Genomic DNA, 57,671 nt, shown 5'->3' with positions numbered 1-57,671 from the left:
GATTTTCGGATAATGAAAATGCGCGTACCACAACACGCCGGCGTCATCCTTGATGGCATATTCCTGCAGATAGTCGCCACTCTTGAGCAAGCGGCGCGGTCCTTCGCGCTCGATCCGCGCCTCGCCTTCATCCACTAGCCATTGCACCCTCGATGCTTGCGGATCGCTGTTTTTGCACAGCTCGACGCGCAGGCGCCGGCCTTCGGTTTTCAGCAGTCGGGCCTTGTCGCGCAACTGCTTGATAGTGACGTCCGCCGATTGCCCCGTCGACGAAGACAGCCGATCGGTTTCATTGAGGCGGATCAACGCGCGATCAATGTCATCGGCCTTGTCGCGCAGGCCCTCCGCCACCCCATCGAGCAGGTTCTGGGTCTCGGACGGAATATGCGCCTTGCTCGCTTTCACCCTGGCCTTGGCTTGCTGCCATTGCCCTTCGGCTTGATCCAGCAACGCCTGGGCCTCACGCATCGAGGCTTCCAGCGGCGCCACCGGGCGTGGCTGCACCGCCGCAGACGCCACCACACGCTCCCAGTCATCGCCACCCGGCACCTGCTGGAATTGTTCAGTGGTGGTGTCATCCAGGCCGCCGACCACTTCGAAACGCTGCGCACCACCGTCGGTCGCGGCCTTGAGCTTGCCGACCAGCACCCCACGCTTGCGGCTGGTCACGATCACCTGCTGACGCACCGGCCGCTGCTGTTTGCGTTGCTGACGGGCGCGCAAGGTCTGCTGGCGAAACAGCGGTACCAACTGGGCCTCAGCAGCGCTGCGCAAGGCATCGACGTGCAGCAGCAAGCGCGCCACCGCCGGGGACAGCCGAGTGGGCTCGGTGGTGGCCTGGGTGAAATCCAGAGCGTCCTCCAGCGCCTCATAGCGTTGCAGCGCGCTGTCGAGCACCTGGATCTGTTCTTCATCGGTGAACTGCCCCGGCTCCAGGATCGCATTTTGCGACTGCGCGGCCAGCTTGGCTGAGGCGACCACTTCGCTCAGCATCCCCTCCGGGCGCGGCATCGGCTGTAGTTTCTCCTCGCTGAGCACGCCCAGCCAGTACAACTGCACGCCACGCCAGGTCAGTGGCGTGCCGAAAGGCGCCCAGGTCGGTTCGACCAGCGCCAGGAAGGGCGCGCCGAAATGCTCGACGCCACCCAGCTGCTCCAAGCGTCGCTGCGATTGCGCGGTCCAGTGGATCAACAGATCGATCAGGTCGCAACCGGCGCTGAAATCCTCGAAGCTGGACATCGGCGCCGCTTCAGGTGCCTCGCGACCAATGCCATCACCGAGGATCAACTCGCTCAACTGTTCGCGCAGCTTGCTGACGATCTCCCACTGCACTCGCAGCAACGAGCGCAGGTGCCCCGCGCGCTCCTCGAGGAAGCGCGGCAAGGGCTTGATCTTGTTCAATTCGGCGTAGGCATCGATGGCGTCGCCGCTGGCCACGACCATCTCGCTGGCCGTTTCGATAAAGCGCTGACGATAGACGGGGTACTGCCTGGAGCGTTGCGATTGCAGTTCGCTCATGACCTGCTGAGTGACCCTGAGTTTGCGGTCGATGAGCTCCTGCTTGTCGCGGTACTCGGTGACGGTCTTGAGCAAGTCCGTCTCGCGCTGCTGTTGTGCCTCCTTATAAGCCTTGCGCCCGCGCCCCGGCGAGCCACCCTGCAGGCGCAGCCGGGTGTCGACCTGCCAGCGCCCGGCCTCGTCGCGGCGCAGGTACGGGCCCCGTCGCAGCGGGTCGGCGAGATCGACGACCTGCAGCTCGCCGTCATCCAGCGCGAGGGCGAACCAGGCCATGTCGACCTGCCCGTACCACTGCCCTTGCAGCAGATGCAGGCCCTGAGTCGGGCCATGGGGAACGGCGCGACCAAAATCGCGCGGCGCCACTGCAAAGCTCGCCAGCGCGGCGCGCTGCTTGACGGTGAGACGATGAGTGGCCGACTGAAAGCCGAAATCCAGTTCATGCAGCGCCGGGACGCTTTCTGCCTCGGTGATTACTCGGCTGCTCACCGGCAGTGCCGGGTTCGGCCGCGTATCGCCGACCATGTCGAGCGGATCGCGCCACTCCCCAGCGTCCAGAATCGGCCGCACCAGGCGATCGAGACCACGGACGCGAGCCTCGAGGCTCTGCGCGAGGAGCACGAAGGCGGCATTGAAAAAGAATGCCGTCAGCGCCGTATTCGCCGCCTGCCGATCGCCTTTGATCTGATCCTCGAAGCCGTCAACGAACAGCTTGAGACTCTGCAGCATCCAGCCCGCCCCCGCCAGCGGCCCGCCTACCAGCGGCAGCAGAGCGTTGAACAGCAACCAGCCGAGCTCCCGGTAGCCGAGCCAGCGGCTCTCCTCGTTGCTGACCGACTGGCGATCGGCGAGGGTCTGCAACCCTGCCACGTTGTGCCGATAGAAGACCTCCCAGACATCCCCGGTCAGCGCGACGCCCGTCACGGTGGAAGGTGCCGGCCGCGTGATTTCGCTGGCCTCGTCACCCGGCAGAAAGTGACGGATATGCGGTTCCTCGAAGCCGCCATTGGCATAGACCGGCCGCGCCGCGGCGTCCATCCACAACAGCACGTCGTCCTGCAACGGGCCGGACTTGGCCAGCGCCGACCACAGCGCATGGGCATTGGGGAATTGCTGCAGAGGCTCGCGGGACAAGGGGCGATACAGCACGCAGACGCCTTCATCATCATCGCCCGGGCCGATCAGGTAAGCGCACTGAACGATATCGGGGCTCGCCCCCGGCGCCCGACGCAACGCCAACTGGCGCACACTCACCGCCGGCCGCTCGGTATTGACCTGACGGCTCAACGGCGGCACCGCCTGATCGATACCCAGGGCCCGGAGCAAGGTGCGCAGGCCGGCTTCGGTGACGCCGGCCTGCTGGCGGATTTTCAGCTCCAGCATCTTCAGCGGCAGTTGCACGCGCAGCTGCTCGATGAACAGCCGCTGTCGGCGCGGCGCTTCAGTGCCGTCATCGAGCAGCAGGCGGCGCAGCTGCGCGATATAGCGGCGGCCGATATCGACTTTCTGTACCAGGGCCACCACCGCCTCCTTGGTCACCCAGGCCGGCAGCCGTGAACCGGCGCGCGGTTCGATCTCCAGCAACCCACTGGGCCGCCCGTGCAGGTTGCACAGCGCCAGTGCTGGCAAGCTCAGCACCACGTACTCCAGATGAGCATCACCGGCCTGGGCTATCTCCAGCAAAGCGTTGGGCGCCTGATAGATGCGCACCTCGACGTCGTCCAGCGCTACTGGCTCGGTAGGGTGATCCGCGGCGATCTGGCGGGTGAGTTCGGCGCCGGCGTACTCCTCGATCGGGGCGAGGCCGTCCAGATACTGCTGGCCCGCGCTGCGACGCTGTACTTCAGCCAAGCGCGCCAACGCCCCGGCGTAGCGCACGCGCTCCACTCGCGCGGCGCTCTCCAGCCAGGCGGGCAGCACGTGACTCAACTGCCGGGCGCGGGTCAGCTCTTCGGGCTGGCTGAGGTCGTAGAGGCTTGTGGCGCGCTCGAGCATGTCTTCGAATGCGCCGATATCCGGGACCTGGACGCGATAATGCGCCGCCAGCGCGGTGATGTTGCTCAACTGATGTTCGAGGAGGATCTGCGCCTGGGTGTCGAAGATATCGGCATTGACCGGCACCAGACCGAAGTCCAGCGACCGACCCACCAGGCCGGCGCCCAGATCATCGGCTTCGGCGGCGGCCAGGCTGGGCAGATCGGCGAACGCCAGCACCTCGGCCAAGGGCCGGCACAGCATTACCCGCTCGGTCGCTTCGCCTTCCACGATTCGGGTGATGACCACATCGCTGGTGATCAGCGGCGTGCTCAACGCCGGGTTGTCGAGGCGTTCGATCTGCAACAGGGCAGTGCGGGTGCCGGCGGGCGGATTGCCGCTGCACACCCCGAGCAGGGTTTCGCTTTCGTCGCCATCCAGTCGGCCCTGCTCGGCCAGACGGCGCGTCACACTGCGCACATGCTCACGCAGATGGCCGGCCAGCCAGCGCCAGCGGCTGTCACCGCCGGCCTCGACCTGATTCCAGTACTCCACCAGCCGAAGCTTGTAACACTCGAGCAACGGCGGCCCCCATTCCTCGATCAGCTCCTCCACCTCGTCAATGTCCAGCGCCAGGCGCACGGGCGCTTCGGTGCCACGCTGCAGGGTCACGTGGTCGTAGTCGGCGATCAGATTGATCGGCACGTCCTGCAGATAGCGCTGGATCAGCAACTGCTCCAGGGGCACCGAGCAGTCAGGGCCGTTGGTCACGGGCCAGGCCAGCGCCAGGCTGGCGTCGTTGATGTGCAAAGGTGGTTTGCGCCAGGCCAAGGCCTGAACGATCAGCTCTCGGGCGACGCTGCGCAGTGACGGGCGGGCATCGAATTGGCGGCTGACACCGTTGGCCAACGGCGCATACTGGGCCACCAGGCTCAATACTGAAGATGAAGTGTCTGGCATAGGAACTCCTGAGCTCACCCCGGCGAAGGTGCCGGGACGGCCATCTGAAGTCATCGCCTTGGGCTGCGGGGCCTACTCCGCTACTACCTGACGCAGCGATAACCGCCCGTCAGTCGCCTGCCCTCCCGGATTTGCGGATATCTCCTACACTCAAGTCAACCTGTAAGCCGTTCGGAAACTTCACCGTAAAAAAGTCGAAACTTCTGAAACGCCCGCCGGTCAGCTATTAGGTAGGCCGTAGTAATCGACTCGTTGAAAGCGCGACTTGCCCACCCCTCTCTGTGAATACGTGACCGACAATTCATCGTCGGGCCTGCGTAGCGCTCGCGCGATTGACTGGGGCTGAATAAAAAAAGGTATTAGGCAGATGTAACCACCACTCGGGAGAGGGTCCACAATGATCAATGCCGCCGTCGAAACCCATGGGGAACGCTTCAATCAGCAGGTCAGCGAAGTTCCAACGCTGCCTGCTATCGCTTCGACCGGCAAACTGCTGCACGCTGAATCGACGCCAAATCCCAATCGCAAGAAAATCCTCTTCGTCACCTCCGAAATCGCCGACCTGGTCAAGACCGGTGGTCTGGGCGATGTATCCGCTGCCCTGCCCCGCGCCATGAGCCCCCTGCACGATGTGCGGGTGCTGATCCCCGGCTATCCGCAGGTGCTCAACAGCGGTCATCCGATTCATGTGGTCGGCGAACTGGGCGGCCATGCCGCGCTGCCGCCCTGCAAGGTCGGGCGCATGGACATGCCGGACGGCCTGGTGATCTATGTGCTGCTGTGCCCCGAGCTGTATGCCCGGGAAGGCACGCCTTACGGCGCCAACAACGGCCGCGACTGGCCCGACAACCATATCCGCTTCGCCCGCCTGGGCCTCGCCGCTGCCGACATCGCCGCCGGCCAGGGCATGGTGCACTGGCGCCCGGACATGGTTCACGCCCACGACTGGCCTGCTGGCCTGGCCCCGGCCTATATGCACTGGCGCGGCCTGAACGTGCCGACCCTGTTCACCATCCACAACCTCGCCTATCAGGGCGTGGTCAGCCTGGCCTGCTGCCCGGAGCTCGGCATTCCCGAGCACGCGCTGCAACAGGAAGGCATGGAATTCTACGGCAAGCTGTCGTTCCTCAAGGCCGGGATGTCCTATTCCAGCCACATCACCACGGTGAGCGCCACCTACGCCGAAGAAATCACCACCCCTGAATTTGGCTGCGGGCTCGACGGTTTCCTCAGCTACAAGGCGCAACAGGGCTTGCTCAGCGGCATTCCCAACGGCATCGACGAAAGCTGGGAGTCGGCCACCGACCCGCACCTGGTCTGCCCGTTCGGCCTCAACGACTGGGACGGCAAGAGCGTCAACGCCGACCACGTGCGCGAACTGTTCGGCCTGGAGCCCAGCGAAGGCCCGCTGTTCGCCGTGGTCTCGCGCCTGGTGTTCCAGAAAGGCCTGGACCTGACCGAGGCAGTGGCGGAATTCATCGTCGAGAACGGCGGCCAGATCGCGATCATCGGCCGCGGCGAACCCGAGGGCGAGCAAGCCATGCGCGACCTGGCCCTGCGCTTTCCCGGTCAGGTGTCGGCACGCATCGGCTTCAATGAAACCGATGCCCGGCGCATGTTCGCCGGCAGCGACTTCCTGCTGATGCCTTCGCGCTATGAGCCTTGCGGCTTGAGCCAGATGTACGCGCAACGCTTCGGCTCGCTGCCGGTGGCGCGCAAGACCGGCGGCCTGGCGGACACCATCGAGGACGGCATGACCGGCTTTCTGTTCGAGGAATCGAGCGCCGAGAGCTACCGCGAAGCCCTGGCCCGCGCCTTCTATGTGTTCGGCAAGCCGGAGCTGCTTAACGCCATGCGTTGCCGCGCCATGACCCAACCGTTCAACTGGTCGCAAGCTGTAGAACCCTACGCCAAGCTTTACGAAAAAATGGTCGATGAAGCCAAAGGCAAATCGGCAAAATACTAAGCACAAGAGGTTTCATCGATGCCGTCACGGGAAACTGAAACCTGGTCTGCCGAAAGAGAGTTGTCCCACGGGGCGGTGATTTTGAAGTCGGGGCTCACGCGCTTTGCGCTTTGGGCACCCGATGCACAGTCGGTCAGCTTGCTGATCGAAGGCCAGGCGCCCCTGGCCATGACCGCCGATGACGAGGGCTGGTACCAGCATCAGCTGCCCTGCCCGGCGGGCACGGCTTATCGTTATGAGATCGACGGCCACCTGCAGGTCCCGGATCCTGCCTCCCGCGCTCAGCAAAGCGATGTCCACTCGCCAAGCCTGGTGGTGGATGATCAGTATCCCTGGCAACAGATCGGCTGGCACGGTCGGCCGTGGCACGAGGCAGTGATATACGAGCTGCACGTAGGTGCCATGGGCGGCTTCGCGGGGGTCGAAAAACACCTGGCGCGCCTCGCCGCCCTGGGGATCACTGCGATCGAATTGATGCCCATCGCCGAGTTCCCAGGCGATCGCAACTGGGGCTACGACGGCGTGCTGCCCTACGCCCCGGAAGCTTCCTACGGCACCCCGGCCGAGCTCAAGCACCTGATCGATACGGCCCATGGTCACGGCCTGATGGTGATCCTCGACGTGGTCTACAACCACTTCGGCCCTGACGGCAACTACCTGCACGCCTACGCCAAACGCTTCTTCAACGAAGACAAGCACACGCCTTGGGGCGCAGCCATCGACTTCAGCCAGCCAGCGGTGCGTGACTACTTCATCGACAATGCGCTGATGTGGATTCACGAATACCGCTTCGACGGCCTGCGCTTCGACGCCGTGCACGCCATCGAAAGCCCGGACTTCCTGCAGGCCATGGCCAAGCGCATTCGCCAGTCGCTGGAGCCGCGCCGCCACGTGTATCTGAATCTGGAAAACGAACACAACCAGGCGCACTTGCTCAAGCAGGGCTACGACGCCCAGTGGAACGATGACGGCCATAACGCCCTGCACGTGCTGCTGACCGGCGAGACCGAGGCCTATTACGAAGACTACAAGGACCAGACCACCGAAAAACTCGCGCGCTGCCTGGGTGAAGGCTTCGTCTACCAAGGCCAGGTCAACCGCCATGGTGAAGCGCGCGGCGAGCCCAGCGGCCATCTGTGGCCGGGGGCTTTCGTGTTGTTCTTGCAGAATCACGACCAGATCGGCAACCGCGCCTTCGGCGAACGCCTGAGCCAGCTGTGCAGCGAACCGGCTCTGCGCGCTGCTACCACCTTGCTGTTGCTGTCGCCGATGATTCCGCTGATGTTCATGGGCGACGAGTGGGCGGCCAAAGAGCCGTTCCTGTTCTTCACCAGTCACCATGGCGAACTTGCCGATGCCGTGCGCGAAGGCCGACGTAACGAATTCAAGGCGTTCAGCGTATTTGCCGACCCGCACAAGCGCGAAACCATCCCCGACCCGAACGCAGAAAAGACCTTCGAAGACTCCCGCCCCGATTTCGCCAGCTTTCCCGCTCATCAGCATGGCCCCTGGGTCGAGCTGTACCGTGAATTGCTGACCTGGCGTCGCCGCGAGATCTTCCCGCGGCTGTCGGGGGCGCGTTCTCTGGGCGCCGAAGTGCTGGCCGACAAGGCCATTACCGCGCGCTGGAAAATGGGCGACGGCATGGAGCTGCGCATCGACCTCAACCTCGGCGATCAAACCCTCGAGGTTGAACTGCCGGATGCCAGCCTGCGCCTGTTCGACAGCCGCCTGCAGCCGGACAACAACCGCAAGCTAACCCCGTACACCACCCTGGTCAGCCTCATCCCCGCCTCAGACGCGGTAGTTCAAGGAGCAGGAGGCAAACCATGAGCGATTCACTTCACACCCTGGCCGCCAAGGCCGGTCTAGCCGTGCATTGGGTCGATGCCAACGGCAATGACCAAATCGTCCAGCCGGATGCCCTGCGCAAGGTCCTGGCCGGCCTCGGCCATCCTGCCGAGAGCGATGCGGACATCGCCGACAGCCTGGCGGCCCTGGAAAACGCCCACGACGCCCAGCACCTGCCGCCGCTGCTGACGGTGGACCACGGCCAGGCGCTGGACCTGAAAAAATACTTCGCCGCCCACAGCCCATGCCGTATCGAGCTCGAAGACGGCGCCACCCTGGACATTCGCCTGGATGACCAGGGCGCCCTGCCGGGCATGGTCCCGGTCGGCTATCAGTCGGTCACCATCGATGGTCGCCAGTTCACCCTGGCCGTGGCGCCCAGTCGCTGCTACAGCGTCGGCGACGCGCTGGGCACCGAAACGCCACGCGCCTGGGGCCTGGGCGTGCAGCTGTATTCCCTGCGCCGCGCCGGTGACGGCGGCTTCGGCGATACCCAGGCGCTCGAGCACTTGGCCCGCAGTGCCGGCGAGCGTGGCGCCGATGCCTTGGCGATCAGCCCGATGCACGCCATGTTCAGCAGCGACAACCATCGCTACAGTCCTTATTCGCCGTCGAGCCGCTTGTTTCTCAACAGCCTCTACGCCGCCCCCGGCACCATCCTCGGCGAGCGCGCGGTACGCAGCGCGATCGAGGCGGCGGGCCTGGGCAAGACCCTTGAGGAACTGGAATCCCTGGCGCTGATCGATTGGCCTGCTGCCGCTGACGCCAAGCAACGCCTGCTGCGCGCTCTGTATGACGGTTTCAGCGCGGGCGATCACCCGCTGCAAGGCGACCTCAGCAGCTTCCGCCATGCCGGCGGCGAAGCGCTGGAAAACCACTGCCGCTTCGAAGCCTTGCAGGCCGAGTGTGCGCGCCAGGGTGAACCGCAGGACTGGCGCCAATGGCCCGAGCAGTGGCGAGACCCGCGCAGCCCGGCCATTGCCACCTTCGCCGACGAGCACAAGGAAGAAGTCGGCTACTACGCCTTCTGTCAGTGGCTGATCGCCCGCAGTCTGGAGCGCGCGCAAACGGCCGCGCGCAGCAGCGGCATGCGCATCGGCCTGGTCGCTGATCTCGCCGTGGGTGCCGACGGTGCCGGCAGCCAGGCCTGGAGCCGCCAGGACGAACTGCTTTCGGCGCTGACCGTCGGCGCGCCGCCGGACATCCTCAACCGGGCCGGACAGGGCTGGGGCATCTCCGCCTTCTCTCCTGAAGGCCTGCAACGCAGCGGTTTTCGTGCCTTCATTGAAATGCTGCGGGCCAACTTCGCCCATGCCGGCGGTCTGCGCATCGACCATATCCTCGGCCTGCAGCGTCTGTGGGTCATCCCGCAAGGCGAGTCGCCGCCCAATGGCGCCTACCTGCACTACCCGCTCGACGACATGCTGCGCCTGCTGTCGCTGGAATCGCACCGCCACCAGGCCATCGTCCTCGGTGAAGACCTGGGCACAGTGCCCGACGGCCTGCGGGAAAAACTCGCGGCGCGGCAGATTCTCGGGATGCGCGTGCTGCTGTTCGAACAACACCACACTGGTCACTTCAAATCGCTGATGGAATGGCCCGACAACGCTCTGGCTACTACCAGTACCCATGACCTGTCGCCACTGAACGGCTGGTGGCGGGCCAATGACATCGACTGGAACAACCGCCTGAACCTGATTGATGCCCATGCTGAAAAACAGTGGCGCGAATCACGCGAACATGAACGCCGTGGCCTGCGCCAGATGCTGGAACAGGACCCGGTCAACTTTCAGGGCGAGGGTGAAGAAGCCGATCAACTGATCGACGCCAGCGTGCGCTTTCTGGGCCATACTCGCGCGCCTCTGGTGCTGCTGCCCCTGGAAGATGCCTTGGGTACGGTCGAGGCGCCCAACCTGCCCGGCACTACGGACAGCCACCCCAACTGGCGGCGGCGCTTCAGTGCTCCGGCCCAGGATCTGCTGGACGATACCGACGCCGCCCGGCGCCTTGAACTGCTTGCAACTGCCCGTCAACAATCCAATGAGCGTGACCGATGATCCCCCTGACAGCCAGCCTGCGGTTGCAGTTTCACAAAGACTTTACCCTCGACGATGCGGTGCCATTGGTGCCGTACTTTGCTGAGCTGGGCATTACCCACGTGTATGCCTCGCCGCTGCTCAAGGCCCGGCCGGGGTCGATGCACGGCTACGACGTGGTCGACCCGACCACGGTCAATCCGGAACTCGGCGGCGAAGACGCACTGCGCCGCCTGGTAGCGGCCCTGCGCGAACAGCGCATGGGCCTGATCCTCGATATCGTCTCCAACCACATGGCCGTCGGCGGCCCGCACAATCCGTGGTGGCTCGATTTGCTGGAATGGGGACGGCGCAGCCCTTACGCGGAGTTCTTCGACATTCAGTGGCACTCCCCGGATCCACTGCTCGAGGGGCAATTGCTGCTGCCCTTCCTGGGCAGCGATTACGGTGTGGCGCTGCGTGACGGCACCCTGGTGCTGCACTTCGACGCCGAACGCGGCAGCTTCTTCGTCGAGCACTACGAGCACATCTTCCCCATCTGCCCACCGGACTACGCCGGGTTGTTGATCGCCACCGGCAACGAAGCGCTGGCCGAACTGGGCGCGCGCTTCGCGGCCTTGGCGCAGCATCCGCAGGGCTACGCACAGGCCAAGGTGCTGCGTCAGGAACTGGCGCGTCAGGCCGCAGTTGCCGAGGTCGGCGCGGCTATCGCCGACACCTTGAAGCTGTACGACTCGACCACCGAAGAAGGCTTCCAGCGCCTGCACCGGCTGCTGGAAAAACAGCACTATCGCCTGGCCAGCTGGCGCACCGCGGCGGACGACATCAACTGGCGGCGGTTCTTCGACATCAATGAACTGGGCGGCTTGCGAGTCGAGCGCGCGGCGGTGTTCGAAGCCACCCACAGCAAGATTTTCGAACTGATCGAGCAAGGCCTGGTGGATGGTTTGCGTATCGACCATATCGATGGCCTGGCCGACCCGCGCGGCTACAGCCGCAAACTGCGTCGCCGCGTCGCCGGCCTGCTGTCACAGCGCCCCGCAGATGCTGCGGTGGAGCACTTCCCGATCTATGTAGAGAAGATCCTCGGTGCCGGCGAGCAACTGCACAGCGATTGGACGGTCGACGGCACCACTGGTTACGAGTTCATGAATCAGGTGTCGCTGCTGCAGCACGATCCACGGGGCAAGGACGCACTGATCGAGCTTTGGGAGAAAGTCAGCGGCCGCACCGGCGACTTTGCCGAAGAGGCGCGCGCCGGTCGCCATCTGGTGCTCAACGGGACCTTGGCCGGCGATTTCGAAGCGGTGTCCCAGGCGCTGTTGCGGGTCGCGCGCAACGACGTGATGAGCCGCGACCTCACCCTCGGCGCGATCCGCCGGGCGTTGCAGGAGCTGATCGTGCACTTCCAGGTGTACCGTACGTATATCAGTGCCTGCGGGCGCCCCGCCGAAGACGAAGGATTCTTCCAGCATGCCATCGAGCAAGCCCGCGCCCAGCTCAACGAAGGCGACTGGCCGGTGCTCGACTACCTGCAACGCTGGTTCGGCGGCGAGCCCATGCGTCACATGCCGCCAGGCCGCGCGCGCAAGGCGCTCAAACATGCCAATGTGCGCTTCCAGCAATTGACCTCGCCGGCCGCCGCCAAGGCCGTCGAAGACACGGCGTTCTACCGCAGCGCAGTGTTGCTGTCGCGCAATGACGTGGGCTTCGATCCCGAACAATTCAGCGCCCCGGCCGAGGACTTTCACCAGGCCAGTCTGCAGCGTCTGGAACGCTTCCCGAGCAACCTGCTCGCCACCGCCACCCACGACCACAAACGCGGCGAGGACACTCGCACGCGCCTGGCCGTGCTGAGCGAACGCAGTGCCTGGTACGCCGCCCATGTCACCCATTGGATGGCACTGGCGCAGCCATGGCGCGGTGAATTCGCCGATGCTGCGGCGCCCACCGGCGGCGATGAAGCCATGCTTTATCAAGCCTTGATCGGCGCCTGGCCGCTAGGCCTCGAAGCAGAGGATCGGGAAGGCTTGCAGGCACTGTTCGAGCGCGTCGCGCAGTGGCAGCAGAAGGCCCTGCGCGAGGCCAAATTGTTGAGCAGCTGGAGCGCCCCCAACGAGCCTTACGAAAAACTATGCCGTGAGTTTCTGGAGAAACTACTGCTCAGTGAGGACGCACTGCCACTGCGTCAATCGCTCGCTTCGCTGGTGCGCCAGATCGCTCCGGCCGGCGCCCTCAACAGTTTGGCGCAAAGCTTGCTGCGCATGACCGTACCCGGCGTTCCGGATCTGTATCAGGGTGCCGAGTATTGGGACTTCAGCCTGGTCGACCCGGACAACCGGCGCCCGGTGGACTACGCTGCACGGGAGCGGTCGTTGCACGATGCCAGCGCTCTGGACTCACTGTTGGCGCATTGGCAGGACGGTCGCATCAAGCAGGGGCTGGTCGCCCGCACCTTGCAAACGAGGGCTGCACATGCCGAGTTGTTTCTGCACGGAGATTACCAACCACTCGAGGTGGTCGGTGAACACGCCAACAAAGTGCTGGCCTTCGCCCGCACCACGGCGACGCAAATGGCGGTGGTGATTGTGCCACGCCTGTGCAGCGACCTGCTGGGCGATGCCGACAGCCCGTTGATCGATAGCCAGAAATGGGGAGACACCCATGTCAAGCTACCTAACCACTCTTGCCTGCCTAATTTGAAGGGACTTTTTTCCGACTCCGCAGTCACACCACAGGAAGCATTGCGGTTGAGCACTGCGCTGAAAGATTTTCCCGTCAATCTCTACGTACAAAGTGACCAGTGATCAGGAGCGTTTAAATGAGTGTCGACGACAAACGTATTAAAGAATTTGCTTATCAGATCTGGGAGTCCGAAGGTAAACCGCACGGTCATGAAGACCGTCACTGGGAGATGGCGCGCAAGCTCGCCGAAGCCGAAGCACTGGCGCCAAGCAAGCCGTCAAGCCGCAAGTCTGCCGCGGCCAAGTCAGGCAAGGCCGAGAAGCCGGTAGCGGCCGCGAAACCAGCCGCGGAAAAATCAGCGTCCCCAGCCAAGCCGGTCGCCAGCAAACCGCCGAAGCCAGCGGCCAAGTCGGCACCCAAGCCCGCGGTCAAATCGGCCCCTGAGCCCGCCGCCGACAAGGCGCCACCCGAGCCCGCTGGCAAATCCGCACCCAAGCCGGTTGCCAGCAAGCCCACCCCGGTCAAGGCGTCCAAGCCACCGGTGGCAAAACCTGCGACAGCTCCCAAACCTGCCGCAACGAAAAAACCCAGCGCAGCGAAAAAGCCGCCAGCCAACTGATTGCCCGGCGCCCGCTCCGCTCACTCCAAGGCTGGCCGCCCAGACGGCCAGCCCGATACCCGGACTCCCCGCGTGCGAGCCCGCAGGCTCCCTTCACGCCCCCGCTTTGCCCGTTGCTGCCAACGCCCCATGTCCCCTGTAGCGCCGTTCTGCACCCCGCGCATTCGGTACGAACCCAGCCCACCAAGGATCAATCATGAGCCGGCAAAAGAAGCCTCAGCCTACCCCTCAAGCCGAACCCTCGCGAATCCGCGAAGGCCTGCCCTTCCCACTTGGCGCCACCTGGGATGGCCTGGGCGTCAATTTCGCGCTGTTCTCGGCCAACGCGACCAAGGTCGAGCTCTGCTTGTTCGACCCCGCCACCGAGGAGGAGATCGAGCGCATCGAATTGCCGGAATACACCGACGAGATCTACCATGGCTACCTGCCCGACGCCCACCCAGGGCTGATCTACGGCTATCGCGTGTACGGACCGTACGACCCGGAAAACGGCCACCGCTTCAACCACAACAAGCTGCTGATCGATCCTTATGCCAAGCAGCTGGTGGGCCAGCTGAAGTGGTCCGAGGCGTTGTTCGGCTACACCATCGGCCACCCCGATGGCGACCTCAGCTTCGATGACCGCGACAGCGCGCCCTTCGTGCCCAAGAGCAAGGTCATCGACCCCGCCTACACCTGGGGCCGCGATCAACGGGTCAGCGTGCCATGGGACAAGACCATCATCTACGAAGCCCACGCCAAGGGCCTGAGCATGCGCCACCCGGCGGTCCCGGACGCGGTGCGTGGCACCTTCGCCGGCATGATGGTGCCCGAAGTGGTCGATCACATCCGCCAGCTCGGCGTGTCCTCGGTGGAGCTGCTGCCCATTCACGCCTTCGTCAACGATCAGCACTTGCTGCAAAAAGGCCTCAACAACTACTGGGGCTACAACAGCATCGCCTTCTTTGCCCCGCACCCGCGCTATCTGGCCAGCGGCAAGATCGCCGAGTTCAAGGAGATGGTCGCCCATTACCATGACGCCGGGCTGGAGATCATCCTCGACGTGGTCTACAACCACACCGCCGAGGGCAACGAGCAGGGGCCGACGCTGTCGATGCGCGGTATCGACAACGCCTCGTACTACCGCCTGCAGCCCGACAACAAGCGCTTCTACATCAACGATTCCGGCACCGGCAACACCTTGGACCTGAGCCACCCATGCGTGCTGCAGATGGTCACCGACTCGCTGCGCTACTGGGCCACGGAGATGCATGTGGACGGTTTTCGCTTCGACCTGGCGACCATCCTCGGCCGCTACCACGAGGGCTTCGACGAGCGCCACAGCTTCCTGGTGGCCTGCCGCCAGGACCCGGTCCTGCGCTCGGTCAAGCTCATCGCCGAGCCCTGGGATTGCGGCCCCGGCGGCTATCAGGTCGGCGGTTTCGCCCCAGGCTGGGCCGAGTGGAACGATCGTTTTCGCGACACCGTGCGGGCGTTCTGGAAAGGCGATGACGGCCAGCTAGCCGATTTTGCCGGGCGCATGACCGGCTCCGGCGAACTGTTCAACCAACGCGGTCGGCGGCCCTATACCTCAGTCAACTTCGTCACCGCCCACGACGGCTTCACCATGAAGGACCTGGTGTCCTACAACGACAAGCACAACGAAGAGAACGACGAGAACAATCAGGACGGCACCAACAACAACGTGTCGTGGAACCACGGCGTCGAGGGCCCGACTGGTGATCGCGCGATCATCGACCTGCGCCTGCGTCAGATGCGCAACTTTTTCGCCACGCTGCTATTTGCCCAGGGCACGCCGATGATCGTCGCCGGCGACGAGTTCGCCCGTACCCAGAACGGCAACAACAATGCCTACTGCCAGGACAGCGAAACCGGCTGGATCAACTGGGCGCTGGATCAGGACGGCGCCGACCTGCTGCGCTTCGTGCGGCGCCTGATCAAGTTGCGGCTCAAGTACCCGATCCTGCGCCGCAACCGGTTTCTGGTGGGGACCTATAACGAGGCCATCGGCGTCAAGGACGTCACCTGGCTCGACCCCCACGGCAACGAGATGACTACCGAACAGTGGGAAGAAGGCCATGGCCGCTCGGTAGGCATGCTGCTGGACGGCCGCGCGCAACCCAGCGGCATTCGCAAGCCCGGCGCGGACATCACCTTGCTGGTGATCGTCAACGCTCACCACGACGTGGTCAACTACACCCTGCCGCAGGTGCCGGAGGGTGAGTACTGGAACTGCGTGGTCGACACCAACCGCCCGGAACTGCGCGAGCACGAGCGGCTGGATTTCGGCAGCGAGTTCATGGTTACCGGGCGCTCCACGCTGTTGTTCGAATTGCATCGGGATGAGCAGGATTGAACATGGCCTGCTTATCCCTGTAGCGAGGGGGCTTGCCCCCGACTGGGCAGGTCAACCACCTTGTTGGCGCTGACACGATTGATCGGGGGCAAGCCCCCTCGCTACAGGGCGGAAGATATATTCGGGATGAGCAGACACAGGGAACTGCGCCATGGATAATCAGGTCGCAATTAAGACAGGCAGTACCTTACCAAGGAGCAACCGTGTCGACCGATCCCGCAGGCAGTGCCCTCAGTGACCTTGACGCTCTACCGGAGCGCGAGGTGCACCGATTACGGGTGTTGACCGTCAACACCCACAAGGGATTCACCGCCTTCAACCGCCGTTTCATCCTTCCGGAGCTGCGCGAAGCCGTGCGCAGCACATCTGCCGATATCGTTTTCTTGCAGGAAGTTCTCGGCGGTCACGATCGCCATGCCTCCAAGTTCGCCAACTGGCCGGAGATGTCGCAGTACGAGTTCCTGGCCGACAGCATGTGGAGCGACTTCGCCTACGGGCGCAACGCCGTCTATCCGGACGGCCACCACGGCAACGCCTTGTTATCCAAATACCCGATCCTGCATTACCGCAATCTCGACGTGTCCATCACCGGGCCCGAGCGCCGCGGTCTGCTGCACTGCGTATTGCAGGTACCCGGACACGACGAAGTGCACGCGATCTGCGTGCACCTGTCGTTGCTGGAAAGTCATCGGCAAAAGCAGTTGATCCTGCTGCGCCAGTTGCTCGATTCACTGCCGGCCCATGCACCGGTGATCATCGCCGGCGACTTCAACGACTGGCAGCTGCGCGGCAACAGCACGTTGTGCAAGCACGATGGCCTGCACGAGGTGTTCGAGCGTCATCATGGCCTGCTGGCCAAGACCTATCCTGCGCGCTTCCCGTTGCTGCGCCTGGACCGCATCTACCTGCGCAACGCCACCAGTCATCAACCGGTGATCCTCGGCAACAAGCCCTGGAGTCACCTGTCCGATCACTTGCCGCTGTCGGTGGAAGTGCATCTCTGAATCGCACGATCAGGTAGTGAGGGGGCTTGCCCCCGACTGCGATAGATCAGGCACAACGAGGTGCCCTGATCCGGCGCAATCGGGGGCAAGCCCCCTCGCTACAGCGGGTTGCGTTACTGCCTTGGCTTGAGCACCAAGACGCCCAAAGGCGGCAGGTTCAGCGACACCGACCGCGACTGACCATGGGCTTCGATCTCCTCGCTGTCCACGCCTCCGCCATTGCCGAAGTTCGACCCGGCATACAGCTCCGCATCGCTGTTCAGCACCTCGTCCCAATGCTCGCCGAACGGCACGCCGATCCGATAGCCTTCGCGGGGTACCGGGGTGAAGTTGGCGACCACCAGCAACGGCTGGCCCTCTTTGCTCCAGCGAATCCAGGCATACACGCTGTTGGTCGCGTCGTCACCGATCACCCACTGGAAGCCCTGGGGCTTGCAGTCCTGCTCGTACAGCGCAGGCTCGGAGCGATACAGACGGTTGAGGTCGGCTACCAGCGTCTGCACGCCCTTGTGCTCGGAATACTCGGTCAGGTACCAGTCCAGCTGGTGATCGTGGTTCCACTCGCGCCACTGGCCAAACTCGCAGCCCATGAACAGCAGCTTCTTGCCCGGATGCGCCCACATGAACGTCAGGTAGGCGCGCAGGTTGGCGAATTTCTGCCAGCGATCGCCGGGCATCTTGTCGATCAGCGAATGCTTGCCGTGCACCACTTCGTCGTGGGAGATCGGCAGGATGAAATGCTCGGAATACGCATACATCAGGCCGAAACTCAGCTCGTGGTGGTGGTGATTGCGGTGGATCGGATCGTTCTGGATGTAATGCAGCGTGTCGTGCATCCAGCCCATGTTCCACTTGTAAGTGAAGCCCAGCCCACCGGACTGGGTCGACTGGCTGACGCCAGGCCAGGCGGTTGACTCCTCGGCGATCACTAGAGCCCCCGGCGCTTCCAATGCCACCACGTCGTTGAGGTGACGCAGGAAGTCGATGGCTTCAAGGTTCTCGCGGCCGCCGTAGCGGTTGGGCACCCACTCACCGGCCTTGCGCGAGTAGTCGCGGTAGAGCATCGAAGCCACCGCGTCGACGCGCAAGCCGTCGATATGGAAATGCTTGAGCCAGTGCAGCGCCGACGCCAGCATGAAGCTGTGCACCTCGGTGCGCCCGAGGTTGTAGATCAGCGTGTCCCAGTCCTGATGGAAGCCTTCGAGCGGGTTGTCGTATTCGTACAGCGCCGTGCCGTCGAAACGGGCCAGGCCGTGGGTATCGGTCGGGAAGTGCGCGGGCACCCAGTCGAGGATCACGCCGATGCCGGCCTGATGGCAGCGGTCGACGAATTCGGCGAACTGCTGCGGCGTGCCGTAACGGGCGGTCGGGGCGAACTGCGCGAGCAACTGATAGCCCCAGGAACCGCCGAAGGGGTGTTCCATGATCGGCATCAGCTCGATATGGGTGAAACCCATCTTCTCGATGTAAGGGATCAGCCGGTCGGCCAGCTCGTGCCAGGTGTAATTGCGCACCACTTCACCGGCATCGTCGGTCTCGACCATCCACGAGCCCGCGTGCAACTCATAGATCGACAGCGGCGCACTGGTGCTGTGGCGCTGCTCGCGACCTTCGAGCCAGGCTTGGTCACCCCAGGCATGGTCGAGCGGCTTGCCGACCAGCGAGCCGGTGGCGGGCGGCAGCTCGGTGGCCAAGGCGACCGGGTCAGCCTTGAGCGGCAGAATGCCGTGGGCACCGAGGATCTCGTACTTGTAGCCATCGCCAGGTTGCACCCCGGGAATGAAGATTTCCCAGACGCCAGAGGGGTAGCGCACCCGCATCGGGTGCCGGCGGCCATCCCAGCCGTTGAAATCCCCGACCACCGAGACGCGCTTGGCGTTGGGCGCCCACACGGCAAAGCGCACGCCATCGACGCCGTCGATGTTCATCACCTGCGCGCCGAAGACGCTGCTCAGATCACGGTGATTACCCTCGGCGAACAGGTACAGGTCCATCTCGCCCAGCAATGCGCCGAAGCTGTAGGGATCGGCGTTGGTGTATTCACCGCCGGCCCATTGCACCTTGAGCCGATAGGGCTGGCGCGACGGCATATGACCGGTGAAGAAACCCGGCACGTCGTAATGCTGCTCGAGCTTGACCAGCGCTTCGTCATGATCCTTGGCCAACACCTCCACCGACAACGCATTGGGCAGGTAGGCGCGGATGTATTGCCCGTCGCCACCATCGCTGTGGGGGCCAAGAATCGAGAACGGATCACGGTGATCGGCGCGTATCAGCGCTTCAATATCGGCCTTGGACGGTATGGCACCGTGCTGGCTCTGTTGCTGTTGCGCACTCATGACTCTTCTCCCCTTGTACTCAAGAGCCCGAACAGACCATGCAAAGGCACGGCCAGCCAGCCCGGACGATTCTCCGCTTCATAAGCGATTTCATAGGCAGCCTTTTCGAGGCTGAACAATTCCAGTGCCGCGCGCTCGCCTGCCGGGTTTTCCCAGGCATGGGCGAGGTCAGCGGTAGCCGTGCGGTAGGCCTCGATGAACGCGTGCCGCGATTCATGCAGATAACGCTTGGCCACGCGCTGCCTGGCCTGCGCCGCCTCCGGCGAGGCGTCCACGCTTTGGGCGTTGCGCACCGCCATGGCGGCGGCGTAGTCGAACGAACGCAGCACGCCACTGACATCCTTGAACGGGCTGTACTTGCCGCGCCGCTCTTCCAGCGGCCGCGCTGGCTCGCCCTCGAAGTCGATCAGGTAGGCATCGCCCTGCACCACAAGCACCTGGCCCAGGTGCAAGTCACCATGCACGCGCATGATCAAGCCACCGGTGGCCTGCTGGCTGAGCGTATCGACGTGGCTGAGCAGCGATTTGCGCTGGCTCAACAGATCGGCGACCAGCGTGCGGTTTTCGTCATCGAGGTTGCCTTTGTGTTGTTCGAGCAGTTGCAGTGCACGTTCGACCTGCGCCTTGATGCTTTTGCTCCATGCCTGGGCATCCTTCTTTTTGCTCGGCGCAGCGCGGAAGTCGGCATTGTCGGTGGGTGCGGCCAGCACCTTGTGCATTTCGCCCAGGCGCTTGCCCAGCATGCCGGCGAAGTCCGCCAGCTCCACCAGTGCGTTGTAGTGCTGATCCTGATCCGAACGGGCACTGGCCATCTCGTCGCGAACCGCGCGCTCGAGGTTGTTCTGGGTCCATTCCCAGGCGTCGCCCTGATTGGCCAGAAAGCCCTGGGCGATCATCAACAGGTGCGGCAGGCCATTGCCATCGACCCGTTGCACCGAACCCAGCAAGGGCGAAATGTTCTTGTAGCCGGCGCTGGTCAGGAAGGCGCCCATTTCCAGTTCCGGGTGGATGCCACCACTGACCTTGCGGATCATCTTCAGCACCATGGCCCCACCGATGACCACCGAGCTGTTGGATTGCTCGGCGGACAGATAGCGGATCTGCGCGTCGCTGCCCAGATTCAGGCGCGTGAGCTCGGCGGTCGGCTCGAAACGCAGCTCGCCCTCGCTGCACGCCAGCGTCTGGCTGCCCTGCACCGCCGCCAGCACCGAACGAATAAAGGTCTCGAGCGCGAAGGCATCGGTGATCAAGCCCACCTGACGGCCGCGACGCACCCGCGACAGCGCCAATTGCTGAGGCAACGCGCTGGCGATCTGATCGTCGCCGAGCAGACCGAAGGGGAACTGGTAGCGGCTGACCACACCGCCACTGGTGACTTCGATTTCGCTGAGCAGCACCGGCGCCTGGGGCGTACCGAAGCGCACGCCGTAGGCGATGTGCACCTTGTCGATGGCGCTGTCCTTGCCGGCGAACCAGCGGCGCTTGGGCAGGTACTGGGTAAGCGCGGTGTTTTCCAGCGACTCGCGCGACGGCGATTCGAGCAGTTCTTCCATGCGCTTTTTCAGCACCAGGGTGAGGAAATCCGGCAGGCTTTGGGCCGGTTCAACGTGCCAGCTGGGCATTTGATTCTCCGAGGCCAGTAGAAACCAGTAGAACCCGTAAGGGGCCAGGGTGAGCAGGAAGTTGAGCTGCCCGATCGGCGGGAACGCCGCGCCGCCGAGCATTTCCACCGGGACCATGCCGGCATAGGCGGACAGATCCAATTCAGCGGCCTGGGCCGCGCGCGAGACGTTGGCCACGCAGAGGATGATCTCGGTCTTGCCCTCGGCGTTGGTGTACTCGCGCAGATAAGCGAGGATGCGCCGGTTGCTCGGCGAAAGCATTTTCAAGGTGCCGCGGCCAAAGGCCTTTTGCTGCTTGCGCACGGCGAGCATGCGCCGCGTCCAGTTGAGCAGCGAGTGCGGATCGCTGGCCTGGGTTTCGACGTTGACCGACTGATAGCCATACAGCGAATCCATGATCGGTGGCAGTACCAGACTCGCGGGATCGGCGCGCGAAAAACCACCGTTACGGTCGATCGACCACTGCATGGGCGTGCGCACACCGTCGCGGTCACCCAGGTAGATATTGTCGCCCATGCCGATTTCGTCGCCGTAATACAGGGTCGGCGTGCCGGGCATCGACAGCAGCAGGCTGTTGAGCAGCTCGACCCGTCGGCGGTCACGCTCTAGCAATGGCGCCAGGCGCCGACGAATGCCGAGATTGATGCGCGCGCGGCTGTCGGCGGCGTAGTAGTTCCACAGGTAGTCGCGCTCCTTGTCGGTGACCATCTCCAGGGTCAACTCGTCATGGTTGCGCAAGAAGATCGCCCATTGGCAGTTGGCGGGGATCTCCGGGGTCTGGCGCAGGATGTCGGTGATTGGAAAGCGGTCTTCCTGAGCCACGGCCATGTACATGCGCGGCATCAACGGGAAGTGGAAGGCCATGTGGCATTCGTCGCCGTTCGGGCCCTTGGCGTCGCCAAAATACAGCTGGGTATCTTCGGGCCATTGATTGGCTTCGGCCAGCAGCATGCGATCCGGGTAGTTGGCGTCGATCTCGGCGCGGATCTGCTTGAGCACCGCATGGGTCTCGGGCAGGTTCTCGTTGTTGGTGCCGTCACGCTCGATCAGGTACGGGATGGCGTCCAGACGCAAGCCATCGATGCCCAGGTCGAGCCAGTAGCGCATCACCCCGATCACCGCCTTCATCACCTGCGGGTTGTCGAAGTTGAGGTCCGGCTGGTGCGAATAGAAGCGGTGCCAGAAGTACTGGCCGGCGACTGGGTCCCAGGTCCAGTTGGATTTTTCGGTGTCCAGGAAGATGATCCGCGTGCCGTCGTACTTGGCGTCGCTGTCGGACCAGACATAGAAATCCCGTGCCTTGGAACCGGCCTTGGCGTGACGCGCGCGCTGAAACCAGGGGTGCTGGTCCGAGGTGTGGTTGATGACCAGTTCGGTGATCACCCGCAGGCCGCGCCGATGCGCCTCGGCGATAAACCGCTTGGCGTCATGCATGGTGCCGTAATCGGGGTGCACCGCCTTGTATTCGGCGATGTCATAGCCGTCATCGCGCCGTGGCGAGGGATAGAACGGCAGGAGCCAGATGGTATTGACCCCCAGTTCGGCGATGTAATCGAGCTTGGCGATGAGGCCGGGAAAATCGCCGATGCCGTCATTGTTGGAGTCGAAAAAGGACTTCACGTGCACTTGATAGATGACCGCATCCTTGTACCAGAGCGGGTCTTCGATGAACTTGGCTGCCTTAGGTTTTCTGGCCATGCAGCTGATTCCTTGTTGAGGAGCTCTTGTTATGAGGCGGCCGCATCGTCTTGCGCGGCCGCGCCGATAGGCTTACAGCTCGCGGGCGATGCGCCAGATACCGAAGGACTGGTAGGCAGGGTCCAGACGCATGAATTGGGTTTTGCCGTACCAGGTCCAGGTGTGCCCGGTCATCAGATCGGTCCCCGAGGTCGCGGCATCGTCATCCAGGCCCAGCTCCCACAGCGGCAGTTCGAAGTTGGCTTCCTGGGCGTTGTAAGGGTCGAGATTGACCGCCACCAGAATGTAGTTCTGCCGATCCGCAGTGCGTTTGGCGAAGTACAGAATGTTGTCGTTCCAGCAGTTGAAAAACGCCACGCCCAGGTGCGTCTGCAACGCCGGATTGAGGCGGCGGATGCGATTGAGTTGAGCGATCTCGGCGATGATGTTGCCCGGCGCGGTGTAGTCCCGTGGGCGAATCTCGTATTTCTCCGAGTCCAGATATTCTTCCTTGCCGGGGATGGGCGCCGACTCGCACAGCTCGAAGCCCGAGTACATCCCCCACAGACCCGAGCCCATGGTCGCCAGCGCGGCGCGGATGAGAAAGCCCGCGCGCCCCGATTCGTGCAGGAAGAACGGGTTGATGTCCGGGGTGTTGACGAAAAAGTTGGGGCGATAGCAATGGGACCACGGCGCCTCGTTGAGCTCGCTGAAATACGCCTGCAGCTCGGCCTTGGTGTTGCGCCAGGTGAAGTAGGTGTAGCTCTGGCTGTACCCGACCTTGCCCAGCCGCGCCATCATTGCCGGCTTGGTGAAGGCCTCGGCGAGGAACATGACGTCCGGGTCCTTGCTGCGGATATCTTCGATCAGCCATTGCCAGAACGGCAGCGGCTTGGTGTGCGGGTTGTCGACCCTGAAGATCTTCACGCCCTCCTCGACCCAGCTCCATACCACATCGCGCAGCGCCAGCCACAGGCTCGGCACGGCATCGGCGGCGTAGAAGTCGACATTGACGATGTCCTGGTATTTCTTCGGCGGGTTCTCGGCGTAGCGGATGGTGCCGTCCGGGCGCCAGGAGAACCAGCCTGGATGTTCCTTGAGCCAGAGATGGTCCTGGGAACACTGGATGGCGAAATCCAGGGCGATTTCCAGGCCATGCTCGGCGGCTGCCTTGACCAGGTTGCGGAAGTCCTCGCGGCTACCCAGTTGCGGGTGAATCGCTTCGTGACCGCCGTCGGCGCTGCCGATCGCATAGGGGCTGCCGACATCATCGGGGCCGGCGGTCAGGGAGTTGTTGGGGCCCTTGCGGTGGGCACGGCCGATCGGATGGATGGGCGGGAAGTACAGCACGTCGAAGCCCATGTCGCGGATCATCGGCAGGCGCTTGTGCACGTCGTTGAAAGTGCCGTGGCGGGCCTTGTCGTCGGTGATCGAGCGCGGGAACAGCTCGTACCAGCTGGCGAATTCGGCCAGTTGGCGCTCCACTTCCACCGGGTATTCCGGGCTGCGGGTGAGAAACGCGCGGTGGTCGGCGCGGGCCATCAGGGCGCTGGTGTCAGCTTGCAGCAGCAAGGACACGCGCTGGTCCTCGTTGAGCTCATGGAGGCTGTCGTGCAGGGCTTGCAAGGCGTGCTTGAGATCGCCCTCGCTGCGTTCGGCGGCACGTTGCAGATGCACACGGCCCTCTTCCAGCTCCAGACCGATGGCGACGCCGGCGGCGTATTTTTTCTCCAGCTCGTAGCGGTAACTGGCGAACTGATCGATCCAGGCCTCGACGCAATAAACGTAGCGGCCGATGGCGTCGACGCTGAATGCCCCGGCAAAGCTGTCGTTGCCCAGCTCGGTCAGGGCGCTGGTCCGCCATTCTTCGCCATCCACCCGCCGCACGCGCAAGCGCACCGCCAGCTTGTCATGGCCGTCGGCGTAGACCTTGGTCGTCACCGCGACTTGGCGGCCGACCAGGGTCTTGACGGCGAATACGCCGTCGTCGATCACCGGTTGGGTATTTTCGATCACGATTCGCGGCAACAGCAGGGCCTGGGACAGGCTCAATACATGCTCGGCGTTATCTTGGACTTGGCCTTCGCGGCCGGATTCGAAAGGTTCATCAGACGTCATCGAGCCTAGCTCCTTATCACGCCCCGTGGACGTTGCGGATGATGCTGCTGGAAGAGTGGTGCTGTGCGACTGTTTGTCGCCTAGGGTTGGGAGCCGAGGCGTGAGGCAAAAGTTCAGACGCAATCAACCGCCGCAGGGCGGGATCGAAAAAAAGAATCAATCCCGCTGCCCGCGGTCCAGATACTTGAATGCGTTGTTTTCGACGCCAGCTGTTGCACATGAGCGAGGTCAGGACCATGAACATTCCCATTCCCGCTGAAACCCCGGATCCCAATATCGACGAGCCCAATCTGCCGCCTACGGTGCCGGATGAGGATCCCGACAACCCCGACGGCGTGCCGGTCAAGCCCACCGTGCCACCTACCCCAGTGGGTGACCCGCCCAGCGAGGAACCGCCGGCGGCCTTGTGAGCATAGATAGGGAAGCGGGCCCCGTTGGCTTTTAATCAGGCTGCGGGGCCTTTTTGTGGCTCCCGGGTTTCGGTCAGTAGCCAGCTACCTATTGCCGCGACAATATCGCCTGTTGCAGCGGTCACGAAGAAGTGTTCGATGATCGCGCAAAAACCCTCCAGCGCCCGTTGACTGGGCCCTTCGCCGCTGTTAAAAATGTACCACCCAGTTAGTTTTTGCGCGAAACGGGAGCCAGTAGGAAAAGCCTTTTTCTGCTAGCTTTACAAGACGCAACAGCAACGGCCAAGGCTTGATAATAAAAACAACGGAGACCAACATGGCTAGCCATGACACTCATTCGCATGACAGTAAGCAGACGAAAAAGGCAACCGCCAGCGGTTGGGTAGGCTCGGCCCTCGAGTACTACGACTTCTTCATCTATGCGCAGGCCGCTGCGCTGATCTTCCCGCAAATCTTCTTCCCCAACTCAGATCCCAAGATTGCCATCGTCGCATCGCTGGCAACCTACGGCGTGGGCTACGTTGCGCGTCCTATCGGCGCCTTCTTCCTCGGCCACTGGGGTGACACCAAAGGCCGCAAGAACGTCCTGCTGCTGTGCATGTTCCTGATGGGCTTCGCCACCATGGCGGTCGGCCTGCTGCCGACCTACAGCCAGGTCGGGGTGTGGGCACCGATTATGCTGGTGGTCCTGCGCCTGATCCAGGGCTTCGCGGTGGCCGGTGAGATATCCGGAGCGAGTTCGATGATCTTGGAACATGCGCCCTTCGGCAGACGCGGTTACTACGCTAGCTACACCCTGCAGGGCGTACAGGCCGGGCAGATTTTTGCCGCTGCGATCTTCCTGCCGCTGGCCTACTTCATGCCGGACGACATGTTCAACACCTGGGGCTGGCGCATCCCGTTCCTGCTCAGCGCTATCGTGCTGGTAGCGGGCTACATCATCCGCCGCACGGTGGAAGAAACCCCGGCCTTCGCCAACGTCGAAGCCAAACAGGAACTGACCAAGTCGCCGATTGCCGAAGCCTTCCAGAAAAACTGGCAGAACATGGGCCTGGTAACCTGCATGGCGCTGATGAACGTGATCCCGGTGGTCGCGACTATCTTCGGGGCGGCATACGCGGTGCAGCCGGCCTACGGCATCGGCTTCGCGAAGAGCGTGTATCTGTGGATTCCGGTGGTGGGCAACATCGTCGCGGTGCTGGTGATCCCGTTCGTGGGCAACTGGTCGGACAAGATCGGCCGTCGTCCGATGATCATCGGCGGGGCGCTGGGTTCGGGCCTGCTCTCGTTCGGTTATCTGTATGCCATCAGCGTGCATAACGTGCCGCTGGCCTTCGCCATGTCGCTGCTGATGTGGGGCGTGGTCTATCAGGGCTACAACGCGGTGTTCCCTAGCTTCTACCCGGAGCTGTTCCAGACTCGCTACCGCGTATCGGCCATGGCCATCTCGCAGAACGTCGGCACCATGATCACCGCTCTGCTGCCAGCGCTGTTCGCCGCCGTCGCCCCGCCCGGCTCGGACAACATTCCGATGACGGTTGGCCTGATCGCCTTCGGTATCACCTGCGTCGCCGCACTGGCTGCCTTTACCGCCAAGGAAACCTATCGGATTCCCATGAGCGAACTGGGCAAGCGAGACGCCGTACCGGTGCAGAAAAAGGACTATGACGTGCAACGCATGTCGGCTGCGGCCAAGCCTTGAGCTGATGGCTGATACAAAAAAACCGGCGCCCGCGCCGGTTTTTTTATGCCTGTCCCTGTAGCGAGGGGGCTTGCCCCCGAAAGATCGTACCAACGACATCCATTCAGCTGACACACCTTTTCGGGGGCAAGCCCCCTCGCTACAGGTCAGCGACCGCCTGCCAGGTCGATGAAGGTCCCGGTCACATAACTGGACAACTCGCTGCTGAGCCAGACGATCGCCTCGGCGACTTCGTCCGGACGCCCGCCGCGGCCCATGGGCAGTGCCGACTCCTGCTTGGTCACGCGATTGGCATCGCCGCTCAGGGAGTGGAAATCGGTGTGGATATAGCCAGGGCGCACGGCATTGACGCGGATGCCCTCGCTGGCCAGCTCCTTGGACAGGCCGATGGTGAAGGTGTCCAGCGCGCCCTTGGACGCGGCGTAATCGACGTATTCGTTAGCCGCGCCCAGCCTGGCCGCTGCCGACGACACATTGACGATGGTGCCGCCGGAGCCGCCATGCAGCGTCGACATGCGATGGATCGCGTGCTTGGCGCAGAGCATCGGCCCGACGATGTTGTTCTTCATCATCTTCAGCAGGCGAAACTCGGACATCTCCTCGACCCGCGATTGCTCGGCGATGGTCGCGGCGTTGTTGACCAGCGCCGTCACCGCGCCCAGCTCGGTATCGACGCGGTGGAACAGGCGAATGACCTCGTCCTCGTTACTGGCGTCGGCGCGCACCGCGATACCATGCACACCACAGGCCCGGACCTCGGCCAGCACACGCATCGCCGACTCCTCGTCGGACAGGTAGTTGATGCACACGCGATAGCCCTGTCGGGCCGCCAGCAGCGCCGTCGCAGCGCCGATGCCGCGACTGCCGCCAGTAATGACAATGACCTTGGCCATGGACCTTTCGTCTCTCCAGAAGTGTTTGGTTGCCCATCAGTGCATTCGGGCAGCGGCGGGCTGGCCGAATGATATCAAGCTATGACGGCTTTGGCCTTCTGAATATCAGCCATGAATGCCTGGGCCGGTAATGGATGGCCGAGCAGGAAGCCTTGCAAGGCATCACAGCCCAGGCGCGTGAGGAAGTCCTGCTGCTGGTCGGTTTCCACTCCTTCGGCGACGATCCGCAGGCCGAGTGCCTGGCCCAGGGCGACGATCGCCGAAACGATCGCGGCGTCGTCACTGTCCTGCTGCAGGTCGCGAACGAAACCGCGATCGATCTTCAGCTCGTTGGCGGGCAGACGCTTGAGGTACATGAGGCTCGAATAGCCAGTACCAAAGTCGTCGATGGACAGGTCGACGCCCATGTCCGATAGCTGCTGCAGGACGCCCATGCTCGCATCGGCATCGCTCATGGCCGTGGTTTCGGTGATCTCCAGCGTCAGATTGCTGGCCGGCAACCGATGCAGCGCAAGCGCCTTGGCCACGCTGTCGACCAGGCCGGCATGGCAGAACTGCAGCGCCGAGAGGTTGACCGCGATGCGCCATTGGCTGAAGCCCTCCGCGAGCCACAGCGCCATCTGCCGGCAGGCTTCGTTCAGCACCCATTCGCCAATGGGGATGATCAGCCCGGTCTTTTCCGCCAGCTCGATGAAGCTTGCCGGCAACAGCAGGCCCCGCTGCGGATGCTCCCAGCGCAGCAAGGCCTCGGCGCCCACCGCAGCACCGCTGGCGGCGTCGAACTTGGGCTGGTAGAACAGGCGCAACTGGCTCAGCTCGATGGCTACCCGCAACTCCTGCAACAACTGCAGCTGCTTGCGCGCATCGGTGTTCATGGAGGCGTCGAAAAAACAGTAGCCATTTTTGCCGACGCTCTTGGCGTGGTACATCGCAGCGTCGGCGTTCATCAGCAACTGGTGCTGATCCTCCCCGCCCCCGGGGTAGAGGGTGATGCCGATACTGGCGGAGATCTGCACGTCGTGACCGCTGACGCTGAACATCTGCGCCAACCGGGTGACCTGATCGGCCGCCACCGCCAGCGCATCGCTGGGCTCGTGCAGGGCCACCAGCAGCACGAACTCGTCACCGCCGATCCGCGCCAGGGTGTCATGCCCATGCAGGCCGACCCGCAGACGCTGCGCCACCGCCCGCAGCAGCTCGTCGCCGACGTGGTGGCCGAACGCATCGTTGACCGGCTTGAAGCCATCGAGATCGATGAACATCAACGCAAAGCAGCCATGACCGTCCAGTACGTTCTGGATCGCCTGACCGATGCGGTCGGACAGCAGCATGCGGTTAGGCAGGCCGGTGAGGTTGTCGTGCAAGGCCAACTGGGTAAGCTCCTGATTGGCCTGTTGCAAAGACAGCGCTAGCTGCGCGGTACGCGACTCCATGCGCGCATCCAGCACCGAAGTGATCAGCGCGATGCTCAACACCGCCAAGGTGGTGATCAACACTAGATACGCCAGGCCGTCACCGGTCAGCCCGCCTGGCAAGGCGCCGCAGTGGCTGCCCTCGGGGAACCGCGCTGCGGCCATGCCGGTGTAATGCATGCCGACAATGGCCACCCCCATGATCACCGCCGCGCCGCCGCGGATCAGCCGTACATAAGGCGTGTGGCGGCGCAGGCGGAAGGCGATCATCAACGCCGCCGCAGCCGCACCGACGGCAATCAGCAAGGAGGCGCCGAACAGATAAGGGTCGTAGTCGATGCCCGGCGCCATGCGCAGGGCGGCCATGCCGGTGTAGTGCATGGCGGCGATGCCTCCGCCCATGGCCAGCGCGCCGACGGCCAGGCGCCCCATGGGCAGGGACGGCCGGCTGACCAGCAACAGGGCAAAACCCGAAGAGGCCAAGGCGATCACAAAAGACAACAGGGTGAGCGTCAGGTCGTAACCCAGCGCCAAGGGCAACTGGAAGGCGAGCATGCCGATGAAGTGCATCGACCACACGCCGATACCCATGGCCAGGCTGCCTCCCGCCATCCAGCCCAGCACTGCCCGACCGCGCGCGGTGGCGATGCGGCCGACCATGTCCAGCGCGGTATAGGACGCCAGAATGGCCACACAAAGCGAAATGGCCACCAACGAAGGCGAATAACTTCCTGTCAGAAAACTACCAATGGGCATGAGCACTCTCGAAACCGCTACAGAAGCTCCAGAGATCGCATGCCGTGGCGGATGGCCTGACGGCCGAGGCGCGTGCGCTGATTCAGAACCGATTCAGCAGCTGACTCGCAAGCAGTGGCGCCGACGACTGGAAGCAACGCTTGCAAAAGACGCTGTACAGGTCTGCGTATCGCTGGAAAGCAGCAGTCTAGCCTGTTGCAGCCTGAACCGTTAATGGCCTTTTCAGATCATCGTCATTATTGCGTACTACTTTTGTATAGCTGCGTATCAAAAGCCGAACAGGGTCACCGCACCGTCGCGCAGAATGGCCTGGCGCTGGCGCGGCCAGGGCACCAACTGCTGCAACAGGTCGAACTGCGAGGCATAGCTGACCTGATCCTCGAACTGGGTGTGCGGCCAGTCGCTGCCCCACATCAGGCGATCGGTGCCGAAGCTCTCGATCAACAGCGGGATCGCCGCGCGGGCGAATTCCAGGTTCTCGCGGTCAGTGCCGCCCAGACGATAGACCCCGGAGATCTTCACCCATACATCCCCGCCCCCCAGCTCCAGCAAGCGCTTGAAGGTCGGATGCGTCACGCCGAACGCCGCATGGGGGCGCCCGAAGTGATCGACCACGACCTTGACCCCATAGGGCTTGAGCGCGGTCACCAGGGCCGGAATGTCTTCGATCTGCCGATGCAGTTCGACGTGCCAGCCCAGCGCGGCGACCTGCTCCAGCAACGGCCGCCATTCGGCGCTGCTCAAGTCCGGCAGGCTTTTGCCCATCAGGTTCAAGCGAATCCCTACCACCCCCAGACGCGCCATGCGTTGCAACTGTGCGTGGCTGACATCCGGATCCACCACCGCCACCCCACGCAGGCGCTCAGGCGCCAGCATCAACGCCTCGAGCAGATAGGAGTTGTCGCTGCCCAGAAAGCTCGGCTGCACCAGCACGCCATGGCTCACGCCCTGGGCGTCCAGCAAGGCGCGCCAGTCCTGCAAGGTGGCGTCGTATTGCGGGGTGTAGCGACGCTCGCCGGCAAACGCCAGGGCCTGGGTGAAGACGTGGGCGTGCGCATCGACGCCGCTGATAGGCAAAATAGTGTCCATGGATCTCATCTGGGTAAAGGGGCGGCACGTTCAGGGCATGCCGCAGGTTCAATAGTGATCAAGCCCGGCTGGTGGCCGCCGTAGTTGATGCTTGGGCGGTGGCCGGCATCTCGGTGTCCAGGTTGCGTCCGCGGGTCTCCGGCAATGCCAGGGCAGCGATCACCGCCACGCCATAGGCGATCCCGGCATCGATGCCGATGGCCGAGCCCAGCGACATGTGCTCGCTCATGTGGCCGACCATGAACGGGAACACCGCCGACAGCACTCGGCCGAAGTTGTAGCAGAAGCCGACGCCGGCGCCGCGCACGTCGGCCGGGTACAGTTCGTTGAACAGCGAGCCCAGGCTGGCCGGGATGCCGGCGGCGAAAAAGCCCAGCGGGAAGCCCAGGAACAGCATCGCCGTATTGCTCAGGTCCATGAACACGTAGGCCTGCACCGTGGCCACGCAGCAGAACGCGAAGAGGATGATGTTCTTGCGCCGGCCGATCTTGTCGACCATGAAGCCACTGGCCACGCAACCGCAGAAGAACGCGACGATGATCACCGCCAGGTAGCCGCCGGAGTTGAGTACCGACAGGTGTTTCTCGGTCTTCAGGAAGGTCGGCAGCCAGGTCATCACTGCGTGGTAACCACCGTGGGCGCCCAGGCCGAGCAGGCCGCCGAGCAGCGTCACGCGCAGCAGTTGCGGGCGAAAGATGCCAGCCAGCGAAGCGAAGAAGGTCTGCGGGCCGGTCTGGGCCTTTTGCTTGCGCGCGAAGCTCTCTGGCTCAGGCACCTGACGGCGCACGTAGATGATCACCAGCGCCGGCAGCAGCCCGACCACGAACATCACCCGCCAGGCCATGGCCTCGGGCACGAAGGTATAGATGAGGGTGAACAGCCCGACAGCGGCGCCCCAGCCCACTGCCCAGGCGCTTTGCACCGTGCCCATGACCTTGCCGCGGTATTTGGGCTGGATGGCTTCGGCCATCAGCACCGCACCGGCCGCCCATTCACCGCCGATGCCGAAGCCCTGCAGGGCCTTGACCACCAGCAATTGCTCATAGCCGCTGACGAACGCCGAGAGGAAGGTGAACAGCGAGAACCACAGAATCATCCACTGCAGGGTGCGGACTCGGCCATAACGGTCCGACAAGGTCCCGCCGACCCAGCCGCCCAGCGCCGAGGTGATCAAGGTGACGCTGCTGATGGCGCCCGCCTCACCCTTGCTCAAGGCAAAGGCGGCGATCAAGGCCGGAATGGCCAGGCCGAACATCTGAACTTCCAGGGCATCGAGCGCCCAACCGCCGAAGCAGGCCCAGAAGGTTTTGCGCTCACGCGAGGTGACGTCTCGATACCACTTGAACATGATGTTTGTTGTCCTTATCGATGTTGTGTTGGCTGCTGCTGTTGTTCGGTGTTCGCTCAGCGAATCTGCACGCTGTAGCGGAAATGGCTGGCGCGACCATGGGAACGGCGCCACTCCAGGGCGAGTCCGGCGTGATTGCGCGCCAGGCGCTCGATCACCACCACCGGGCTACCGGGGCTGATGCCGAGCAGGTTGGCGCGGTGGTCGTCGGCGGCTTCGGCGCCCAGGGTCTCGTCGGCCGAGGCGACGATCTGCCCGCAAAGCTCTTCATAAATGGGGTACAGCAGCGGGCCATGGGCATCGAGGTCGATGCTCAGCAACGCCTTGAAGCGCTCGCGCGGCAGCCAGATGTCTTCGGCCAGCACCGGTTGCTCGTCGAGCAGCCGCAGGCGTTGCAGGCGGATCACCGCAGTGGCCGGGGCCAGGCCAAGGGCGCGGGCGACGTCCGCCGGGGCCTCGAGGGACTGCACCGAGAAGATCTGGCTCTGGGGAATCTGCCGTTCGCCGTCCGGGCTTTGAAAGCGGAAGAAGCGGAACAGCGAGGCGTGAAACTGCGGACGCCGGATAAAAGTGCCGCGGCCTTGCTGACGCTCCAGGATCCGCTCGCCGACCAGCATGTCGATGGCCTTGCGCACCGTGCCTACCGACAGCCCGTACTCGCTGGCCAGCAGTGCCTCGGTAGGAATGGCTTCGCCGGCCCGCCAGCGGTTGTCGGCGATCTGCTGCGCGAGTTGGTCGCGCAGGCGCTGGTAGAGGGGCAGGCGTTCGTCGCTGGAGAGCTGGGTCATGGCGATTCTCGGCTTGGAGCGATTATTGTTATGAGGGCGGTTATCTAGTCATATATATGAATTTCGCGTCAGTATTCTGTTACCGAGCGTTTCCGTCAAGCACCAGATGTCCGGCCCGGATTGGCGGTGATCGTAGGTGTGGTGAGGGGGCTTGCTCCCGATACGGTCTGTCTGCGGCAGTGTTGTGACTGACACTGCGTATCGGGAGCAAGCCCCCTCGCCACAGGGGTGGAGTGCACTACGTAAATATTGCGCAATGAATAATCAATTTTTTATCAGTTCTGGCAATAACCAATCGATAAATTGCATGCCGACAGCAACCTAAGCAATCATATGTGTCCAAATAATTCTAAAATGGCGGCTCGACCCGTATGGATATCTGCGCATGACCACCCTCTCCCCCACTGCCGCGCTCGACACCCGCGACCCCGTCCGCGCCTCGTTGATTTCCGCTCGCATCGACCGCCTGCCGGCCGTGGCGACGATCTGGCGACTGGTGGCGCTGCTATCGATTGGTGGTTTCTTCGAGTTGTATGACTTGTTCCAGACCGCCTACATCAGCCCCGGCCTGATCAAGGAAGGCATTTTCGCTAGCGGAGCCCAGGGTGCTTTCGGCGTGTCCGATCAAGCCGCATTCGCCTCCGCCACCTTCCTGGGTCTGTTTCTGGGCGCCAGCCTGCTGAGCCAATTCGCCGACCGCTTCGGCCGGCGCGCGATCTTCACCTTCGCCCTGTTGTGGTACACCGCAGCGACCGTGCTGATGGGCCTGCAGGACCATGCCATGGGCATCATCGTCTGCCGCTTCCTGGTGGGCATCGGCCTGGGCATCGAGTTGGTCACCATCGACGCTTACCTCTCGGAACTGGTGCCCAAGCGCATGCGCACCTCGGCCTTCGCCTTTGCCTTCTTCATTCAGTTCGCCTCGGTGCCGGCGGTGGCGCTGATGTCCTGGTGGCTGGTGCCGCAGGCGCCGTTCGGGGTGTCCGGCTGGCGCTGGGTGGTGTTCGCCAGCGCGGTGTTCGCGCTGTTCATCTGGTGGCTGCGCAAGCGCCTGCCCGAGTCGCCGCGCTGGCTGGCCCAGCAAGGGCGCCTCGATGAGGCCGATCGGGTGCTGAGCGACATCGAACGGCGTTGCGCCGCCGACTACCGGAAAAAAGCCGATGCACCGCTGCCCGAGCCGGAAGTCGAGCAGGTTCAGGTGGTGAACAGCGGCCGCTTCAGCGATATCTGGCAGCCGCCGTACCGCCGTCGGGCCTTGATGCTGATCGTGTTCAACATCTTTCAGGCCATCGGCTTCTTCGGCTTCGGCAACTGGCTGCCGGCGCTGCTGGCGGGTCAGGGCATGAGCGTGACCCACAGCCTGGGCTACGCCTTCATCATCACCCTCGCCTATCCGCTGGGGCCGTTGCTGTTCGTGCGCGTGGCCAACCGCTTCGAGAACAAATGGCAGATCGTCGGCTCGGCCATCGGCACCATGGTCTTCGGCACCTTGTTCGCGGTGCAGAGTTCACCGCTGGGGCTGGTCGCCTGCGGCGTCGGCGTGACCTTCTGCAACGCCTGGTTGACGTTCAGCTATCACTCCTACCAGTGCGAGATGTTCCCGACTCATATCCGCGCCAGGGCCGTGGGCTTCTGCTACTCGTTCAGTCGCCTGTCGACGGTGTTCAGCAGCCTGATGATCGGCTTCTTCCTGGAGCACTTCGGCACCCCGGGCGTGCTCGCCTTTATCGTCACCAGCATGCTGATCGTGACCTTGACCATCGGCGGCTTCGGGCCTCGTACGCGGAACCTTGCACTGGAAAATATTGCGCACTGATTACCGTTGGTCGGCTGAGTGGACCCTTTACCACCGCTCAGCCGCCCAATGAAAGGTAACGACTTTATCCAGAACAAGGAGACGCACCATGATCAGGAATACTTTGACTCATCTCACCCTGGCCGGCCTGCTCGCACTGACCTCTGGCATGGCGCTCGCTGGCGTCAGCGGCCCAAGCGGAAGCTCGGGGGGCTCCAACGCCACCGGCAGCACCTCGACCATGACGCCGAGCAAAACCAACGATAGCAAGATGACCAAGCACAGTGGCGGCGATGTCACCAGCAAGCACAATGGTGTCGGCACTGCCAAAGGTAAGAGCAATGACGGTGCTGGCTCGCAGCCCGGTGGCGCGGGCAGCAACGGTGCATCCGGATCGGGCGGCGCAGGCGCCGGTGCCGGTGGTGTCGGCAGCGGTGAAGGTGGCGCGGGCACCGTGAAGTAAAACTCACCGTCCCTGTAGCGAGGGGGCTTGCCCCCGAAAATCTGCGCCCCACCCTGGATTTGGGTATGGCTGAAATTTTCGGGGGCAAGCCCCCTCGCTACATTTGCGGATGCGTAAATCAGTAGGTCGCGCGTCCCCCGCTCAGGTCGAACACGAACCCGGTGGTGAAGCTGCACTCGGGCCCGGAAATCCAGGTCACCATGTTGGCGATTTCCTCGATCTGCAGGAATCTGCCCATGGGAATCTTCGCTTTGCTGGCGGTGATGTGTTCCGGGGTCATCTCGGCCATCAGCCCGGTTTCGACCATCGCCGGGGCGATGCAATTGAGCAGTACCCCTTCCTGGGCCAATTCCTTGGCCGCCGACTTGGTAAAGGCAATCACCCCTGCCTTGGCCGCCGAATAGGCCGAAATGTATTGCACGCCATCCTTGCCCGCCATCGAGGCAACGTTGACGATGCGCCCGTATTTGCGTTCGCGCATGTGCGGGATGGCCGTGCGGCAGCAATAGAACACCGCCGTCAGATCGATCGCCAGCACCTGATCCCACGCCTGCACCGGGTATTCCCAGCACGGCGTCACCGGACCATTGATGCCGGCGTTGTTGACCAGAATCTCGACCTGGCCGAGCTGCTCCAGTACCTGAGCAAAGGCCGCCTCCACCGACGCCAGCGAGGCAACGTTGACCGCCTGCAGCAACGCCGGCGTGAAGCCGTTGGCGGCGGCGTCCCAGCCCTCGACCTTGAGGTCCCAGATGACGATACGGGCACCGGCGCGGTGCAGCCGCTGGGCAATGCCCAGGCCGATGCCGCGCATGCCGCCGGTGATAATGGCCGTCTGGCCTTCGAGGTACTGACTCATGGGTTTCTCCTTTCTCAAACTGGGGTGATTTCGGGCAGGCGCTGGATGTCCTTGACCAGAAACAGATAGCAAAGCGCACCGAATACCGTGACCGCCGACACGAACGCCAGCGCCCAGACGAACGAGCCGGTGGCCGAGACGATGATGCCGATGGCCAACGGCGTGACGATGCCGGCAGCGTTGGCGAACAGATTGAACAAGCCGCCGCTCAGACCCAGCAGGCCCTTGGGAGCGATATCGGAGACGATCATCCAGGCCAGCGCCGACATGCCTTGAGCGAAGTAGGCGATGCACAGGATCACCACCACCAGTGCGTCGGACTCGACGTAGTTGGCGGCAACGATTACCGAGGCGGTCAACAGGCCGGTGATCACCGGCAGCTTGCGCGCCACGTTGAGCGATACGCCGCGACGCAGCAGAAAGTCCGACAGCCAGCCACCGAACAGGGTGCCGACCGAGGCGGCGATAAAGGGCAACACGGCGATCAGGCCGACCTTGAGCCACGGCATGTGCCGCTCGGTCACCAGATACGTCGGGAACCAGGTGAGGAAGAACACGTTGGTGGAGTTGCAGGCGAATTGCCCCAGGCAGATGCCGAGCATGTTGCGGTGCTTGAGCAACGCCGGGATCTGCGACCAGGCAAAGCGGGTGGCGCGCTGCGAACCGTCGACCACGCCACCGCCCTCGGCGATGTAGTCCAGCTCGGCGCGGTTGGCGGTCTTCGACTCGTGGGGCTCGTGAAACTTCTTCCACCACACCAACCCGTACAGCACGCCGACGGTACCCACCGCGAACAGCAAAAAGCGCCAGCCATAGGCATGCAGTACCCAGAACAGCAACGGGCTGAGGAAGGCCAGGCCGACGTACTCGGCGAAGGTATAGATGCCCGTGGCCCGCGCCCGCTCCTGCTGCGGGAACCAGGTGGCGACCACGCGGCTGTTGGTCGGGAAGCATGGCGCTTCGGCGGCGCCCACCAGCAGGCGCAGGCCGAGCAGCGAAAACAAGCCTTGCGCCAGGCCTTGCAGGCCGGTGAACAGCGACCACAGCGTCAGTGCCAGCCAGTAGGTGAATTTGGTGCCGAGGCGATCGAGCAGGATGCCGCCGGGGATCTGCGAGGCGGCGTAGGTCCAGGAGAACGCCGAAAACACCAGGCCCATCATCGCCGCATTGAGGCCCAGGTCGGCGCTGATGCTGGGCGCCGCAATGCCCATCACGCTGCGGTCGAGGTAGTTGATCATGGTCCCGCCAGACACCAGCGCGAGGATCATGAAACGGGTACGAGTCCTGGCCGGGGTCAGGGACGCAGCGGCCTTGAAGGGCCCTGCGCCGAGCTTGCTGTCGACACTCATGGGTAGGTTCCTGTTGTTTTTGTAGTGAGGCGTGTTGCACGGACCTTCAGGGTACAAACAACCACCGTGGATGGCTCATACACAGATTGCGCAGACCATAACCGTCGGTAATGGACGCATCGTCAGTCAATCAGCGGAACCCGAACAACCGCCGCGGCGTATCCCACATCACCTGGCGGCGCAGCTGCGGATCGGGCATGAACTGCTCGGCGTACTTGAGCAGCGGCCCGTAGTCGATACGGCTTTGCTCGCGCAGGAACGGCCAGTCCGATCCCCACACGCATGCCTGCGGGCCGAATGCCGCGAGCAAGGCCTGCACGTAGCGGTCGGTCTGCTCGAACAGTCGGTCGATATGGGAAAACTTCTGCATGCCCGAGATCTTCACACAGGCGCGGCCGCTGTCAGCCAGGCGCAACAGGGCGTCGAACCCGGGCTGCCCCAGGCCACGCTCTTGCTGCGGGCGCCCGCAGTGGTCGATCAACAACTGTGGCGTAGTGCGCTCGAGCAACGGCAGCAGTTCGATCAGCTCATCCTGCTTGACCTGAATCTGCGCGAACATTTCCAGCTCGGCGAGCCGGGCAAACAGCCCGTCCACCCCGGCCATCACCGCCGTGCCCTCGCCCGCCGGATTGAACGCCACGCCGACCACTCCGGCTTCTTTCAGCGCTGCAAGTTGCTCAAGGGAAGTTTCGTCCTCCACCACCGCGATGCCCTTGAAGCGCCCCTGTCCTTCGGCCAAGGCATGCAGCAGCAACGAGTTGTCGGTGCGATAGCCGCTGGTGGGCCCGACCAGCAGCGCATGTTGCACGCCATAGGCATCGAGCACCCGCTTGAACTGCGCCAGGGTGCCGATTTCCTGCCCGGCGGGGCGGTACAGCGTTTGCGGGCGATAGGGGAAATGCAGCGGATCGAACAGGTGGTTATGGCAGTCGATCTTCGGTTCGTCAAAAATGCTCATGGCGCCGCTCCCGGGCAGACAGTGGATCGAGGCTTTATTCTTGGACAAATCTTGGGCATCGTAGCCCGGCAAAACCGTTGCCGTCCGAGGGTACAAACTCGCGGCGGACTGCGCTCATATCCAGATAGCGACAACAATAACCGAAGGTTAAGGATCCATGCCCAGCCCTCCCCAGGCCAACGCGGCCCTCGACGCCAGCCCACTGGTATTTAAGCTGCGGCATATGGAAGTGTTCCGCGCGGTCATGCTCACCGGCTCCATCAGTGGCGCGGCGAAGATGCTCTACGTGTCGCAGCCGGCGGTGAGCAAACTGATCGCTTATGTCGAGGGCCGCTTGAACCTGCGCCTGTTCGATCGCCTGAACAATCGCCTGGTGCCCACCGCCGATGCTCACGCCTTGTACCGCGAAGTCGACCGGGTGTATCAGGCGGCCATGGCGGTCAACGAATGTGCCGCAGCGCTGGCCGCCTCGCCCTCGCAGCAACTGCGCATCTGCTGCAGCGCGTCACTGGCCACCGCGGTGCTGCCGGCGGCGCTGGCCGAGGTCAAGCGGGACGTGCCGAGCATGAAGATCCTCTGGCACACCTCGCTGATCGTTGAAATGCCCATCCAGCTATTGAGCAAGAAGGTCGATCTGTCGATCGCGGCGTTGCCGGTGATTCACGACCACCTGTATTCCCGGGCCTTCATGCGTGGCCATATGGTATGCGTGCTGCCCCATGGTCACCCGCTGGCCAGCGAGGCGGCGATTTCCCTGCAGCAGTTGGAGAACGAAGCCTTGATGCTGTTTCGCCCGGATATGCCCTTCGGCAAACTGCTCGCCCAGGCGTTCGAGCGCGCCGGGGTGCAGTTGAGTTCGTTTCTGGACTTCACCAACGCCGTGGAAGCGGCGGCGCTGGTCAAGCAGGGCATGGGCGTGACCATCATCGACGAGTTCGTGGCGGCCGAGAGCGGGCTGGTGGTCAGGCCGCTGGTGGAAGCCATCGAATTCGACATCAGCTTCGTCTATTCCAAGTTCGAGCCGCTGCCCGAATCGGCACTGCGCCTGATGACCGTGCTGCTCGAGCAGGCCAAGCGCCGCGGGCGGCATATCGAGGGGGTGGAGTTGCCGCTGTGACCTGGGGGTTATTGGGTGAACCCTGCCGGCGAAGGGGCCCGCGAAAACACCTACATCAACACATACAACAGCACGATATTGACCACCAGCATCGCCAGCGCCGTCGGCACCTGCACCTTGATCACCGCGTACTTGTCGGGCAGTTCCAGCAAGGCCGAGGGCACCATGTTGTAGTTGGCCGCCATGGGCGTCATCAAGGTGCCGCAATAACCGGAGAACATGCCGATTGCCGCCATCACCGCCGGGTTGGCATGAAACATCCCCACCAGCACCGGTACGCCGATCCCCCCGGTCATCACCGGGAAGGCGGCGAAACCGTTGCCCAGCGCCATGGTGAACAACGCCATGCCGAGCACGTAGACCATCACCGCGACGAGCCGGTAATCCAGGTTGATATAAGCAGTCGCCAGATGCGCCACCGCCTTGCCGACCCCGGCGTCGTTGAACATCAAGCCGAGCATCGCCAACATCTGCGGGAGCACCAACGCCCAGCCCAGCGCCTCGATCAAGCGGCGCGACTCACGCATCGACTGCATCGGCGTGTCCCGGGTCAGCCAGCACGCCAGCACCAGGGCGATCAGGCTGCCGATGCCCAGCGCCACGAAGGTGCTGTTGGCCGGATCGAGCAGAAACAGGTCGCCGATCTTGAACGACTTCAGGCCCATCGCCACCAGCACGGTGATCAGCGGAATCGCCAGCGCCGGAATGAACAGCTTGCTGCCCAGGCGCTTGACGCTGGCCAGACGGCTCTCGCCATCGAGTTCACGATGACTGCCGATCCCGACGCCGCCCATCCCCGCCAACAGCGCCATCACCAGCACGCCGACGCCGACTACCACCGGCGGCAAGCGCTCACCCACCAGAAAGGCAATGGCAAACAGGCCCCAGAACAGTCCGGTGGTCCAACGCTTGGGATGGGCGCGATCAGTGAGGATCATCACCGTGGCGATCGCCAGCATCACACCGGCGAGCCAATACAGGTACTGAATGGAAATGATCATTTGGCGACGACCTCGGCACTGGTGGCAGCTGCGGCAGGCGCCGGCCCGGCCTGCTGTTGGGTGAGATAGCGATCCAGGCGATAGAGCCGCAAGCTATGGATGAAGAACACGCTGATGGCCGTAGGAATACCCCAAAAGGAGATGGCCAGTGGTTCGACGTCGATTCCGGCGCCCAGCAGGAAGGTGTGCATCAATGCGATGGCGCCGAAGGCCACGAAAATGTCTTCACCGAAGAACAGCCCGACGTTGTCCGTGGCTGCGCAGAATGCCAGCAGGCGCTGACGTACCTCCGGTTTCAGTGGCCCGTGACGGCTGACCGCCGCCCCTTCAGCCATGGGCGCCAGCAATGGACGAACCATCTGCGGGTGGCCACCCAGACTGGTCAAGCCCAGCGCGGCGGTGGTTTCACGCACGAACAGATAGGCGATCAGCAAGCGCCCCGCAGTGGCACTGCGAAAACGCGCGATGAATTGCTGGGCATGCACGCGCAGGCCGTGACGCTCCAGCAGGCCGATGACGGCCAGCGGCAGAAGGATGATCAGCGCCAGGGTGCGCGTCTTGATGAAGCCGGTGCCAATGGTCGCCAGGATGGTGTCCAGCGGCATGCTCGCCGCAACGCCCGTGACCACGGCGGCCGCGGCCACCACCAGCATGGGATTGAAACGCAGCACGAAGCCTACGACGATAACCAGCACGCCCAGTAGCGGCCACAGGTTGATTGCAGTTTGCATAGTAATGATCTCCTTGCCTGGTGAAGTCTCACCAGCGGTAGCAGGGATCGGGCCATGCGGCCCGAACGCAGGTGCGGCACGGCCGCGCGGTTACCAGAGCGCCAGGGTGTAGCTCAGGATCAAGCGGTTCTCGTCCAGATCGTTGCCGAAGTTGGAACGCACCGTGGCGTTGCGCCATTTGATCCCGAAGTTCTTCAGCGGCCCGCTTTGCACCACGTAGGCAATGTCCATGTTGCGCTCCCACTCCTTGCCTTCGCCGCCGCTGGCGCGCTCGACGTTGTCGCCGCTGACGTAGCGGGTCATGAAGGTCAGGCCGGGAATGCCGAGCTGGGTGAAATCGTAGTCGTAACGCGCTTGCCAGGAGCGCTCGTGAATGTTGGCGAAGTCGCCGATCTGGATGAAGTTGACCAGATAGGGATCGCTGCCGGTCATGTAGGGGAACGGGCTGTCGCCGTTCATCTTCTGAAAGCCGGCGGCGAAGGCCTGACTGCCGATCTTGTAGGTGAACAAGCCACCCAGCGCCTGGTTGTCGAGGTGCGCGAAGGTGCCGTCGTCGTGGCTGGTGGAAAAACGCAGGTCGGACTTCAGGCTCTGGCCGTTGCCTAGCGCCAGGGTGTGCACCAGGCCGCCGTAGTATTGCTGGTAGATGTTTTCCAGTTTGGCGTAGCGAGCGCTGAGCACCAGGCTCTTGGTGGCCCGGTAGTCACCGCCGCCGAAGCTGAAATCGTTGCTGACGCCGCCAATGCGGTTGGCGCTCATGTCAGTGAAGTCGGTGGAACTGTTGGCCTTGATGCGATCGATATGGCCGCCGATCAGGGTGAAGTTGGCCAGGTCCTGAGAGGTCACCAAGGCACCGCGAAACGTCTGCGGGACCAGCCGCGTATCATTGGACGAGACCACCGGATCACGGAAGAACAGGGTGCCGGCCTTGAATTCGGTCTTGGAGATCCTGGCCTTGGCGGTCAGGCCGAGCTTGCCGTATTGATCCTGGGAGCCGCCGCGCTGATCCGCCGGCAACAGGCCGGTACCGGCATGGCTGTCGCTGGAGTCGAGCTTGTAGCCGACCATGCCCAGCGCATCGACACCAAAGCCGACGACGCCTGGGGTGTAGCCCGACTGCAGATGAAAGATAAAGCCCTGGGCCCATTCATCGGCCTTGTCGCGGGCGCCGCTCTGGCGAAAGTCGCGGTTGAAGTAAAGGTTGCGTAGCTCCACATCCCCTTTGCTGTCGGCGAAAAAATCCGCTTGGGCAACACTGCACAGCGTCAGACCGGCACCACCCAGGGCGGCCAGGCGCATCGATTTACCTAGATTCATGCAATCCATCTCCACAGGGAGCGCGCAGCGGCGGGGCCGACTGTTGGCAGTGCGCGATTGTTTTTATAACCGCTGCTCGCGGGCAACGGCCTTGAAGGTTTGACTGCCCGGGCGGGCGGCGACCTCTCTCTGGGGCGCATTGTTCGAACGCTTTGCGCCAAGCGTCCAACGAGAAAAACCGTGGCTGGCCGATAAGTTTTTTTTGCCGGGCGGTGGCATGCAACCTGCTGTACACGGGCTCATCATTTTGGCCTTCGGCAGCTGTCGGCGGCGAAATGGCAGGCTTCAGGAAGCACCGAAAATGAACATCAAGTTCCTCGAAACATTCGTCTGGGTCGCGCGCTTGAAAAGCTTCAGGCTGACCGCCGAGAAACTCTTCACCACCCAGGCATCCATCTCCAGCCGCGTCGCGGCGCTGGAAGATGAGCTGGGCGCACGGTTGTTTCTGCGAGACTCCAAAGGCGTGGCGCTGACCGCCGAGGGCCAGCGCGTGCTCGAATACGCCGAGCACATGATCGACACCCTGGACAACCTCAAGGCCGCCATCAAGGACCCCAACCAGACCCGCGGGCGCATTCGCATCGGCGCGATGGATACGGTGATACACACCTGGTTGAGTGCCTTGGTAACACGCCTGACCGCCACCTACCCGGCACTGGAGATCGAGATCACCGCCGACACCGCACGCAACTTGTGCGAGCAACTGGAAAAAGGCTATCAGGACATCATTTTCCAGACCGACATGGTGCGCCTCGACACAGTACGCAACGCCCTGCTCGACCGCTTTCCCATGCATTGGGTGGTGGCTCGCGGCTCAGTCTATGATCGCCGGTACGCTTCGTTGAACGAGCTGGCAGACGAGCGCCTGGTGACCTTCTCGCGCAACTCGCGCCCGCATCAGGACCTGCTCAATCTGTTGCACAGCAGCGATGTGCTGAGCACCCGCATCAATTGCGTCAACTCGGCCTCGGCAATCACCCGCCTGATTCGCGACGGCTTCGGCATCGGAGTACTGCCCCTCAAACTGGTGCAGGCGGAAGTGGCCAACGGCAATCTCATGGCGCTGGAAGATGCCCCCGGCCTGCCCGACATGGACATCATCGCGACCTGGCGCACCGGCTCAGGCATCGCCTTGGTCGAAGACATCATTGAAATGGCACAGGACGTTTCGCGCACCTATAAAGGGCATGAGTGAACCATTGCACCAACATCGAGCAGATATAGAGGGTGATCCGACTGGCGCATTCGCGGGCAAGCCTTGCTTCCACAGTGCAAGCTGATCCTGAGACATACACCAGTGGGAGCAAGGCTTGCCCGCGAAGAGGCCATTAGCCCCACCACAATTTTCTACCGACAGCTTTTCTCCCACAGTGCAAGCTGATCCTGAGACATGCACCAGTGGGAGCAAGCTTGCCTGCGAAGAGGCCATTAGCCCCACCACAATTTTCTACCGATCAGCTTTTCTTATGCGCAGGCCCCAGCTTTTATTCATTGACCGGCTCCGTCCCTGCGGAAAACACTCCCTGCATATCCATAAAGATTTCCCTGCCTGAGGACCCCCGCATGAGCCACATCCTACTCAACTGCGACATGGGCGAAAGCTATGGCGCCTGGACCATGGGCCTGGACGCCGAGGTCATGCCGCTGGTCGACTGCGCCAACATCGCCTGTGGCTTCCATGCCGGCGACCCCGGGACCTTGCGCAAGACCGTGGCCATGGCGCTGGAGCACGATGTGCGCATCGGCGCCCACCCGGCCTACCCGGACCTGCTCGGCTTCGGCCGCCGCTCCATGGCCTGCTCGGCGCAGGAAATCGCCGACCTGCTGCACTATCAGATCGGCGCATTGCAGGGCATCTGCACCGCTCAGGGCGGCCGTGTGCAATACGTCAAACCCCACGGCGCGCTGTACAACGACATGATGGCCAACCCGATGGTGCTGCGTGCCGTGGTCACCGCCATCGCTCAGTACGACGAGCAGTTGCCGCTGATGCTGATGTCCACCGCCGACAACAGCGCCGCCGAGGCCATCGCCGCCGAAACCGGCGTACAGCTGTGGTTCGAGACCTTCGCCGACCGCGCCTACGACCGGGCCGGCCATCTGGTCTCGCGGCGCTTGCCAGGAGCCGTGCACCATGATGCCGGCGTCATCGTCGAGCAGGCCAAGACCCTGGCCGGGCAACAACCGCTGCTGGCCAATGACGGCAGCGTGCTGCAACTGCGCACCGACACCCTCTGCGTGCACGGCGACAACCCGCAATCGGTCGCGGCCGTGCAGCGTATCCGTGAAGCCCTGGGACCCCGCGCCTCATGACTCGTTTCACCTATGCCCGCACCCGCACCGGCCAACTGGAAACCGTCGCGGTGGACTGCGTGATGATCCGCCTGTTCGAGCGTATCGAAGAAGACAACGTGCCCTGGCTGCTGGCCGCCGCCGCGCGCTTGCGCGCGGTTTTCGGTGAACGACTGATCGACCTGGTGCCCTCCTACACCACGCTGATGCTGCACTACGACTTGCTGCAACTGGCGCCACGGGAGGCTGCGGCGTCGATCATCGATGCCCTTGCCGACTTGACCCCGGACAGCCAGATCGCTGGCCAATGCCATGAATTGCCAGTGTGGTATCACCCCAGTGTCGGCCCCGAACTGCAACGCCTGGCCAGCGCTGGCGGGTTCGGTATCGATGAAGTGATTCGCCGCCATTGCGCCAAGGCCTATCAAGTGTTCGCCTTGGGCTTCACCCCCGGCTTCGCCTTCATGGGCCTGGTGGAACCGGCCCTGGCCACACCGCGGCTCAATACCCCGCGGCAAAGGATCATGGCCGGCAGCGTCGGCATCGGCGAACGCCAGACCGCCATCTACCCCTCGGTCTCGCCGGGCGGCTGGAACATCCTGGGGCGCTGCCCGACGCCGCTGTTCGACCGCGAGCGCGAAGGCTTCGCCCTCATGCAACCGGGCGACAGCGTGCGCTTCGTGGCCATCGACAAGGCCGAATTCATTCACCTGGGTGGCGACGATACGCCGCTGGAGAGCGCGGCATGAATGGTTTGCAGATCGAAAAAAGCACGCCCCTGTGCCTGCTGCAGGACGGCGGACGCTTCGGCGCGCGCCATCTGGGCGTAACCCAGGGCGGCGCGGCGGACTGGGTATCGATGTCCTGGGCCAACTGGCTGCTGGGCAACAGCGTCGACGCCGCAGTGGTGGAGATCGCGCTGGGTGGTTTCAGCGTGGTCAGCCAGGGTGATTGCACGCTGGCCCTGGCCGGTGCCGACCTCGGCGCCAGCATCGAGGGTCGCCCGCTATTGCCCTGGCGTGCCTTCAACCTGCGCAAGGGCGAGCGCTTGAGCTTCAGCGGTGCGCCGAGCAGTGGTGATGCTCCCGGCGGCGTGCGTGCCTATCTGGCGGCGCCGGGTGGTTTCGCCGCCGACAGCGTACTGGGCAGCCGTTCGACCGTGGCGCGGGATGCCATGGGCGGCTTGCGCGGACAGGGTCAGGCGCTGGCCTGCGGGGAATTGTTGAACGCGGCCGGGCTATCGGGCGTGACTGCCCGAGAGTTGCCCGCGGCGTTTATTCCGCGGTTCGCTGCCCGTCCGGTACTGGACGTAGTGATCGGCGCGCAAATGGCGGCGTTCAGTGGCCAGAGCCTGTTCGATGCCTTCAACAGCGACTGGCAGGTCGATGCCCGCGCCGACCGTATGGGCGTTCGTTTGCTGGGGCCGGTGCTGGAGTATCAGGGCGCGCCGATGATCTCCGAAGGTATTTCCCTGGGTTCGATCCAGGTACCGCCGGATGGCCAGCCGATCGTGCTGGGCAATGACCGCCAGACGATCGGCGGGTATCCGCGACTGGGGGCGTTGACGCCCCTGGCCAGCGCGCGGTTGGCGCAGTGCATGCCGGGGGAGACGTTGCGTTTGAGGGCGACCGTGGCGGATTCGGCGCGGGGTGAGCAGGTGCGGTTCATGGCGCGGTTTGCCTAAAGACCGGCAAGGTTTTTCTCACCCTATATCCGCTATGCTGGGCCCCACAACACCACAACAAAACCTGGCCCTTCAATGCCCATCCCCCGCTACCACGGCTTTGCCCAGGCGCTGCACTGGCTCACCGCCGGTGCCTTGTGCCTGCTCCTGCCCTTCGTCTGGGTAGCCGAAAACTTCCCCCCGGGGCCGATCCGCACCTTGTGGTATCTGGCCCACGAATCCACCGGCATCTCGGTCTTCCTGCTGATACTGCTTCGCCTCACCTGGCGCTGGCGCCACCGGGCACCGCCGTATCCCGGGCATATGGGCTCCGCCCGGCGCTGGATCGCGTCGCTCAATCACGGCTTGCTCTATGGGGTACTGCTGGTGATGCCGGTGACCGGCTACCTGATGGCCGGCAATGGCCAGCCAGTACCCTGGTTTCGGCTGTTCAACCTGCCGGGCTTCGCCAAAAACGAAGCACTGGGGATCGCCGCCGACAGCGTTCATGTCGCGGGTCAATTCGTGCTCTACACCCTGATCATCCTGCACGTCGCCGCCGTCGTCTGGCACGTGGCCGTGCGGCGTGATGGGCTGCTGGAGCGCATGCTGCCCGAGCAAAACAACACGCAAGATATTGCTGCGCAAGAAGTCGAAGAGAAAAAATAAGCGATCGCCGACAAACGGTCTGAAATGATTCAGCCCGCCCTTTCGCTCGGGTGGTATCGCTATCAGCGAAGTTTGCCCCTTGCCATTCGTCGGGGTGATGGCTAAGCGCCAGTGATTTTTCCGGAAGGCCCGAATATATTGGCCTCGCCTGACATCGCAGCCGCAATAGTTACAGGCTTTTTACGTCCCCGGAGCCCTCATGAATTACAACAAATGGTTGACCACCCCAGGTCAACTCATGGATGAGGCGAGTCAAAAGCAAGGATACGCAAACACCACTCGAACCCACGCATGGCAACGCGGTCTTCGCGGTGTGATGATGGCAATCGTCGTTGCAGGCATCAGTGCCTGCTCCAGCAACTACATGATCAAGGCCACCGACGGTACGGTCTACAACACCCAGGGCGCCCCGACGCTGGAAGGTGGGGCGTACAAATTCATTGATGCCAACGGCAAGCAGCAGCAACTCTTCCTGTCGAATGTTTCACAGGTCGAAAAGCGCTAAGCGGTCACGCAGCACACTCAGGGCGCACACCTGCTGAGGTCCTTGAATATAAAAAGCCCCGACAGTGCGAACCGTCGGGGCTTTTGCGTTGCAGCGGGGTGCAGTATCAGCGAATCGGCAGGCCCAGATTGCCGCGCAGGGTGGTGGCCTCGTATTCACGGCGGAATACGCCGCGCTCCTGCAGGATCGGCAGCACCTCTTCATTGAAGCGGCGGAACTGCGCCGGGTGGCTGACAGAAATATTGAAGCCGTCCAGGGCGCGCCCTTCGAACCAACGGATCATCTCGTCGGCGACGGTCTGCGCCGAGCCCACGAACGGCCGCGGCTTCAACTGGCTGACGAACTCGATGGTCTGGCGCAGGCTGTAATCGCGCCCCGCCGCCAGCTCGGTGATGCGCTTGGCACCGGTGTAGAAACTCTTCTTCGCGTATTCCAGCGCTTGCACCGGGAACGGCGCATCCAGATCGTATTGGCGAAAGTCATGCCAGCCGAAGTTGCGGCCGAACTCGCCCAAGGCCAGGTCAAAGTCGTGATCCTGGGCGTGGTAGTGGGCCTCGATCTCCCGGGCGTGGGCATCGGTATCGCCGACGTACACCTGAAAGCCCGGCAGGATGACGATCTGCTCGGGGTCGCGGCCCTGGCGCTCGGCGCGGCTTTTGAGGTCGCGATAAAACGCTTGCCCTTGCTCGAACGTAGCGGCGTGGGTGAACACCGCATCGGCGATGCTCGCCCCCAGATCGCGGCCCTGCTCCGAATCGCCAGCCTGGAAAATCACCGGCTCGCCCTGGGGCGAGCGCTGGATATTCAGCGGCCCGACCACGCTGAAGTGCTCGCCCTTGTGATTGAGCGCGTGCAATTTGCTGCTGTCGAGGAACTGCGCGGTGTCGCGGTCATAGGGGAACGCGTCTTTCTCGTACGACTTCCACAGCCCCTGGACCACGCGCACATGCTCCAGCGCACGGCCGTAGCGAGTGTCGTAGTCGTAGTGTTCGTCCTTGCTGTAATTGCCGGCGGTGCCCGCATCGCCGCTGGTGACCACGTTCCAGCCAGCCCGCCCCTTGCTGATCAAGTCCAGCGAGGCCAGGCGCCGTGCCACGTTGAAGGGCTCGTTGTAGGAGGTGGTCAAGGTGCCCACCAGCCCCAGATGCTGGGTGGCCATGGCCAGCGCCGACAGCAGGGTCAGGGGTTCCAGGCGATTGAGGTAATGGGGCGGCGAGTCCTTGGTGATGAACTGGCTGTCGACCACGAACAACAAATCGTAACGAGCGGCCTCGGCCTGACGGGCTATATCGACGAACCAGTCGATACTGACGCTGGCGTCCACTGGCAGATCCGTATCGAGCCACAGTTTGTGCTGGCCCGGGCCACCGGCGCCATAAGGGACGACGCCGAGTTTGATTTGTCGCTTTGCCATTAGAGGATCTGCCGTTGCCAATTCGAAAATGCATTTTTAGCATTTTCAGTATCATCGACATAAATATCTTTTATCACCCTGTTATTTCTTAAAGTTATAAAAAGACATTTGTCAGCGACGGTTCGCCTTCGGGACGGCAAAGACCGTAATGGCATGTATTGCTCCGGCGTCGAGTCACCCGCGGCAACTCCCCCTGAGGTGCCCCTCCCATATCAGCTCATTACCCTGGACAAATGACCCAAATACCTCCATCGCTGAAACCAGATCCGGACGAGCGCTTGACCGACCGTCAATCCGGCGCTTTGCAATCCTTTGAACTAAGCATGCGCAGGCTGCCTCTGCTGAAGATAACGGCCACCGTCCACAGGCCGTCTCCAGAGGCAACCCGATCATGCGTGCACTGACCTACCACGGCGCCCACAGCGTCAAAGTCGACAACGTCCCGGACCCTGTCATCGAGCAGGCCGACGACCTGATCCTGCGAGTCACCGCCACCGCCATCTGTGGCTCCGACCTGCACCTGTATCGCGGCAAGATTCCCGCCGTCGAACACGGTGATATCTTCGGCCACGAGTTCATGGGCATTGTCGAAGAAGTCGGCAGCGCCGTGACTGCAGTGCAGCCCGGAGACCGCGTGGTGATCCCGTTCGTGATCGCCTGTGGCAGCTGCTTCTTCTGTCAGATGGACCTGTTCGCCGCCTGCGAAACCACCAACACCGGCCGGGGTGCGATCATCAACAAGAAGGCCATCCCGGCGGGTGCGGCGTTGTTCGGCTTCAGCCATCTGTACGGCGGCATCCCCGGTGGCCAGGCCGAATACGTGCGCGTACCCAAGGCCAACACCGGGCCGTTCAAGGTCCCTGGCACCCTGGCCGACGAGAAGGTGCTGTTCCTCTCCGACATCCTGCCCACCGCTTACCAGGCAGTAACCAACACCGGCATCGGCCAAGGCTCGAGCATCGCCATTTTCGGCGCCGGACCAGTAGGGCTGTTGAGCGCGGCGGTGGCGAAAATGCTCGGTGCCGAACGGATCTTCATGGTCGATCATCACCCCTACCGCCTGGCTTACGCACAGCAGACCTATGGGGTGATCCCGATCAATTTCGATGAAGACGGCGACGCAGCCGACACCATCATTCGCCAGACGCCCGGCATGCGCGGCGTCGATGGCGTGGTCGATGCAGTGGGATTCGAGGCCAAGGGCAGCACCACCGAAACCGTGCTCGCCACCCTCAAGCTCGAAGGCAGCAGCGGCAAGGCGTTACGCCAATGCATCGCTGCGGTACGCCGCGGTGGCGTGGTCAGCGTGCCTGGCGTATACGCGGGCTTCATTCACGGCTTCATGTTCGGCGATGCCTTCGACAAGGGCCTGACCTTCAAGATGGGCCAGACCCACGTGCAACGTTATCTGCCCGAGTTGCTGGAACATATCGAGCGCGGCAGCCTGAGCCCGGAGGCGATCATCACCCACCGCATGTCCCTGGAGCAGGCCGCTGAGGGTTACAAGCTGTTCGACAAGAAGCAGGAAGATTGCCGCAAGGTGATACTCACCCCGGGCAGCAGCGATATCGACATTCCGGTGCCCTACGACGATGACCTGACAACCGCCCCCGCGGTGTAAAGCGTGCTGGGGCGTGCCGCGCTTTCGGCACGTCGCAGTACTCAGTGATTCGCTCAGCAGGCAGTCCGTAGCCCGGCGGCGGGTGCGGCCTGGGCTTCATCCCGTGCCGCACATTCGATGACCATGCGCACCCAGTCGCGCACCTGCGCCCAGGACTGCGGGTTGCCCTCGGCGCCGAACAGCCAGCGGGCCATCTCGTCTTCCAGGCCGAAGTACACGCACACCGCGTCCCAGCCCGTGGCCAGCCGCGGTGGATAGCCTGGCTGCAAGGCCGGGGCGCGAGTGCTCGGCTCGAGATCGCGCAGGTTCAAACCGGTGAAGCGGCTGTCGAGGCAGGCGAAGCCCACCGCGCAGCCGGAAGCACCCAATGGATGATCGACATTGGCGATCCACAGGTCCGGCAAAAAGGTCGGCTGGCGCCGGGTCGCGGTAATGAACCCCGGGCGGGAAGCATACCAGCGGCCGGTGGCCAACTCATCGAGCATCTCTGCCATCAGCGACAGTCGTTGCGTATTCATTGGATTCCCCCCGATCCAGACGCTGTAAGCGCAGCGTCTTGAGTTGGATCGGACCGGGGGTTTGGCATTACGTTCAGCAAGTACGATCTCCCTGCGCATGTTTTGCAAGCCAGGTCACGTTTTGCACTCACCGGATGTATGCGGCTTTTAGCGATGGGCGACACGGTTCATGAACCGCGCCCTCACGCTTTGCCGATTGCCAGCTGCCCCGGCAGTGGCCCAGGATGGAAAAAAACATCCCGAGGGCCACCTGCATGTTTGCCGGATTCGAGAAACACCTGCGTCACCTCAACGGCGTCGACATCGCCTACCGCATCGGCGGCAGCGGCCCGGGCTTGCTGCTGTTGCATGGGCACCCGCAGACCCATGTGATCTGGCACAAGGTCGCCGAGCCGCTGGCCGAGCATTTCACCGTGGTGGCCGCCGATCTGCGCGGCTATGGCGACAGCGCCAGGCCGCCAATCAGTGACGGCGCGAGCCATTAAAGCAAGCGAGAAATGGCGCTCGATAACGTCGAGCTGATGCGCTCGCTCGGTTTCGATAGTTTTTCGGTGCTGGCCCACGACCGCGGCGCACGGGTTGCCCATCGCCTGGCGCTTGACCATGGCGCGGCGGTGCAGCGCTTGATGCTGCTGGATATCGCCCCGACCCTGGCGATGTACGAGCAGACCACCGAAGCCTTCGCCCGCGCCTATTGGCACTGGTTCTTCCTGATCCGCCCGACGCCGCTGCCGGAGACGCTGATCGAAGCCGACCCGCAACTGTACCTGCGCAGCGTGATGGGCAGCCGCAGCGCCGGCCTGGCGCCCTTTACCGACGAAGCCTTCGGCGAATACCTGCGTTGCCTGCAGCGCCCCGGCAGCGCGCAATCCATCTGTGAGGACTACCGCGCCAGCGCCGGTATCGACCTGGAGCATGATCGCGCCGATATCGCCGCAGGTCATTCCCTCGACTTGCCATTGCAGGTGCTGTGGGGCCAGGACGGCGCCGTCGGCCGCTGCTTCAAGCCGCTGGAGGAGTGGCGCAAGGTCGCCCTGGACGTACGCGGCAAGGCGCTGCCATGCGGCCATTACGTCGCCGAGGAAGCGCCCGAGTTGCTGCTGGCCGAGGCGTTGGGCTTTTTGCTGTAGACCATTGCCCTTCGGCGCAGGTGTGGGCCTCGGCACCTGCGCCGATGCTATGCTGGCCCCTTGTGCTGCCAGTACCTGCCCGTCATGAACCTCAAGAAAGATACCGCGCCCCTTCCCGAAGACCTGCGGGTATTCCTCACCGTCATCCGCAAGCACGGTTTCGCCGCTGCGGCCGATGAGCTGGGGTTGTCTCCTGCCTATGTCAGCAAACGCATCCAGATTCTCGAGACCACCCTGGGCACGCGTCTGCTGCACCGCACCAGCCGGCGTACCGCCCTCACTGAAGACGGCGAACGGGTGCAGCGCTGGGCGTTGAGGATTCTCGATGACTTCGTGCAGCTGCATGACGAGCTTACCGATGCCCGCGCCCTGCCCAGTGGCCATCTGCATCTGTGCAGCAGCTTCGGCTTTGGGCGCAACCACGTGGCGCCGGCGGTGTCGTTGCTGGCGGCGCAATACCCCGATCTGGAAATCCGCCTGGACCTGTTCGACCGCACGGTAGATATAGTCAACGAAGGCTTCGACCTGGAAATCCGCGTGGGCGATGACATTCCCGGCCAGCACATCGGCCGTCAACTAGTGACCAACCGCCGCGTGCTGTGCGCCGCGCCGGAGTATCTGCAACGCCGCGGCACCCCGCAGACCCTTGCTGAACTGGAGCAGCACGACTGCCTGGTGATCAAGGAGCGGGACAACGCCTTTGGTCTGTGGCAACTGCAACGCGAGGCCATCAGCACCAGCGTACGGGTGCGCGGGCCGCTGTCGTCGAACAACGGCGAAATCGTCCTGCAATGGGCACTGGATGGCCGCGGCGTGTTGTTGCGTTCGCTGTGGGACGTCAAGCCGCTGCTCGCGCAAGGTCGGCTGGTGCAGGTGCTGGCCGATTACAGCCAGCCCGCCAACGTCTGGGCGGTGTACCCGACGCGGCTGGCGTACTCCGGCAAGTTGCGCGCTTGCGTGGAGTTTCTGCAGCAGCATTTCAAGACGCTGTCGATCTGATGGCGCTTTTCTGGGTTCAGGCCAGCCAGGGGTTTGCGGCCAGGTGGCGGCGCTCGAACGCTTGAATCTGTTCGCGTCGCTGCAGGGTGCTGCCAATTGCGTCCAGGCCCAGCAGCAGCGAGGTCTTGCGCAGGGTGTCGATCTGGAAGTCGATGACCTGTTCATTGGCCAGGCGAATCTGCTGCGCCTGGAGATCGACAGCGATGGTCGCCAGCTGCGGCTGGCTCACCGCTTGCCCTAGCTGCTGCGCCACGGCGGCTTCGAGGGTAATCAGCAGTACACCATTGCGCTGGCAGTTGTCGTAGAAAATGCCGGCGAAACTGCTGCCAATCAGGGCGCGAATGCCCATCTGCTGCAAACCCCAGACCGCATGCTCGCGGCTCGAGCCGCAGCCGAAGTTGGGCCCGACCACAAGAAAGCAGGCGCTCTGCCAGGCCGGCTGATTGAGCACGAAGCCAGGATCAGGCCGGCCATCCGGTAAAAAGCGCAGATCGAAGAACAGCCCGCGATCCAGGCCGGTGCGGTCGATGCCCTTGAGAAACTGCTTGGGCATGATCACGTCGGTATCGACGTTGGCGGCGAGGATCGGTGCGGCCTTGCCGCTGACCTGGGTGAAGGGTTGCAGGCTCATGGGCGGGCTCCGGCATGGCGAATATCGGTGAGGTGGCCGGCGATCGCGGCGGCAGCGACCATGGCCGGGCTCATCAGGTGAGTGCGCGCGCCTGCGCCCTGGCGACCTTCGAAGTTGCGGTTGGTGCTGGAGGCACAGCGGTCGCCGGGGGCCAGCACGTCGTCGTTCATGGCCAGGCACATGGAGCAGCCGGACTGGCGCCATTCGAAGCCGGCGTCGATGAAGATGTCCGCCAGCCCCTCGGCCTGGGCCTGCTCGCGCACCTCGGTGGAGCCAGGGACGATGATGGCCCGCACGTGGCTGGCGACCCGCAGGCCCCGCACCACTCGGGCGGCATCACGCAGATCCTCGATGCGCGCGTTGGTGCAGGAACCGATAAAGGCGTGGCTGATGACGATATCGCGCAGCGCCATGCCGGCCTCCAGGCCCATGTACTTTAGGGCGCGGCGCATGTCCTGGCGCAGGATCAGGTCGCTGACCGCTTGCGGGTCCGGCACGCAGGCGCTGATGGGCGCGGCCTGGTCCGGGCTGGTGCCCCAGGTGACCATGGGCTCCAGGGCGCTGGCGTCGAGGGCCACTTCGCGGTCGAATTGTGCGTCGGCATCGCTGTGCAGTTGCTGCCAGCTGGCCAGCGCCTGGGTCCATTGCTCGCCCTTGGGCGCGCGGGGTTTGCCCTTGAGGTAGGCGAAGACCTTTTCATCCGGAGCCATGAAAGCACCGCGCGCCCCCGCCTCCACCGCCATGTTGCAGATGGTCATGCGCGCTTCGACGCTCAGGGCATCAATGGTCGAGCCGCAGAACTCGATGGCGTAGCCGCTGGCACCGGCCGTGCCGATCTGGCGGATCAGCGCCATGATCACGTCCTTGGCGGTGAGGCCTGCGCCAAGCTCGCCATCGACCCGTACGCGCATGCTTTTCAGGCGCTTGTAGACCAGGGTCTGGGAGGCCAGCAGGTGTTCGATTTCCGAGGTACCGATACCGAAACCGAAGGCGCCCAGCGCACCATAGGTGGTGGTGTGGCTGTCACCGGCGGCGATCACCATGCCGGGCAGGACGAAGCCTTGCTCCGGTGCGATCACGTGCTCGATGCCCTGGCGCTTGTCGAGAATGTCGAGCAGTTCGATACCGAAGTCGTGGCAGTTTTCGGCCAGATAGGAGACTTGCCGCGCGCCGCCCGGATCAGGCATCTGCGCGACGCGCTGCGGGGCGGTGGGGTTGACGTGATCGACCACCGCCAGGGCGGTGCCCGGGCGCCAGACTGATCGCTGGGCCGCGCGAAGGCCGCTGAAGGCCTGCGGGCTGGTGTATTCGTTGATCACCTGGCGATCGATATACAGCAGCACGTGGCCCTGATCATCCAGGTCGCACACGCGGTGGGAATCGATGTGTTTGGCGTAGAGCGTTCTGGCGGGGTTCAAGGGGTGGCCCTCAGTGGCGGTCGCGGTCCTCCTATGGTGGGAGAACCCCAGCCCGCCAACAACGGTCACGGGGTGATGGCTGAGAACATGAAATGTGTGGGATCAGTTTCGTGGGGCGGTGGTTGAGCTCTCAATATTGGGGCTGTCGATATCTGGGCTTTCGATATCAGGGCTTTCGATATCAGGAGCTTCGAGGTGGATGCCCAGGCCGCTGCGGCCGGGGGCGATGTGGTCGCGCAAAGTCAGCTCGGGAATGGCGTAGGCGCCGGCGTTCTGCGGCCTGAAGGCGATCGGCGTGGTGGTCGCCAGGCTATCGAGGCGCTCGGCCAGTTCGGCACGGATAGCAGCGAAGCGGGCGTCGTCGACGCGGCTGGTGCGGTAGATCAGGTAGGGCGGCAATACTTCGAAGCCTGGGTAATACAACACCCCGTGGTGAATGGGGTAGAGCAAATCCTCGATCGGGCCGTTGATGCCGCGCGGGCTGTAGTGAGACTGCCAGCCGCCAGCGCTGACGATGAGCATCGCGCGCTTGCCGGCCAGGGTACCCTCACCGTAGCGATCACCCCAGTGCGTGTCGGAATGCTCGCCCACGCCGTAGGCAAAGCCGTAGGCGTACACACGCTCGATCCAGCCTTTGAGGATCGCCGGCATCGTGAACCACCACAGCGGAAATTGCAGGATAACGGTGTCGGCCCAGAGCAGCTTTTGCTGTTCGGCACTGATATCGGCGCGCTGCAGGCCGTTGGCGAAGGCGTGCTTCGAGTCTCGGTCGGGGTAGAAGTGCTGGGGGTCGAGCGGCTCGCGGGTGTCGTCGGCGTTCAGGACCGCTTTCCACTGCATGGCGTACAGGTCGGATACCTGAACCTGGTGGCCAGCCTGTTGCAGATGCTCGACAGCGAAATCCTTGAGGGCGCCGTTCAGGGATTTCGGCTCGGGGTGGGCGTAGACGATAAGAATGTTCATGGCAGGGGCTCCAGTGCCGGATCAAGTGGACACAGCCTAGAGCGCGACGCGCTATATTAGAAATGAATAGCTGATATGGCTGGTATTACGATGACTAATTTACGCAGTGTGGATCTCAATTTGCTGGTCACCTTGGATGCCTTGCTGGCTGACCCCAACGTCACCCGCACCGCCGAGCGGCTGCATCTGTCGCAGCCCTCTGTGAGCGTGCACCTGTCCAAGCTGCGCCATATATTCGGTGACCCGCTGCTGTTGCCGGGGCCACGTGGCATGCGCCCGACCGCTAAGGCCGATGAGTTGCGCGAGCCGTTGAGGCTGGCACTGGAAGCTCTGACTCAGGCCATCGCACCAGCAGGGCCGTTCGATCCGCGGCTGGCCAGCCACACCTGGCGTATTGCGGCCTCGGACAACAGCGCCTCGACCATTTTGCTGCCCGTGCTGGCGGGTCTGCGCGAGGCCGCGCCGAACACCCGTCTGGCGGTGATCGAAAAGGCCCCTTCGCGTATGGCCAAGGACGCCGAGAACGGGCTTATCGATTTGGGTTTTCATACTCGCGATGACGCCCCTGCGGGCTTGCACATGCAGGTGCTGTTCAGCGAGCGCTACGTTCTCGCCGGTCGGGTCGGGCATCCGCAGCTGCGACAGGCGCTCAATCTCGAGCAGTTCTGCCAGCTGGAACACATCGTCGTGTCGCCGGACGGAGGCGGCTTTATCGGCATTACCGACCAGGTGCTGGCCGAGCGCGGCTTAAGTCGCAAGGTGGTGCTGTCGGTACCGCATTTTCTGGTGGTCGCCGCAGCCTTGGCGAGCACCGATCTGGTGGCGTTGCTACCCGCACGTTTGGTAGCGAGCGAACGCGCGCTGCAAGTAATGGAGCCGCCCGTGCCGTTACCTGGTTATGAGATGGCGATGTTCTGGCCAGAACGCCTGCATCGTGATCCGGCGCATCAATGGCTGCGCGGGTTTATCGCGGGAACGGTCTGAAAACGGCGTATGTCGCGAGCCTTGACGTGGTGTAGTGCCGACGCATGCCGTGCGGCGAAAAGACAAAACCCCCACCGGCCTGCGCAGATGGGGGTTTCGGAATTCAATCTTGACGATGACCTACTCTCACATGGGGAAGCCCCACACTACCATC

General features: G+C 63.3%; 40 protein-coding genes and 2 pseudogenes (1 of these 42 running past the window's edge). 22 read left to right on the top strand and 20 right to left on the bottom strand.

The window, feature by feature from the left end; all coding sequences use genetic code 11:
• Positions 1-4,449, bottom strand: the 5' portion of a protein-coding gene (locus AC3WJP_RS23745) for a dermonecrotic toxin domain-containing protein (protein ID WP_493723334.1). It extends 186 nt beyond the left edge of the window; the window shows 4,449 of its 4,635 coding nt (coding positions 1-4,449); the start codon lies at positions 4,447-4,449; its stop codon lies beyond the left edge, outside the window.
• 397 nt (positions 4,450-4,846) lie between these two features.
• Between AC3WJP_RS23745 and glgA the strand changes: the two genes are divergently transcribed.
• From glgA to AC3WJP_RS23710, 7 genes and pseudogenes are all read left to right on the top strand, one after another.
• Positions 4,847-6,415 carry a glycogen synthase GlgA gene (gene glgA / locus AC3WJP_RS23740; RefSeq protein ID WP_493723333.1) on the top strand — a complete coding sequence of 523 codons (1,569 nt, stop codon included), beginning with the start codon at positions 4,847-4,849 and terminating at the stop codon, positions 6,413-6,415.
• 18 nt (positions 6,416-6,433) lie between these two features.
• Positions 6,434-8,248: a malto-oligosyltrehalose trehalohydrolase gene (gene treZ / locus AC3WJP_RS23735; RefSeq protein ID WP_493723332.1), complete on the top strand. Its 1,815-nt coding sequence runs from the start codon at positions 6,434-6,436 to the stop codon at positions 8,246-8,248.
• Positions 8,245-10,323 (top strand): 4-alpha-glucanotransferase, encoded by a 2,079-nt coding sequence (malQ, locus tag AC3WJP_RS23730; RefSeq protein WP_493723331.1) that lies wholly within the window; start codon positions 8,245-8,247, stop codon positions 10,321-10,323. The genes treZ and malQ overlap by 4 nt, the downstream gene beginning before the upstream one ends.
• Positions 10,320-13,109 carry a malto-oligosyltrehalose synthase gene (locus AC3WJP_RS23725; protein WP_493723330.1) on the top strand — a complete coding sequence of 930 codons (2,790 nt, stop codon included), beginning with the start codon at positions 10,320-10,322 and terminating at the stop codon, positions 13,107-13,109. Before malQ ends, AC3WJP_RS23725 begins: the two co-directional genes overlap by 4 nt.
• Positions 13,110-13,123: 14 nt before the next feature.
• Positions 13,124-13,498, top strand: a pseudogene (locus AC3WJP_RS23720) (DUF2934 domain-containing protein); the annotation flags it as partial.
• Between the two features lie 304 nt (positions 13,499-13,802).
• A complete protein-coding gene (glgX, locus tag AC3WJP_RS23715; protein ID WP_493723329.1) occupies positions 13,803-15,962 on the top strand; it encodes a glycogen debranching protein GlgX in 2,160 nt (719 codons plus the stop codon).
• A gap of 203 nt (positions 15,963-16,165) precedes the next feature.
• On the top strand, positions 16,166-16,966 hold the full coding sequence (locus tag AC3WJP_RS23710) for an endonuclease/exonuclease/phosphatase family protein (protein ID WP_493723328.1): 801 nt from the start codon (positions 16,166-16,168) through the stop codon (positions 16,964-16,966).
• 113 nt (positions 16,967-17,079) lie between these two features.
• Here the strand turns inward: AC3WJP_RS23710 and glgB are convergent, their stop codons facing one another.
• The 3 genes from glgB to AC3WJP_RS23695 all read right to left on the bottom strand — a co-directional run bounded on the left by glgB (position 17,080) and on the right by AC3WJP_RS23695 (position 24,722).
• Entirely contained in the window at positions 17,080-19,305 is a 2,226-nt protein-coding gene (gene glgB, locus AC3WJP_RS23705; RefSeq protein WP_493723327.1) for a 1,4-alpha-glucan branching protein GlgB, read from the bottom strand.
• The gene (gene treS, locus AC3WJP_RS23700; protein ID WP_493723326.1) at positions 19,302-22,625 is read right to left on the bottom strand and encodes a maltose alpha-D-glucosyltransferase; all 3,324 of its coding nucleotides are present in this window, start codon (positions 22,623-22,625) and stop codon (positions 19,302-19,304) included. The genes glgB and treS overlap by 4 nt, the downstream gene beginning before the upstream one ends.
• A gap of 72 nt (positions 22,626-22,697) precedes the next feature.
• Positions 22,698-24,722, bottom strand: coding sequence for an alpha-1,4-glucan--maltose-1-phosphate maltosyltransferase (locus tag AC3WJP_RS23695; protein ID WP_493723325.1), 2,025 nt, complete (start codon positions 24,720-24,722; stop codon positions 22,698-22,700).
• A 236-nt stretch (positions 24,723-24,958) separates the two neighbouring features.
• Between AC3WJP_RS23695 and AC3WJP_RS23690 the strand changes: the two genes are divergently transcribed.
• On the top strand, positions 24,959-25,132 hold the full coding sequence (locus AC3WJP_RS23690; RefSeq protein WP_493723324.1) for a hypothetical protein: 174 nt from the start codon (positions 24,959-24,961) through the stop codon (positions 25,130-25,132).
• A 316-nt stretch (positions 25,133-25,448) separates the two neighbouring features.
• A complete protein-coding gene (locus AC3WJP_RS23685) occupies positions 25,449-26,834 on the top strand; it encodes an MFS transporter (RefSeq protein ID WP_493723323.1) in 1,386 nt (461 codons plus the stop codon).
• Between the two features lie 146 nt (positions 26,835-26,980).
• Here AC3WJP_RS23685 and AC3WJP_RS23680 read toward each other — a convergent pair whose 3' ends face one another.
• The 5 genes from AC3WJP_RS23680 to AC3WJP_RS23660 all read right to left on the bottom strand — a co-directional run bounded on the left by AC3WJP_RS23680 (position 26,981) and on the right by AC3WJP_RS23660 (position 33,120).
• On the bottom strand, positions 26,981-27,727 hold the full coding sequence (locus tag AC3WJP_RS23680) for an SDR family oxidoreductase (protein WP_493723322.1): 747 nt from the start codon (positions 27,725-27,727) through the stop codon (positions 26,981-26,983).
• A 74-nt stretch (positions 27,728-27,801) separates the two neighbouring features.
• Complete coding sequence (locus AC3WJP_RS23675; protein ID WP_493723321.1) at positions 27,802-29,895, bottom strand: putative bifunctional diguanylate cyclase/phosphodiesterase; 2,094 nt, start codon at positions 29,893-29,895, stop codon at positions 27,802-27,804.
• A 267-nt stretch (positions 29,896-30,162) separates the two neighbouring features.
• Positions 30,163-30,984 (bottom strand): amidohydrolase family protein, encoded by an 822-nt coding sequence (locus AC3WJP_RS23670; protein WP_493723320.1) that lies wholly within the window; start codon positions 30,982-30,984, stop codon positions 30,163-30,165.
• 58 nt (positions 30,985-31,042) lie between these two features.
• Positions 31,043-32,332: an MFS transporter gene (locus AC3WJP_RS23665; RefSeq protein WP_493723319.1), complete on the bottom strand. Its 1,290-nt coding sequence runs from the start codon at positions 32,330-32,332 to the stop codon at positions 31,043-31,045.
• 56 nt (positions 32,333-32,388) lie between these two features.
• Positions 32,389-33,120 carry a GntR family transcriptional regulator gene (locus AC3WJP_RS23660; RefSeq protein WP_493723318.1) on the bottom strand — a complete coding sequence of 244 codons (732 nt, stop codon included), beginning with the start codon at positions 33,118-33,120 and terminating at the stop codon, positions 32,389-32,391.
• Positions 33,121-33,505: 385 nt separating this feature from the next.
• On the opposite strand from AC3WJP_RS23660, the gene AC3WJP_RS23655 reads away from it, so the two are divergent.
• Complete coding sequence (locus AC3WJP_RS23655) at positions 33,506-34,936, top strand: MFS transporter (protein ID WP_493723317.1); 1,431 nt, start codon at positions 33,506-33,508, stop codon at positions 34,934-34,936.
• Between the two features lie 88 nt (positions 34,937-35,024).
• A complete protein-coding gene (locus AC3WJP_RS23650) occupies positions 35,025-35,378 on the top strand; it encodes a hypothetical protein (RefSeq protein ID WP_493723316.1) in 354 nt (117 codons plus the stop codon).
• Between the two features lie 118 nt (positions 35,379-35,496).
• Here AC3WJP_RS23650 and AC3WJP_RS23645 read toward each other — a convergent pair whose 3' ends face one another.
• The 3 genes from AC3WJP_RS23645 to AC3WJP_RS23635 form a co-directional block, all read right to left on the bottom strand.
• Complete coding sequence (locus tag AC3WJP_RS23645) at positions 35,497-36,237, bottom strand: SDR family NAD(P)-dependent oxidoreductase (protein WP_493723315.1); 741 nt, start codon at positions 36,235-36,237, stop codon at positions 35,497-35,499.
• A 14-nt stretch (positions 36,238-36,251) separates the two neighbouring features.
• On the bottom strand, positions 36,252-37,586 hold the full coding sequence (locus AC3WJP_RS23640; RefSeq protein ID WP_493723314.1) for an MFS transporter: 1,335 nt from the start codon (positions 37,584-37,586) through the stop codon (positions 36,252-36,254).
• 130 nt (positions 37,587-37,716) lie between these two features.
• Positions 37,717-38,544 (bottom strand): amidohydrolase family protein, encoded by an 828-nt coding sequence (locus tag AC3WJP_RS23635; RefSeq protein ID WP_493723313.1) that lies wholly within the window; start codon positions 38,542-38,544, stop codon positions 37,717-37,719.
• 157 nt (positions 38,545-38,701) lie between these two features.
• On the opposite strand from AC3WJP_RS23635, the gene AC3WJP_RS23630 reads away from it, so the two are divergent.
• Positions 38,702-39,661 carry a LysR substrate-binding domain-containing protein gene (locus AC3WJP_RS23630; RefSeq protein ID WP_493723312.1) on the top strand — a complete coding sequence of 320 codons (960 nt, stop codon included), beginning with the start codon at positions 38,702-38,704 and terminating at the stop codon, positions 39,659-39,661.
• Positions 39,662-39,711: 50 nt separating this feature from the next.
• Here the strand turns inward: AC3WJP_RS23630 and AC3WJP_RS23625 are convergent, their stop codons facing one another.
• From AC3WJP_RS23625 to AC3WJP_RS23615, 3 genes are all read right to left on the bottom strand, one after another.
• Positions 39,712-40,662 (bottom strand): DUF979 domain-containing protein, encoded by a 951-nt coding sequence (locus tag AC3WJP_RS23625; protein ID WP_493723311.1) that lies wholly within the window; start codon positions 40,660-40,662, stop codon positions 39,712-39,714.
• The gene (locus tag AC3WJP_RS23620) at positions 40,659-41,393 is read right to left on the bottom strand and encodes a DUF969 domain-containing protein (RefSeq protein ID WP_493723310.1); all 735 of its coding nucleotides are present in this window, start codon (positions 41,391-41,393) and stop codon (positions 40,659-40,661) included. Before AC3WJP_RS23620 ends, AC3WJP_RS23625 begins: the two co-directional genes overlap by 4 nt.
• A gap of 90 nt (positions 41,394-41,483) precedes the next feature.
• Complete coding sequence (locus AC3WJP_RS23615; RefSeq protein ID WP_493723309.1) at positions 41,484-42,710, bottom strand: OprD family porin; 1,227 nt, start codon at positions 42,708-42,710, stop codon at positions 41,484-41,486.
• Between the two features lie 301 nt (positions 42,711-43,011).
• On the opposite strand from AC3WJP_RS23615, the gene AC3WJP_RS23610 reads away from it, so the two are divergent.
• The 6 genes from AC3WJP_RS23610 (at position 43,012) to AC3WJP_RS23585 (ending at position 47,839) form a co-directional block, all read left to right on the top strand.
• Complete coding sequence (locus AC3WJP_RS23610) at positions 43,012-43,905, top strand: LysR family transcriptional regulator (protein ID WP_493723308.1); 894 nt, start codon at positions 43,012-43,014, stop codon at positions 43,903-43,905.
• Between the two features lie 368 nt (positions 43,906-44,273).
• Positions 44,274-45,023 (top strand): 5-oxoprolinase subunit PxpA, encoded by a 750-nt coding sequence (locus AC3WJP_RS23605; RefSeq protein WP_493723307.1) that lies wholly within the window; start codon positions 44,274-44,276, stop codon positions 45,021-45,023.
• Entirely contained in the window at positions 45,020-45,751 is a 732-nt protein-coding gene (locus tag AC3WJP_RS23600; RefSeq protein ID WP_493723306.1) for a 5-oxoprolinase subunit B family protein, read from the top strand. Before AC3WJP_RS23605 ends, AC3WJP_RS23600 begins: the two co-directional genes overlap by 4 nt.
• Positions 45,748-46,686, top strand: coding sequence for a 5-oxoprolinase subunit C family protein (locus AC3WJP_RS23595; RefSeq protein WP_493723305.1), 939 nt, complete (start codon positions 45,748-45,750; stop codon positions 46,684-46,686). Before AC3WJP_RS23600 ends, AC3WJP_RS23595 begins: the two co-directional genes overlap by 4 nt.
• 75 nt (positions 46,687-46,761) lie before the next feature.
• The gene (locus AC3WJP_RS23590; RefSeq protein WP_493723304.1) at positions 46,762-47,334 is read left to right on the top strand and encodes a cytochrome b; all 573 of its coding nucleotides are present in this window, start codon (positions 46,762-46,764) and stop codon (positions 47,332-47,334) included.
• 199 nt (positions 47,335-47,533) lie between these two features.
• Positions 47,534-47,839 (top strand): YgdI/YgdR family lipoprotein, encoded by a 306-nt coding sequence (locus AC3WJP_RS23585; RefSeq protein ID WP_493723303.1) that lies wholly within the window; start codon positions 47,534-47,536, stop codon positions 47,837-47,839.
• 106 nt (positions 47,840-47,945) lie between these two features.
• On the opposite strand, the gene AC3WJP_RS23580 is transcribed toward AC3WJP_RS23585, so the two are convergent.
• A complete protein-coding gene (locus tag AC3WJP_RS23580; protein WP_493723302.1) occupies positions 47,946-49,253 on the bottom strand; it encodes an LLM class flavin-dependent oxidoreductase in 1,308 nt (435 codons plus the stop codon).
• A 391-nt stretch (positions 49,254-49,644) separates the two neighbouring features.
• On the opposite strand from AC3WJP_RS23580, the gene AC3WJP_RS23575 reads away from it, so the two are divergent.
• The gene (locus AC3WJP_RS23575) at positions 49,645-50,874 is read left to right on the top strand and encodes a zinc-dependent alcohol dehydrogenase (RefSeq protein ID WP_493723301.1); all 1,230 of its coding nucleotides are present in this window, start codon (positions 49,645-49,647) and stop codon (positions 50,872-50,874) included.
• Positions 50,875-50,927: 53 nt separating this feature from the next.
• Here the strand turns inward: AC3WJP_RS23575 and AC3WJP_RS23570 are convergent, their stop codons facing one another.
• On the bottom strand, positions 50,928-51,392 hold the full coding sequence (locus AC3WJP_RS23570; RefSeq protein WP_493723300.1) for a hypothetical protein: 465 nt from the start codon (positions 51,390-51,392) through the stop codon (positions 50,928-50,930).
• Between the two features lie 254 nt (positions 51,393-51,646).
• Between AC3WJP_RS23570 and AC3WJP_RS23565 the strand changes: the two are divergent.
• Together AC3WJP_RS23565 and AC3WJP_RS23560 are read left to right on the top strand one after the other, a co-directional pair.
• Positions 51,647-52,522 (top strand): annotated as a pseudogene (locus AC3WJP_RS23565) (alpha/beta fold hydrolase).
• 84 nt (positions 52,523-52,606) lie between these two features.
• A complete protein-coding gene (locus AC3WJP_RS23560) occupies positions 52,607-53,521 on the top strand; it encodes a LysR substrate-binding domain-containing protein (RefSeq protein WP_493723299.1) in 915 nt (304 codons plus the stop codon).
• Between the two features lie 16 nt (positions 53,522-53,537).
• On the opposite strand, the gene leuD is transcribed toward AC3WJP_RS23560, so the two are convergent.
• The 3 genes from leuD to AC3WJP_RS23545 all read right to left on the bottom strand — a co-directional run bounded on the left by leuD (position 53,538) and on the right by AC3WJP_RS23545 (position 56,533).
• Positions 53,538-54,152, bottom strand: coding sequence for a 3-isopropylmalate dehydratase small subunit (gene leuD / locus AC3WJP_RS23555; protein WP_493723298.1), 615 nt, complete (start codon positions 54,150-54,152; stop codon positions 53,538-53,540).
• A complete protein-coding gene (gene leuC / locus AC3WJP_RS23550) occupies positions 54,149-55,570 on the bottom strand; it encodes a 3-isopropylmalate dehydratase large subunit (RefSeq protein WP_493723297.1) in 1,422 nt (473 codons plus the stop codon). The genes leuD and leuC overlap by 4 nt, the downstream gene beginning before the upstream one ends.
• A gap of 102 nt (positions 55,571-55,672) precedes the next feature.
• Positions 55,673-56,533 carry an NAD(P)H-dependent oxidoreductase gene (locus AC3WJP_RS23545; RefSeq protein WP_493723296.1) on the bottom strand — a complete coding sequence of 287 codons (861 nt, stop codon included), beginning with the start codon at positions 56,531-56,533 and terminating at the stop codon, positions 55,673-55,675.
• A 90-nt stretch (positions 56,534-56,623) separates the two neighbouring features.
• Here AC3WJP_RS23545 and AC3WJP_RS23540 point away from each other — a divergent pair, with 90 nt between their 5' ends.
• The gene (locus AC3WJP_RS23540) at positions 56,624-57,517 is read left to right on the top strand and encodes a LysR family transcriptional regulator (protein WP_493723295.1); all 894 of its coding nucleotides are present in this window, start codon (positions 56,624-56,626) and stop codon (positions 57,515-57,517) included.
• Positions 57,518-57,671: the final 154 nt, after the last annotated feature.

This window comes from Pseudomonas sp. GW821-FHT01A09 (assembly GCF_058986725.1).
This window is presented reverse-complemented; position numbering and strand designations above follow the sequence as displayed.

What these genes read in the sequence shown, in the direction of transcription:
- AC3WJP_RS23620 (WP_493723310.1), bottom strand. Translation starts at nt 41,393, where the DNA reads ATGCAAACTGCAATCAACCTGTGGCCGCTACTGGGCGTGCTGGTTATC.
- AC3WJP_RS23645 (WP_493723315.1), bottom strand. Translation starts at nt 36,237, where the DNA reads ATGAGTCAGTACCTCGAAGGCCAGACGGCCATTATCACCGGCGGCATG.
- AC3WJP_RS23580 (WP_493723302.1), bottom strand. Translation starts at nt 49,253, where the DNA reads ATGGCAAAGCGACAAATCAAACTCGGCGTCGTCCCTTATGGCGCCGGT.
- AC3WJP_RS23650 (WP_493723316.1), top strand. Translation starts at nt 35,025, where the DNA reads ATGATCAGGAATACTTTGACTCATCTCACCCTGGCCGGCCTGCTCGCA.
- AC3WJP_RS23680 (WP_493723322.1), bottom strand. Translation starts at nt 27,727, where the DNA reads ATGGCCAAGGTCATTGTCATTACTGGCGGCAGTCGCGGCATCGGCGCT.
- AC3WJP_RS23670 (WP_493723320.1), bottom strand. Translation starts at nt 30,984, where the DNA reads ATGGACACTATTTTGCCTATCAGCGGCGTCGATGCGCACGCCCACGTC.
- AC3WJP_RS23585 (WP_493723303.1), top strand. Translation starts at nt 47,534, where the DNA reads ATGAATTACAACAAATGGTTGACCACCCCAGGTCAACTCATGGATGAG.
- AC3WJP_RS23570 (WP_493723300.1), bottom strand. Translation starts at nt 51,392, where the DNA reads ATGAATACGCAACGACTGTCGCTGATGGCAGAGATGCTCGATGAGTTG.
- glgB (WP_493723327.1), bottom strand. Translation starts at nt 19,305, where the DNA reads ATGAGTGCGCAACAGCAACAGAGCCAGCACGGTGCCATACCGTCCAAG.
- treS (WP_493723326.1), bottom strand. Translation starts at nt 22,625, where the DNA reads ATGGCCAGAAAACCTAAGGCAGCCAAGTTCATCGAAGACCCGCTCTGG.
- AC3WJP_RS23575 (WP_493723301.1), top strand. Translation starts at nt 49,645, where the DNA reads ATGCGTGCACTGACCTACCACGGCGCCCACAGCGTCAAAGTCGACAAC.
- AC3WJP_RS23655 (WP_493723317.1), top strand. Translation starts at nt 33,506, where the DNA reads ATGACCACCCTCTCCCCCACTGCCGCGCTCGACACCCGCGACCCCGTC.
- treZ (WP_493723332.1), top strand. Translation starts at nt 6,434, where the DNA reads ATGCCGTCACGGGAAACTGAAACCTGGTCTGCCGAAAGAGAGTTGTCC.
- AC3WJP_RS23610 (WP_493723308.1), top strand. Translation starts at nt 43,012, where the DNA reads ATGAACATCAAGTTCCTCGAAACATTCGTCTGGGTCGCGCGCTTGAAA.
- AC3WJP_RS23545 (WP_493723296.1), bottom strand. Translation starts at nt 56,533, where the DNA reads ATGAACATTCTTATCGTCTACGCCCACCCCGAGCCGAAATCCCTGAAC.
- AC3WJP_RS23605 (WP_493723307.1), top strand. Translation starts at nt 44,274, where the DNA reads ATGAGCCACATCCTACTCAACTGCGACATGGGCGAAAGCTATGGCGCC.
- AC3WJP_RS23640 (WP_493723314.1), bottom strand. Translation starts at nt 37,586, where the DNA reads ATGAGTGTCGACAGCAAGCTCGGCGCAGGGCCCTTCAAGGCCGCTGCG.
- AC3WJP_RS23660 (WP_493723318.1), bottom strand. Translation starts at nt 33,120, where the DNA reads ATGACCCAGCTCTCCAGCGACGAACGCCTGCCCCTCTACCAGCGCCTG.
- AC3WJP_RS23630 (WP_493723312.1), top strand. Translation starts at nt 38,702, where the DNA reads ATGCCCAGCCCTCCCCAGGCCAACGCGGCCCTCGACGCCAGCCCACTG.
- AC3WJP_RS23665 (WP_493723319.1), bottom strand. Translation starts at nt 32,332, where the DNA reads ATGTTCAAGTGGTATCGAGACGTCACCTCGCGTGAGCGCAAAACCTTC.
- glgX (WP_493723329.1), top strand. Translation starts at nt 13,803, where the DNA reads ATGAGCCGGCAAAAGAAGCCTCAGCCTACCCCTCAAGCCGAACCCTCG.
- AC3WJP_RS23540 (WP_493723295.1), top strand. Translation starts at nt 56,624, where the DNA reads ATGACTAATTTACGCAGTGTGGATCTCAATTTGCTGGTCACCTTGGAT.
- AC3WJP_RS23615 (WP_493723309.1), bottom strand. Translation starts at nt 42,710, where the DNA reads ATGAATCTAGGTAAATCGATGCGCCTGGCCGCCCTGGGTGGTGCCGGT.
- AC3WJP_RS23625 (WP_493723311.1), bottom strand. Translation starts at nt 40,662, where the DNA reads ATGATCATTTCCATTCAGTACCTGTATTGGCTCGCCGGTGTGATGCTG.
- AC3WJP_RS23560 (WP_493723299.1), top strand. Translation starts at nt 52,607, where the DNA reads ATGAACCTCAAGAAAGATACCGCGCCCCTTCCCGAAGACCTGCGGGTA.
- AC3WJP_RS23725 (WP_493723330.1), top strand. Translation starts at nt 10,320, where the DNA reads ATGATCCCCCTGACAGCCAGCCTGCGGTTGCAGTTTCACAAAGACTTT.
- AC3WJP_RS23600 (WP_493723306.1), top strand. Translation starts at nt 45,020, where the DNA reads ATGACTCGTTTCACCTATGCCCGCACCCGCACCGGCCAACTGGAAACC.
- leuD (WP_493723298.1), bottom strand. Translation starts at nt 54,152, where the DNA reads ATGAGCCTGCAACCCTTCACCCAGGTCAGCGGCAAGGCCGCACCGATC.
- malQ (WP_493723331.1), top strand. Translation starts at nt 8,245, where the DNA reads ATGAGCGATTCACTTCACACCCTGGCCGCCAAGGCCGGTCTAGCCGTG.
- AC3WJP_RS23675 (WP_493723321.1), bottom strand. Translation starts at nt 29,895, where the DNA reads ATGCCCATTGGTAGTTTTCTGACAGGAAGTTATTCGCCTTCGTTGGTG.
- AC3WJP_RS23595 (WP_493723305.1), top strand. Translation starts at nt 45,748, where the DNA reads ATGAATGGTTTGCAGATCGAAAAAAGCACGCCCCTGTGCCTGCTGCAG.
- AC3WJP_RS23590 (WP_493723304.1), top strand. Translation starts at nt 46,762, where the DNA reads ATGCCCATCCCCCGCTACCACGGCTTTGCCCAGGCGCTGCACTGGCTC.
- AC3WJP_RS23635 (WP_493723313.1), bottom strand. Translation starts at nt 38,544, where the DNA reads ATGAGCATTTTTGACGAACCGAAGATCGACTGCCATAACCACCTGTTC.
- AC3WJP_RS23695 (WP_493723325.1), bottom strand. Translation starts at nt 24,722, where the DNA reads ATGACGTCTGATGAACCTTTCGAATCCGGCCGCGAAGGCCAAGTCCAA.
- glgA (WP_493723333.1), top strand. Translation starts at nt 4,847, where the DNA reads ATGATCAATGCCGCCGTCGAAACCCATGGGGAACGCTTCAATCAGCAG.
- AC3WJP_RS23685 (WP_493723323.1), top strand. Translation starts at nt 25,449, where the DNA reads ATGGCTAGCCATGACACTCATTCGCATGACAGTAAGCAGACGAAAAAG.
- AC3WJP_RS23690 (WP_493723324.1), top strand. Translation starts at nt 24,959, where the DNA reads ATGAACATTCCCATTCCCGCTGAAACCCCGGATCCCAATATCGACGAG.